This window comes from Gilliamella sp. B2887, from assembly GCF_026537015.1.
In the GTDB taxonomy this organism is placed as follows: Bacteria; Pseudomonadota; Gammaproteobacteria; order Enterobacterales; family Orbaceae; genus Gilliamella.
On record NZ_JAFNMX010000002.1, the window covers coordinates 230,686 to 288,356 of the forward strand.

Sequence of the window (57,671 nt, forward strand, 5' to 3'; positions counted from 1 at the left end):
ATATCCTCTGACTACAGTTGCTTCAGCAGACATTGCAGGCATCATTTTGAGTTTATTGAGTTCAGCCAAAGCTTTTTCTGTCGCCTCTTTTGGCATTTTAGCTTGAGTAATTTTATTTTTTAACTCTTCATATTCGTCGGTTTTATTATCAATATCACCCAATTCTTTATGAATTGCTTTTATTTGCTCATTAAGATAATATTCCTTCTGCGCTTTTTCCATCTGTTGCTTAACACGCTGACGAATATTTTTCTCAACTTGTAATAAATCTATCTCAGATTCCATCAATGAAATAAGTAACTCAAAACGCTTTTCCAAATTAGCTGTAACCAGTAATTCTTGTTTTTGTTCTACTTTCAAAAATAATGTAGCCGCAATAGAATCAGCCAATTGTGAAGGCTCTTTAATTAAACGAATTGAATCAACTACTTCTTGAGTTACCTTTTTATTCAGTTTTGCATAATCATCAAAGTTAGAAAGTACAACTCGCATTAGAGCTTCATTTAAATCATCATTCTTATTTTTTTCATGCAATGTTTCGATATTGGCAATAAAAAAGTCGTCTTCTTTTTGTTCTAAAATATCAACAATTTTAGCTCGTTCAACGCCTTCAACTAAAACTTTCACTGTTCCATCTGGAAGTTGAAGCAATTGTAAAATATTGGCAACAGTCCCAGTTTCATATAAATCTTCAATATCGGGATCATCTTGTGAAGGATTTTTTTGAGTAACAAGAAAAACTTGTTTATCCATGTCCATTGCACTCTCAAGACACCGTATTGATTTATTTCGACCAACAAAGAGAGGAATTACCATATGTGGAAACACCACAACATCACGTAATGGTAAAATAGGCATAATCATTTGTTTAGTTTGTTTTGTTTTCATTTTTTTCTCTCTAATAGTACAAACCCATTATGATGATATTGGGATTGATTTTAGATATTCAAGCCTATTCTTATGATTCAAATATATACTATTCCTTAAACATTTTGACAATATCTACATGTAATTAGACATAATATAAATAAGATCATGCTTGTTAACATATTAACGATAACAAGCATATTCATAGTTAAGCTGACAACTCAACATCTTCTCGGTAAATTAAAGCTGGGGCTTGAGATTTCTCTACTGTTTCTTGTTCAACAATAACTTTTTTAATATTTTTTATTGATGGTAAATCATACATTATATCTAATAAAATATTTTCAACAATAGAACGTAAACCACGAGCTCCGGTTTTGCGTTGCAACGCTTTTATTGCAATAGCATTTAATGCCTCTTTAGTAAACTCTAACTCAACTCCATCTAACCTAAATAACTCTTCAAACTGCTTGGTCAAAGCATTTTTAGGTTCAGTTAAAATGCTAATTAAAGCATTTTTGTCTAATTCTGATAATGTCCCGATAACTGGTAATCGGCCAATAAATTCAGGAATTAAACCAAATTTTACTAGATCTTCAGATTCAACTTGAGCTAGTAACTCAGTCTCTGTTGCCTTATTTTTACTACTTTTGACATCAGCACCAAAGCCAATGCCAGTATTAACAGACACGCGATTTCCAATGACTTTATCTAAGCCACTAAAAGCCCCACCACAGATAAAAAGAATTTTTGAGGTATCTACTTGTAAAAATTCTTGCTGAGGATGTTTACGCCCACCCTTCGGAGGCACAGAAGCAATAGTACCTTCAATAATTTTTAATAATGCTTGCTGAACTCCTTCACCTGATACATCTCTAGTGATTGAAGGATTATCCGATTTTCTTGAAATCTTATCTATTTCATCAATGTAGATTATGCCACGTTGTGCTTTTTCAATATCATAATCACAACTTTGCAATAATTTTTGGATGATATTTTCAACATCTTCACCAACATACCCAGCCTCAGTTAATGTTGTAGCATCTGCCATCGCAAAAGGAACATCCAAAAAGCGAGCTAAAGTTTCAGCTAATAATGTTTTACCACTACCAGTTGGACCAATTAATAAGATATTACTTTTACCTAATTCGACATCATTATGACTTATATAATTACGTAAACGTTTATAATGATTATAAACAGCTACAGATAATACTTTTTTTGCTTTTTCTTGACCAATAACATATTCATCAAGATGGTTTCGAATTTCATGAGGAGTTGGTAATGGTTTACTATTAAATTCTTCATGTGAGAGAAAATTTTTTGTCTCTTCTTTTAAAATATCATTGCATAACCCAATACACTCATTACAAATATAAATAGATGATGGTCCTGCAATTAGTTTGCGAACTTCATGTTCACTTTTACCACAAAAAGTACAATAGAGTAATTTTTCTGAGCTTTCATTATTCACTTTTACCACCTAGCTAATTTATTATGAACGTTTACTATATATGGCGTCCACTAAACCATATTCAACTGCTTTTTCGGCAGACATAAAGTTATCACGATCTGTATCTTTTTCAATTACACTAATATCTTGACCAGTATGCATAGACAAAATATTATTTAAACGACTTTTTACTTGTAAAATTTCTTGTGCATGTATTTGAATATCTGAAGCTTGTCCTTGAAAACCGCCTAATGGTTGGTGAATCATTACTCTAGCATTAGGTAAGCAATATCGTTTCCCTTTTGTTCCTGCAGTTAGAAGCAATGATCCCATTGAACACGCTTGTCCCAAACAAATTGTACTAACATCTGGTTTTATAAATTGCATCGTATCATAAATAGCCATTCCAGCTGTAACAACACCTCCTGGCGAATTTATATATAAATGAATATCTTTTTCAGGATTTTCCGCTTCTAAAAATAACATTTGAGCGATAATTAAGTTAGCCATATTATCTTCAACTTGTCCTGTTAAAAAGATAACTCGCTCTTTTAATAAACGTGAATATATATCGTAAGCTCTTTCTCCTCGAGAGCTTTGCTCAACAACCATTGGAATCACACCCATATATGGTTCTAAAGGCATTTTTATCTCCTATTAAACAAAATAGCCCAAACAGATAATTCTTATTTGGGCTTAAAAGTAATCTTTTTTATTGAATGAAGCAGTATATAGATATTAAGCCATTTGCTGATTCATTAATTCAGAAAATGAATAGTTTTTATCAGTTACTTTAGCACTAGCTAATAATAAATCAACTACTTGATCTTCAATTGCTACAGACCGAATGTTATCCATTGCTTTCTTATCTTTGCTGTAAAATTCGAAAACTTCTTTAGGATCCTCGTAAGCAGAGGCTATTTCATTAATTAAAGACTTAACCTTTTCATCATCTGCTTTAATCTTATTACTTTCGATGATTTCGCTAAACAATAAACCAACTGATACGCGACGTTTAGCTTCAGCTTCAAATAATTCTTTAGGAAGTTCCATTGATTGTTTCGTGTTTCCACCAAATCGAGATACTGCTTGTTGACGTAGTACATCAATTTCTCGTTCAACTAATGCGCTAGGAACATCAATTTCATTATTCTTAACTAAACCGTCAATAACTTGTGCTTTAATTTTATTACGAATTGTTGCGTTGAGTTCGCGTAACATATTTTTTTGGACTTCAGCACGTAAGCTTTCAACTGAACCATCAGCGATACCAAATCGTTTGATGACTTCTTCGGTAAGTTCTGGAAGTTCAAGTTCTTCCACTTTTTTCAATGTTGCAGAAAATACGGCAGGCTTACCTTTTAAATTTTCAGCATGATAATCTTCTGGGAATGTTACATTAATATCGAATTTGTCATTAGCTTTATGATTCAAAATTGCATCCTCAAATCCTGGAATCATTCTACCTTGACCTAATACTAATACAAAATCATCAGCTTTACCGCCTTCGAATTCCTTACCATCAACTTGACCAACAAAATCTAGAGTGACACGATTTTGTTCTTTAGCTTCCTGATCAACTTCCTTCCAAGTCCCTTGCTGTTTACGTAATGTTTCAATCATTGTTTCAACATCAGCATCAACAACCTCAGCTACTGGCTTTTCAACTTCAATCTTATCTAAATCTTTGATGTTAACTTCAGGATAAACCTCAAATTCAACTGTAAATGTGTAATCCTCTCCATCCTTATATTCATTTGGAGTATAAGTTGGGGCCCCTGCTGGATTTAATTTTTCTTGAACAATCGCTTCAATGAAATTTTTTTGCATCAAATCACTCAATGCATCTTGTAAAATGGACGCACCATAGCGTTGTTCAACAATTTTTAAGGGTACTTTTCCTTTGCGAAAACCATCAATTCGTACTTTTTTTGCAGTGTTAACCAGCTCTTTATCAATTGCTTTTTTAATATCTTCTGATTGAATTGTAATTGATAAACGTCTACCTAAACCTTTTGTTGTTTCCACCGAAACTTGCATCTGTATACCTCGAAATTATTGAATAATATTTGCCCATGATTATTTTAAATTGATAATTGAGCAAACAAATTTATAAAAATAGGCAAACATTATACCGACCGTATTCGTCTACGTCGAGACATTTAATTGTTTCTTCTCAAGCGCTTTCAGACGTTTATTCATTTCATCAATGTGTAAAACTAACGAAGCGGTTTTTCGCCATACTTTATTCTCTTGTAGTGGGATCCCTGATGAATAAACACCTGGTTCAGTGATAGGACGCATCACCATCCCCATACCAGTAACAGTAACTTGATCACAAATTTCCATATGCCCATTAATCACACTAGCTCCGCCAATTAGACAGTGACGACCAATAGTTAAGCTACCAGCCATAATAACGCCTCCCGCAACTGCGGTATGATCACCAATTATATCGTTATGAGCAATTTGGCACTGATTATCTATAATAACTCCATTACCTATAACCGTATCATCCAGCGCACCCCTATCTATTGTTGTTGATGCACCTATCTCTACATTATTGCCAATGACAACGCGCCCTAATTGAGGAATTTTAACCCATTTTCCTTTATCATTAGCATAACCAAATCCATCCGCTCCTATTACCGTGCCAGATTGAACTAAGCAATTATCTCCGATAATACAGTTATGATAAACAGTAACATTAGCCCATAATTTTGTATTTGCACCTATCTTTGTATCTTTACCAATAAAACAACCCGCACCAATAATACAATTATCATCTAATATAACACCACTTTCGATAACTGCATTGGCACCAATTGAAATATTACTACCTAACTGAGCAGATGAGTCAATTACGGCTGATACAGCAATATCTTTAGCTGGCGCAGGTGTAGTATCAAGGCATTGAGCTAATTTTGCATAAGTAAAATAAGGGTCTTTTACAATTAATGCTGAACCTTGCCAATACTTAAGACTTTCTTCAGTCATAACTACGGCAGAAGCTTTACATTCTGATAAATTATTTTGCAATTTTTTATCGGACAAAAAAGTAATTTGTCCAGATACAGCACTTTTCATGGATGCAATACCTGTGATAGTTATATCACCATCACCATGTAACTTTGCATCAAGTTGTTTAGCCAACTGTTCTAAACGGAAAGCAAACATTATTTTTTAACCTTTTCCAGTACTTTATTAGTGATATCTACCGCATCCGATGCTGATAATGTAGCTTCTGCTTTTAAAATAATATCGTATTTTTCTGTTGTAACAATATTTTTAACGGCTTCTTGGATTTTAGTTAATAATTTACCTATCTCTTCTGATTCACGTTTGCGGTAATCTGTTGTGAACGCTTTTGCTTTATTTTCAAAATCTGAAATTGTTTTATTTAATTTTGTTTTTTCAGAGGTTGATAATGTTAAACCATCTTTTTTTAAACGAGCTGCCGCTTCACTGGCTTTCTGTTCTTCTTCTCGTAATGATTTCTCTCTTGCCTCAAATTCTTTATTTAAAGCTTGTCCAACTGTTTCTCGCTGTGGCATATTTTGTAAAACAGACATTACATCAATAACACCAATTTTTACTTCTGCATTTGCCATACCAGTAAACAGTAATGCAGCACTTATACTAAGAACAGATATAATTTTTTTCACTTTCTTCACCTATGTCTATTTATTAATTTTGACATGGAGTTACCATGTCGAACCGATATTAAATTGGAATTGTTGTGCTGAATCACCATTATATTTCTTAAGAGGTTGAGCATAAGAAAAGACTAATGGACCTAATGGTGACATCCATTGAATAGCTAATCCTGCTGACATTCTTATATCAGAAGGTGAACTATAATCTGGAATATCATTGTTCTTAAAATTCCACTCAGTATCCCATACGGTACCTGCGTCAAAAAATATTGAGGTACGAATGCTATCTTTATATTTTTCTCCAGCAAATGGAGTAGGAACAATTAACTCTGTACTGGCAAATGCTAAGGCATTACCGCCAACCGCATCCTTTGATCTTTTACATTTACTTGTATTATCTAAATCACTACAACCATCTTCATTATTAAAGTAAACCGCTTTAGGGCCAACAGTATTGGCTTTAAAACCACGCAATACAGTTGAACCGCCAGCATAGAAGTTCTCATAGAAAGGCAATTCTTTACCACCAAAACCATTACCATAACCCAATCTCCCTCGAGTTAAGAAAACCCAATGATGTTCAGAATCAAATGGATAATAATAGGAAGCATCAGTAACTAGTTTATAGAATCGATTATCGAATACAGGCGCTGTTATTTTTGCATTGGCTGTCACTTTTAAACCATCAGTTGGAAAAAATCCTCGATCTAATGAATTATATGTCCAATAAGCATTTAGCAATAAATCATTAGTATCGAAAGAAATAGAACGTCTATTCTTCATATTTTTACCCATAGAGTCAAAGTAACGCCACATTCCATATTGAGCTTTCATGTCAGACAATTTATGATTGGCATATTCTGTTCCAAAGCGAACGAAATTATTTTCACTAATCGGAAATCCTAAATTTGCTGATGCCCCCCATGTTTTGCTTGAGTATTCTGACTCTTCATCATCGTCATCTGCTTTATAAGTATTATAGTAAACACTACCACCTAAGCTTACTCCATCTACAGTAAAATATGGATCAACAATTGAAATAGAGGCTGTTTTATCAGTATCAGTTGTATTAATATCAAACGATACGCTGTTACCTGTACCTAACCAGTTATCTTGAGATATACCTGCATTAAAACTAACTCCACTATCAGAACCAATACCCACACCAAATTTAATACTACCTGTATTACGCTCTGCAACTTTATAGATGATATCAACTTGATCATCTATTCCTGGTACTCGTTCAGTATTCGCTTCAACAGTATCAAAAAAACCTAATCGACTTAAGCGTTCTTTACCTAACTCAACTAACCCGTTACTTAACCATGCACCTTCCATTTGACGAAGCTCACGGCGGATAACACTTTCACTTGTTACGGTATTACCAACAATTTTAATATTACGAACATAGTAACGTTGTCCGACATCAACCATAACAATTAGCTTTACAGTATGCTTGGAATCATCCATTTCTGGCTCAATAATGACTTTAGGGTAAGCATAACCGAAATTAGCAAGTAGTCGTTTAACATTATCTTCAATATCTGTTATTTTTTTACCATTATATAAGTCGCCAACCGATACACGCTCATTAGCTATTTTGGCAATAACATCTTTATGCCCAGCAAATTTTCCTTTGAAATCAATGCCTGATAACTTGTATTGCTCGCCCTCATGGATGTTAATAGTTACGTAAATACCTTTTTTATCTGGTGTTAAACTTACTTGTGTGGAATCAATATTAAATCGAGCATAACCACGATTTAGATAGAAACTTTGTAATTCATCTAAATCACTAGCTAATTTTTGTTTTTGATATTTTCGGTCACCAAGCATGTTCCACCATGGAACTTCATCACGTAAAGAAAAACGTGAGATGAGTTCTTCTGAAGAAAATGCTTTAGCACCTACAATATTGATTTGATCAATTAGTGCTGATTTACCTTCAGCAATAACCAATTTTAAATCAGCTCGATTACGAGATAATGGGGTAACTACAGCTTTAACTTTTGCATTATATTTACCCACGCTGTAATAAAAATCTTCTAAACCTTTTTCAATAGCCGAAAGCATTGTACGATCTAATGCTTCGCCTTCCCGAATTCCAGAGCTATCTAAATTCTTTTTTAACATATCATCTTTAACTGATTTATTACCAGAAAAAGTAATACTCGCAATAATTGGACGCTCTTGAACATGAACAATCAATTTATTACCATCTCGGGAAACACTGATATTATCAAAATTACCACTAGCATAAAGGGATTTGATAATACGACCTAAGTCAGCTTCATTAACATAATCACCAACTTGAACTGGCATTTCAAGCAATGCAGCGCCTTGGGTAACTCTCTGTAACCCTTCGAATTTAATATCTTTTACTATAAAATCATCAACACAAAATGCGTTGGAACTGTATATTGCTGTACTACTGAACAGCAAAGATGCTATAAGTAATTTATTTATTTTCATTGTAAATGTTTATAACCTCATCCCATCACAATCGTAAAAAATCGTTAAATAGTGCAATTCCCATTATTACTATTAATAAAAAAAACCCTATGCGAAATAATCTTTCTTGGGTTTGATCTGATAAGGCTTTCCCTTTTATCTTTTCAAGCAATAAAAAGACAAGCTGCCCACCATCTAATATTGGTAATGGGACAAGATTGATAACTCCCAAACTTATACTAATAAATGCAAGAAAATATAAGTAAGGTGTGAAACCATAACTTGCTGTTTGCTCTGCGCTTTTTGCTATTGTTATTGGCCCTGATAAATGTTTAAGACCAATAACACCTGTCATTAATTGATAAAGTGAACCTACAGTTAGTTTTGTTGTCAATACTGTTTGTTCAAAACTTTTACCCAATCCTTCTAAAAAACCATATTGCTTAACTACTACTTCTGAGGAAGGATATAAACCCGCAATACCTTCTCCATTCTTCTGAACTTTTGGTATTAAATCAAGATAAATTTCATTATTACCCCGTTTAACCTTTAATACCATTGCATTTGCTTTTTTTATTTCAGAAGAAAAATCATTCCAATTTGTATAAAGATGATCATTATAACTGATTATTTCATCACCAACTTGTAATCCCGCTTTTTCTGCAGCAGATTTTGGTACAATTTTACTCACAATTGGATAAATTTCCAATGTTTTAGGAAGAAAACCAAATGACGTAATGGACGATTCTTTTTCAATATCGAAATTCCAATGACTAATATCAACGTTCTTTATAACTTCTATCAAATTACCATTATTATCTGTATCAATATAAGATAAAGATACACTATTTTTACCTAATACAGATATCAATGCTAAATTTACATCGTTCCAACTATTGATATTAATATTATTAATAGTTTTTAGCTCTGCTCCATAAGGAATATACAATTTAGAAGCTGGAGTATTGGCAATTGTATCTTTTACTTTTACAGGATAAACCATCACTCCGTTTAAAAAAATAACCCAATAAATTATCGCAGCTAAAACAAAATTTGCAAAAGGTCCTGCAAATATGATTGCCATTTTTTGCCATGTTTTTTTTCTATTAAAAGCAAATTTTTCATCATGAATTGAAGTGTGTTGTGCTTTTTCATTGAGCATTCTAACATAACCACCAAGTGGAATCATAGCAATTACCAATTCAGTTCCACTTGAAAATTTATATGACCACATTTTTTTTCCAAAACCAATTGAAAAGCGCTCAACATAAACCCCACATAAACGAGCAATAAAAAAATGCCCAAATTCATGTACAGTGACTAAAATACTCATAGTAATGATAAATAGCAGCAATGCCCAAAGCAAAACAAATTACCTCTCTATGATAAGTATAAAGATAGCGCTGTAAAAATTGGAACTGCGGCTGTTAAACTGTCAATTCTATCTAAAATACCGCCATGCCCAGGTATTAAATAACCACTATCTTTAATGCCTGCTTCGCGTTTAAACATACTTTCAGTTAAATCACCTAATACTGAGACTAAAATAGCAAATAAAGAACTGATAAAAAAAACATTAAATTTTATATTGAACAGATTAGAATAATAAACAATTAAACTAATTATAAGTGCGACACTAACACCACCAATAAAACCTTCTACAGTTTTACCCGGAGAAACTTTTGGTGCTAATTTTCGTTTACCAAACATTCGACCGGCAAAGTAAGCTCCAGTATCTGTTGCCCATACTAACACAAATACATATAACAGCAAGATTGCCCCTGTATAACAATTTGAATTATAATTAATCGATCTTAACTCTATCATGCTAAGAAAGAAAGGAACCAATGTAAAAAAAGCAAAGATTAATTTTACAGCAACATTTGACCAATAATGTATGGTTTTGGGATAACTTATGACTAAGTATAATGCAACTAACCACCAAATAATTGAAAGTGATAATATAATATTATACAGTCTGGATTTAATCTCAAAAGAGATTGGCATAAAATATAACAAAGCTACTATAACTACGATAAAAAAAGTAAACATTAATTTTAAATGCTTATTAGTAATATGTAAAAACTGGGACCACTCCCATGCAGCTAGACCACCAACAGCAATCATAATACAAGCGAATATCGATAGTTGTGCAAAAAAAAGCAGAAGAATTACAAGTGGAATTAGCACGATTGCAGCAAGTAATCGTTGAATTAACATGGATGCTCCTCTATAGGTATACCGCCAAAACGTCGCTCTCTGGTATTAAAGACATTAATGGCTTTGTCAAATAACGTTTGATCGAAGTCTGGCCATAAAACATCAGTAAAGTAAAGTTCAGAATAAGCGATCTGCCACAATAAAAAATTACTGATCCTATATTCTCCACCGGTACGAATAACTAAATCAACTTCAGGAAACTCATGCATACTTATTTCCGAATCCAATCGTTCCTCAGTAATATCATCTAAAGTTATTTTACCATCTAAGACTTGTTTAACCATTTTTTTAGTTGACTCTAAAATATCCCAACGACCACCATAATTAGCAGCAATATTTAAAACCAGTCCCGAATTATTTTTCGTTAATTGTTCAGCATTGATAATCTTATTTTGTAGATCATCATTAAATTGAGAAATATTACCGATAATATTTAATCGAATATTATTTTTATGTAAACTTTTCACTTCACGATTCAAAGCATAAATAAATAAAGAAACTAAAGCAGAAACTTCATTCGGTGGGCGTTTCCAATTTTCACTACTAAAAGCATACAACGTTAAAACTTTTATGCCAAGAGTTGAAGCATAGGTAACAATTTTACGTACGGCTTTCAAACCGGCTCTATGTCCAACTGCACGTAATTGTTTTCGTTGCTGTGCCCAGCGACCATTTCCATCCATAATGATCGCGATATGCTTAGGAATGTATCTTTCTTGAATCATGAAATATACCGTATAATATAAATCATTTTATCAACTTGTTATCAAGTATTTGTTTAATCACTTAGCGTGTTCCGTAAACAACAATAGTTTTACCATGAGCTGAAATTAAATGTTGATCTTCAAGCATTTTTAAAATTCGACCTACCGTCTCACGAGAACATCCAACAATCTGACCTATTTCCTGACGAGTAATTTTAATTTGCATACCATCAGGATGAGTCATGGCATCAGGCTGTTTGGCTAGATTTAATAAGGTTTGTGCAATACGACCAGCAACATCAAGGAAAGCTAAATTACTGACCTTTTCGGATGTCACTTGCAATCGACTAGCCATTTGGCTGGCAAGTTTCATTAAAATATCGGGATTGACCTGAACAAGTTGCTTAAATTTCTTGTATGAGATTTCAGCAACTTCACAACTTGTTTTGGCTTTAACCCAAGCGCTTCGCTCTGTTCCTTCTTCAAAAAGACCTAATTCACCTAAAAATTGATTTTGATTTAAATAGGATAATATCATTTCATTACCTTCATCATCTTTAATCAATACGGCAACAGATCCTTTTACAATATAATAGAGAGTTTCTGCTTTTTCACCTTGATGAATAAGGGTACTTTTAGCTGGATACTTGTGAATATGGCAATGAGATAAAAACCATTCTAATGTTGTATCCGTTTGCTGTTTACCAATCATCATTCCTTCCTCTCCATTAAATTTACAACCTACACACTATAACAAAGTTGGACAATAAATCATATACTAAGCGATAAGGATTTTAGCCATTATTTGACAAGTTTAATATCAATTGTTTGGTGTAATTCAGACCAAAAGATTGCCACTGTTCCATCAATTAATTGAGATTTTACTTGAGTAACCTTTTCTTGAAGGGATTTTTCTTGCAAACCATAATCGGTACCTTCCCGTAACACAAAGTGTTCAATTATGTTATCTAAAGTTTGTGGGTCAAGATTTTGCCAAGGAATAATCATGATAAATTAATATTATTTAGGATTACTATTATTTTAAAGCATCCATTTAAAAATAAGAAGAATCATTTCATTTTTTAATTTTATTTAACTAATAATAGTGAAAATAAATCATCTTATAAAATTATATTAATTATCTTAAAGACTAAAATAAAATTTCTATTATTCAATATAATGTTATGTGTGGTTTTATTCTATTTAAATAACTTATAAATATTTTTTAATAATAAAAAACCACTCATACGAGTGGTTTTAATAGCATTCAAAGTAATTATTATTACTTATAAAATATCAATTTATATTTATTGTTTAGTTTCAACAAATAATTTATAACCTTGAGCACCTGCTTTGTAGTTTGTGTTATATATTGAGTTATTATTTGCTGATTTACTTCCTAAGTAAATAGTATCGCCTTCAGCGGTTGTAGTGTCTGATGCTAATACTTCATCAACCGCAGCAGTTGATTGATAATCACCTATAAGTTTCCATTGATATGTATATGCTGAAGTTTTAACTAACTCACCTGAATCAATGTTATCGTTTTTATCAGCATCATTCCAGACTACAGCACCGAATTTATCGCCATATTTAGGATTAGTTGCACCAGCCTTAGCATAGTTAACTGTGGTATCTAGTTTATCAGTTGCATCATATTTAAAGATACCAACTTTAAAGGTAGAACTAACAATTGGACCTTTACCTATTGTTGGCTCACCAGGACCAACTGAAGTATCTGGTAAAGAGTCTGGCTCCTCACCACCAACTACTGGATTAGCACTTGACCAAACGTCAGATACGCTTATCCATTTATTGCTGTTAGGTAAACCAAATTCAGTACGTTCTTGCAATTTAAAACCAATTTGGTCTGCGCCAGCGAATTGATCATCAATTTCAAATATAATAGAACCTGATTGAACACCATTTACATTTGCCGCAGCTGTAAATGAAAGACCTTTAAGATCTTTAGCTGCTATTGCTTTCCAATCATTAAATGAACCATCATCTTTTTTAGCTCTTACATATACAGTAAGTGTATCTTTGATATTTCCATTATCTGCATCACCATCTTTATCCAATACATTATATGAAATCTTCAAATAGTCACCAACTTTAACGTTGTCATTGTTTCCAATACTTGTGGTACCAGCAGCATCAGTAGTGAATGTTACGGTAACAGTATGCTCTACAGTATCACCATTTATTTTAGAAAGTACTGGTGCATTACCTTGTATTACTTCGTTAGTTGTTGCATGTAATGTTGCAAATGCGCTACTTGATGCATAACCTGCTAATAATAAGCCAAATGCAATTTTTTTGATTGTTAAATTTTTCATGTTTAACTTCCTATTTTTATTTTTAAATTGAATATGTTGTATTTACATTAATACAACACTTTTGTTGGTGTTCCCAAATATAGGCTACCGAAATTATTCGTTAGCCTAAAACTTTATATTCCTGTAACTTTACACATAGATTAGTTAATTACCTGTAATTGTTACTTGCAATTTAAATCCTTGATCGCCTGCACATGCTAATGGTGAAGGTCTAACCGACGGTTCTAAATTCAAATGAGCAGGCGCTCCAGCAACAACATCAATACCTTTACCTACTGTTGCATAACTAAATGTTTTCTTACTTCTTATGGTGTAGTGAGCACCAGTTCCCATAGCAACATTAAACCATGGACCATTAGGATTATCCTTATGACTAGGTAACGCAGAAGTTGCCGCACTACCAGGGCAGGCTTGTTCATTAGAACCAACAAGCGACCAAATAACAAATGGATCCGGAAGTTCTTGACCATCAACACCATAGCCCTTCACATAATATTCGCTATCTACTTGCCATTCTTTAATACCAGTTGGATCAAACTCTAGTGAATCGCCTTTGTTTTCTGCTACTAACACACCATCAGCCCGATAAACTTTAATAGTATTAGTCTTACCGCCTATGAAATCAATCGTCGCTTTATTGAAAGAAGTACCAAATCTATCAATGGTTATTGCAAAATCAACAGCACCAGCAAGATTAGAGGCTACATCTAAAATGTAACTATCACCTATAACTTCAATATCAGCAGCCGTTGCAGCATTAGAAGATACTTTTTGACCCTTCTTAACTTTTTCAAAACTTTTTACAATTACACAAGGTTCTTGTGATGGGCAAACATCAACATTACCCGACGTTCCGTCAATTAAAGTTACTTTTTTACCATTACTTGTAGCTGACCAACCCTTTAATACTGACGCAAAATTATTAGGTATACTGTTCATTAGTTCATCATCACTAAAACCTTCAATATCGTTTTCAGAAGTAATTGCTTTAATGTCACCTTTAGGTTTAAATAATGTTGCTAAAATAGTAATTGAACTTTTACCATCTGCAGCTCTTTTAGCCATTGAAGTCTTATTACCATTTTCATCTATCACCCAGACCCCAACTTTTCGCATAATTGGATTTGGTAATACTTCAAATGAAATTGAGTTAGATGTTGCAGATTTACCTTTTTCATCAGTTACTGTTACCGCTAAAGTATATTTACCTTTAGTACTAACAGGACGACGTTGACCGGCAGAATCAACATAACTAGGTGCTACAATTTTCCAATTGTTAATATTGGCACGAGGTGTTAACCAATTTGATGAATTACATGTTCCTGTTGCAAAACAAAAGAAACCACCGCCGGCATCGATTTCCATCATATCACCAGACCATGAAACGTTACGTATACCTTTAGCATTATGAACTCCAATGCTAACGCCATAAGTCTCACCTTCTAATAACTGGAGTGATTCAAGACCCAAATCGACACTCATTTTCTTTTCTTTATATTCAAGAACTATATAATTGTTACGATCAACAAGATCATAACGACTACCTTTAACTGAACGAGCGACTTGAACCATATCAGGATCCATTTGATCTTTGAGAGGTACTCCAATACGGTAATTCATAGTCAATTCAGCTTTAGTTGCTTTATTACTATCTTGACCACGTTTATGTTCGGCTTTAACCGTAAATAGTGGAACAGGAGTATAATCAACACTCGCAGTTACTGCTCTAGGATCCTTCTGTAAATTATCTTTACCAAATAATGCTACTTTATCACCATAGTATTGTTCATACATCAACGAACCACCTAAGTGTGGATATTGTGGTAAGTATCCTTGAAAACGAATATCAAAGCCTCTTGCTGCACGTTCTAAATAATCATCGAAATCTTTAGAATCTTTCCAATCAGATAATGGATGATAGTAGTTAACGGCAAACTTCATATAGTCAGTCCAAGCTTCAGCACCAATCCCTAAACGATTATGTGAACGTTGAAAATCGTGGTCTAAAAATACGTTGTATCCTAATAACCATGTTTTATCAGCTACATCCCAGCGTTGTCCAATACCGAAGTTACCGATACGCCGATTATGCTCATATTCTTGAAATGATAATTGAGTAAAGATCAAAAAATCTTCGGTGTCATACCATGGACTAAACAATTTGGCATTGATATTGTTAAATGATCCCGTATCACTTACATCAAACTGTAATTGAGCAGTACCAAATTGTCCCAAAAAATTTTGTGCGGCACCTTTTAGTGGATCAATAACTTGGTTTCTTACACCATTACGTACATAATTTTCGGCATAATCTTTTGCTTTATTTTTTACATGACCAGATATGCCGCCATTTTCAGAAGAAGTGATTTGTTTCCAATCTTGAGTAGCTAAAGTCTGTAAGGTTGACGCAACTTGACTTGCTAAAGCATCTTTATCAGCTTTAGTGTCATAATTATCATCTGAACCTAATTTAGGTAAATTAGCATATTTATCTTGATTTTCAGAATCCGATTTTTTCATTGCTGGCAATATCGGAGAATTCTCAGGGAGTACTAAACGCTCTCCAACTTCTACCAAATCTTTTTTGTCATAACGTCCAGCATTTATTTCTCTTAATTCTGAAATAGAGACACCGCTTAAAAGTGCAATTTGATATAGGCTACGTTGTTGGTTATTCACCATCTCACGAACCTTTGTACCATTTTTTAACTCGATCACTTTATTACTATCGACTGCTGTTACTGTTTTAGAAACAGTATTATCGACTGCCCAACTCGTTTGACAGCCCAAAGCCATAATAACTAGTGTAGAGATAACTTTTAAATTAAGATTATTTCTCATCTTAATTATTCCTTATATTTCACCGACACATTGCTACACAGTAACAAGTTCTTTTTTTTATTTGTAAATAAAGCCCATTTACCATTAAATTTTAATAACAATTTATTCTGATAAAAAGATGCTTTAAATTTGTTTTCTTTCTATATTTATTATGTAAGGATTTTAAAATTTTTTTTAAAACCTTTATACGAGGTGAATGATATTACAAAATTGTCATTAATCAAAATAAATTTACATTTTTTTTGACTATTTTTTGTAAATAAAAATAACTTCTTTATTTTTCATAATGTTAAGTAAAATAAAGATTATATAATTTTATTAAACTAAGTGTTCAATTTAATAAACATTGTAATAATTAATATTAAATGACTTTTTTGTTATGATTAAGAGTGTTTAACAAATTGATTAGATAAGAAAGACAGATAAATTATCCAGTAATGTATCTGTCTTTTAACTTTTTAGATGATTTTTTATTGTTCTTCATTATAAATTTCTAGATTTTCCGATTCTTTGGATGATGTTGACTTTATCTTATTATTTCTATTTATTTTTAATGAAGACAAATAGGTATCATCAATGCCGTCAGTAATGTATTTTCCATTAAAAACAGAGCACTCCAAATGTTTTATACTTGGATTTAGAATTTTAATTGAATCAATTAAATCAGAAAGATTTTGAAAAATAAGTTTGTCAGCACCTATATCTTTAGCTATTTCATCAACCGTTCGATTATAAGCAATTAGTTCGCTTGCAACAGGCATATCAATACCGTAAACATTAGGATACCTTATTTCTGGTGCGGCAGAAGCCAAATAAATTTTTTTTGCGCCACATAAGCGAACCATTTCAAGAATCTTTTCCGATGTAGTACCTCGTACAATTGAATCATCAACTAAAAGAACATTTTTTCCCTCAAATTCAATACGATTTGCATTGAGTTTTCTTCTTACGGAGAGTTTACGCGCAGCTTGTCCTGGCATAATAAATGTTCGTCCAACATAACGATTTTTAACAAATCCTTGTCGATAAGGTTTATTTAATATTCTTGCAATTTCAAGCGCTGCATCACACGAAGTTTCTGGAATCGGTATAACAACATCAATATCAACATCCTTCCATTCTTTTGCTATTTTTTTCCCTAGTTTTTGCCCCATTAAAATGCGAGATTGATAAACAGATACTCCATTCATCAATGAATCCGGTCTTGCAAAATAAACATATTCAAAAATACATGGATAATATTGTGGGTTATCTGAACATTGCTGTGAATAAAATTGCCCATCTTGAGTGATATAAATCGCTTCGCCAGGTTTAACATCACGCATAAATTCAAAATCAAGGATATCTAATGCCACGCTTTCTGAAGCAACCATATATTCAATTTTTTGATTTTCTAGAATTCTCCTACCGATTACTAGCGGACGGATTCCATAAGGATCACGAAAAGCCACTAAACCATGTCCAATAATCATTGCTACACAAGCATAAGCACCTTTAATAATCTTATGTACATTATGAATTGCGGTAAAAATATTTTCTGCGCTAAGTGGGTAAGTTGGAAATTTATCTAGTTCGCTAGCAAAAATGTTAAGTAAAACTTCTGAATCAGAATTAGTATTGATATGACGCCTAGCTAATTCAAAAACTTGATTACGCAGTTTATCGGTATTAGTTAAATTACCATTATGAGCAAGAGCGATACCATAAGGTGAATTGACGTAAAACGGTTGTGCTTCCGATGGACTAAAGCTTCCGGCTGTAGGATAACGGATATGACCAATTCCTAAATTACCTTGTAAACGCTGCATATGATGTTCTTGGAATACATCTTTAACTAAACCATTAGCTTTACGCATACGAAAGCGATTTTGATCATCGATTGTAACAATACCTGCAGCGTCTTGTCCCCGATGTTGCAAAACAGTCAATGCATCATAAATTGATTGGTTGACCGTACTATTCCCTACAATACCTACAACACCACACATATAATGACTACCTCAAGCTTACTGAACTAAAAAGGAAGATGAATTTTGGATATAATCAAAAAACCAACGAATAATAATATGAAAATGAGGAATAAGCTGTGACTCTATCCAATAAGATGATTTTGACAATGGTGTAAAGGTATCAACAAAAAAGAGTAATGCTGCAACAACTAAAATACCTCGTAATATTCCAAAGCAAATACCTAAAACTCGGTCAGTGCCTGATAAACCTGTTTTTTGAACTAATTGACCAATAACATAAGAGACGACAGAGCATACCAATAATGTTGCAAGAAAAAGGATAGTAATTGCTACTGCGATACGAACAATATCGTTATCGAAATAGGTCAAGTATTGAGTTATATATGTATAAAAATGACCTGCAATAAAAAAAGCTAATATCCAACTAACAAGAGATAAAGCCTCCCGAATAAAACCTCGAACGATACTCACTAAAGCTGAAAAAGCAATAATACCTATAATTGTAATATCTACCCAATTCATCATAATAATCCACTATTTTATGTTATGAAAATATTTTTATTACTGCTAATCGTTGTGAATAAATAATACTATATTTAAATTTATTAAATTATAAATTAATTTTAACTTTGTTATAAAAAATCTTTCTTAATTAGATACTATAATACCTTTCAATTTTGTCAAATTATCTAAATTAGTAATAATTTGTTCTGCTTGTTCTTTTTTTGCATACGGACCAACCTGTAATTTAATCAATTGATTCTGATCAGGATTTTTAGGTATCACCTTCACGTTATAATTATTTAATCTCAATAATGCAACGAGTTCTTCAATTTTTTGTTTATTTTTTAGCGCGGTGAGTTGAATCATAAATGATTTGGGTTCCTGTTCTGAAACTTTGGAGTCCGACTCATCATCATTTTCGGAAATATCATGTAATGTTAATGGGTTTGAATTTTGATCTACACCTGAAATATACGAAGTATTAGGCATATTACTGATATTGATATTATCAAACTCATCACTTGATTCATTAGATGAATTTATGAATTGATTTTGTTGATTCACTATTTCTGGTTGTAAAATTGGGGTAGCTAAAGTTCGTTGATTCGATTTATCTGTTAATATCCATGGGGCTATTACAGCTAAAATTAATAATAATGTTGCAAAACCAACAAGTTGATTCCTTATTCTACTTTGATTACTGCTACAATTTTTTTGATTTTTCATCATGATCAATTATACTTAATCCGCTAATTCAGCTAAAACATTAGATACAGTATGAAACGAACCACATACTACTATGATATCATCTTTTCTAGCCTCTTGTAGAGCCATTTGATAAGCATCAAAAACGTTATCAAATGTTGACACATTAAGCTTATTATCCTCTATTAAATATTGTTTTAATACTTCACTTCGACATCCGCGCTCGCCATAAAGTGAAGCACAATACCAAACATCTCCTTTCAATGTTGACAATGTACTTTTAATGTCTTTATCTTTAAGCATAGCAATAACAAATCTAACTTTTCCTAAATGTTTTTTTTCTGAATGTAATAATGCTAATTGTTTTGTTAGATAGTCAGCTGCATGGGGATTATGAGCGACATCAATTATGACAAGTGGTTCTGTATTTATTATCTGAAATCGTCCAACAAGATTCGAATTCAATAAACCTTCCCTTATCTGTCTTTCCTCAATTTGTATTGATGAATAACTTAAAGCTGCAATTGCTGTTGCAGCGTTAGCTAAAGGGACGTTAGGAATTGGCAAAGATTGATATTGATGTCGACTAGAATAAAAATCCCATTTATCTTTATTCTTTTGCTCATAAGACCAATCATAATTAATATAGTGAATAGGACAATTGACTGACTTAGCTGTATCTAAAATTGAGATAGGAATATCGGGTTCCCCCACTATTGCAATACTTTTAGACTTAAAGATACCAGCCTTCTCTCGACCTATACTTTCACGTGTGCTGCCTAAATAATCAACATGATCAATGCCTATTGTTGTCACAATTGCAACATCAGCATCGACAATATTAGTTGCATCAAGCCTGCCACCTAAACCAACTTCTAAAATAACCACATCTAATTTAGCTTGTTTGAATTGATACAGAGCAGCAAGAGTAGCATATTCAAAATAGGTAAGTGAGATTTCACCACGCGCATTTTCAATGTGTGTAAATGCATCTATAGTTTGTTGCTCTGTTGATTCTTGATTATCAATTCGCACTCGTTCTGTATAACGTAATAAATGAGGAGAGCTATAAACACCTACATGCAAATTGGCTGCAAGTAGCATCATTTCAAGCGTTTTACAAGTTGTTCCTTTACCATTAGTACCAGCGACCGTAAATATATATGGTGCTGGTTTCAATAAATTAAGACGCTGTGCAACTGTTTTGACACGCTTCAAACCAAGTTCGATCGTCGAAGGATGGAGTTGTTCTAGATAACAAAGCCATGCTGATAGATCAGACTGGGCATTAGGTTTTTCAACTTGCATGACTAGTTAAATTGCTTCATTATTAGTGACATCATAAAAAGGAGCTGGAAGTTTCATTAATTTTGCAATTAAACCAGCAATTTTTGGTCGCATATCTTTGCGATGAATAATCATATCAAGGGCGCCTTTCTCTAACAGAAACTCACTACGTTGAAATCCTTCAGGTAAGGTTTCACGAACTGTTTGTTGAATAACGCGAGGACCAGCAAAACCTATTAATGCTTTTGGTTCAGCGATATTAATATCACCAAGCATAGCTAAACTTGCCGATACACCACCCATTGTAGGGTCAGTCATAACTGAAATATAAGGCAAACCTTCATCTTGCATTTTAGCCAAAATAGCACTCGTTTTTGCCATTTGCATCAATGAGTAGAGAGCTTCTTGCATTCGAGCGCCACCACTAGTTGAAAAACAAATTAATGGACACTTATCGGCAATAGCTTGCTCAGCAGCACGTGTGAATAATGCACCAACAACTGAAGACATTGAGCCTCCGATAAATGCAAATTCAAAACAAGCGACAACAACCGGAATACCCAACAGTGTCCCTTTCATAACCACCATAGCTTCTTTTTCACGGGTTTCTTTTTGAGCAGCGGTTAACCTATCCTTATATTTTTTAGTATCTTTAAATTTCAAGATATCTTTTGGTGCAAGTTCTGCACCGATCTCAACATCCGAACCCTCATCTAAAAATCGGTATAATCTTACCCTTGCCGCAATATGCATGTGGTGATCACATTTTGGACAAACTTCCAAATTACGATCCAGTTCAGCTTGATAAATGACTTGCTCACAATTACTGCATTTAGTCCAAACACCACCAGGAATGTTCGCCTTTTTATGATCTGACGATATATTATTTTTACTTAGAATTTTCTCAATCCAGCTCATTATTATTCTCTCAATAGATACTCTTTAGAAATATTAGGCTATTGTATAATATTTTGTAATAATTCTTAATAGTTGTTTTAATTTTTCTCTTTTTTGTAAAAATCTTTGAGGAAATGCATACGTTTGAGTATAAGATTAGTTACAAATTTCTACAATAATGAAAAATGCCGATAAACAATTCATAAAAAAGCGATTAATTATTAAATTTTCCAACAAAATTTGATGGTGTTTAAAAATATAATTAATATGATCTTAAAAAATTATTAGTATATAATTAGCTGAAGTTTATTTTTCAATTTTTTAAAATCAAGGGGTTTTAGATGGACAAGGAAAAAACAAGTGCACCATCATTTCAAGATGTATTAGAATACATTCGCCTATCACGTCGTTTAAATAAATTAAAACGTGAAATTTCAGATAATGAGAAAAAAATTCGCGATAACCAAAAACGTGTACTCTTACTTGAAAATCTAAGTGAATATATTAAACCAAATATGTCGTATGAAGAACTTCAAGCGATTATTGCGAATATGAAAAGCGATTATGATGATCGAGTTGATGATTATATTATTAAAAATGCTGAAATTTCTAAAGAACGTCGCGATATCAGTAAAAAAATGCGCACTTATCGTTCAAATTAAGGTTTGAATATATAACTCCCATAATTTGATCCATGGGAGTTATGTTTTATCAGTGAAATTATCCGCCGGCTAATTTCACTTTGAAGCCTTTATCTTCTAGCAATGACTTTAACAGATCTCGTTTGTCGCCCTGAATCTCAATTGTTCTATCTTTAACAGAACCGCCACATCCACAACGTTTTTTTAGTTCTCCAGCTAATTTAAACAATTGAACATTATCTAAATCAAAACCAGAAAGAACACACACACCCTTTCCTTTACGACCCGATGTTTGGCGCTGAATACGTATGATACCATCACCTTTAGGATGAGATGATTTTTGTTCAATTGGTTTAATTCGCCCTTGATCGGTCGAATAAACAAGAGGGTTAACAGACATAATTTAATTAACTCTTACTTAAATCAAGGGTAGATAAAATAGCTTGTAATGTTTTAGCGGGATCTTCTGCTTTAGTAATTGGTCTGCCAATGACTAAATAATCGGAACCAGCCGCTTGAGCGCGTTGTGGTGTCATGATTCGACGCTGATCATCAGGACCTGAGCCTATAGGACGAATACCTGGTGTGACCAATTTAAAATCACTACCAAGTCTAGTTCTAAAGCTTTGTACTTCTTTCGCTGAGCAAACAACACCATCAAGTCCACAATTTTTAGCCAGCATCGCTAATTTGGTCGCTTGTTCTAAAGGTGAAACATTAATACCAATATCTTTAAGATCTGCTGCTTCCATACTTGTTAATACTGTTACAGCGATTAAAAGTGGTGCATCTTTACCATAAGGATAGAGAACATCTTTTGCCGCCTCCATCATACGAGCACCGCCGCTAGCATGAACATTAGTCATCCAAACACCTAAATCAGCCGCCGCTGATACTGCCTTAGCCACGGTATTTGGAATATCATGAAATTTAAGATCTAAAAATATTTCGAAGCCTTTATTCATAACCTGTTTTATGAATTCAGGACCAGCATGAGTAAATAATTCCTTACCAATTTTTAAACGACAATCTTTCGGCTCAACCCGATCAATAAAATTCCAAGCTGACTTAACATCAGAAAAATCAATAGCAACAATAATTGGTGATGACATAACTCATTTATCCCTTTTTTATCTTAAATTTAATCTATCTCTTTTGTACAAATTCATTTAAATCATTATAAAAAATTCGCGCACTTTCTTTATAACCTTTCAAAGTTTGATGAACTAAATCTGGGCGAGCTAAACCTCGTTTACGCCATTCTTTAATAACAAATTTGCCTCCCATAGCTTTTTGCCAATCCCAAAATAAGGTTTTTTCAGTTTTAGCTACTTGCTTTTGAATATTCATTATTGCCGAAAATGATTTAGGTATATCTTTTTGATTAACCATTGTATCAGGTGGTGTCATTATTAAAATAGCGGCATTGGGTAATGATTTACGAATGAGCCGTATATTATTAATTAAATTTTTTCGGTATGCGTTAAGATCTAAGGTTTCATCAAAACTCTCATTGGTTCCATACTCAAGTATAATTAAATCACTTTTTGATAAAGAAAGTTCTTTAAACCAACTTGGACTCCATTTTTGCCAAATAGCCTGCCTTGCCCCATTTGTGGCAATTGCTGAGACAATAACACCGGGTTGCTGATAACGAGTTAACCAAATACCTCCAAGTTCAACAGTACTTTGTCCAGTTATTTTTATTGGCATTTTAGCAACAACAGATACACTTTGCCAAATATTGGCTTTAGGTGCATAATCAAATTTAATTCTATTATTGTTAATATCATAAAGCCTAAATAAATTAGACGTATTTTTTAGAGGTTTAAAAATTAACTGAACTCGCCAATCTGTATTATAATCTGTTTTAGGTAAAATCTGTAATACCGCATAATTTTGGTTAGGTTTTGCGATAAATCCCCCCATAGGAAAATCTCTATTGCTCAAAGTTCTACTACTTAAAACATCCCAGTTTTTACTTTTCCAAGTCACAGCTGCATGGCTTTGACCTTTTACCGCAATTGGTGTTATCCACCCGATACCAGCATTACCATATTTCTCCTGCATCAATGACCTAAATTCGCCAGTAAAAAAATCAGCAGCGGTATGAGAATCACCAAATTGAGTTATATTAACAACATTATTAACTCTTTTATTGGTCATCAATGATTTCAATCGAGTAGCAAATTGTTTAGCATTTGGGTCTCCGAAATCAATGACTCCAGCGTCCGTAGTTGCTTTACTTTCAGCCACACCATATCCAAACGAAAAAGACATAAAAATAACAGTCAGAAAAGACTTTAAAAACCTATTCACTATGGATATCCTCTAATTTTTTGAAAATTATTTTTTCCATAATGGCCTTTGCCAGAATTTTTTGACCTGAAGGTGTAAAGTGTACACCATCATCAACCCTTACTTTGATTTTCTCTTTATTCGTTTCAATAAAACTATTAAATTTTTCGTATGAACAACCGAGTAATTCATTGGTTGTTAGAAAATGTTGTTGAGTTTTTTTAAGCTCTGACTGATATAATTTATTAAGATAAACCATACCATCATTTAGTTTTTGCTTACGCATACAAGGAGGTGCAAGCCAAAGGACTTGTACACGATGTTTTTGTACATGATCTAAAATACTGACAATACGTAAACGGTACTGTTTTTCCCATAGTTTAGACTTAAATCTTGCATTTGTTGCATAGCCTTTGACAGGAAAATCCCACGGATCATTAGCACCTAAAAAAACGACAAGTAATTTAATTGAAGGATCTTCAGATAATTTATCATCAATCGCTTTTGGCCAATCGAAAGCTTTAGGATAACTAAGTCCAGTGCTGCGTTTGCTTAAATCAATACTTTCAATTTTATATTGTTTGAATAACATTTTTTTAACATAGGGTGCAACACCTTGCATTAAAGAATCACCAGCAAAAAAAACTTTATCATTTTGAGTCAATACAATTGGTGTTGGCTGATCAACTAATGATACATCCTCAAACAAAACCTTTGGTATGTCATTTTGAGCTATCGGCGCAACTTGTGTTTGAATTGTTGTAACCTCTGTAGATGGTTGTTGAACTTTCTCATTAACATTATCTACAACATTGCTAATTGTTTCTTGTTTATTTTCTAACTTACTGTCTGGCTCGATAATTTCTAATTTAGGTAATTCATCTCCTATTGATTGTTCCTCCATAAATAATTTTAGAATATCTTCTTTTGTTTCAAGTTTATTTTCTTTTGATTCTGATAGAGTTTCTTCAATAGTCTCTACCGACTTAGTAGATTCATCAGATTCATCAGATTGATCAGAAATCATTTTTTTAGAAGAGACTAAGTCATCTTGAGATGTGGTAATTTCTTTAGCTGTTTCTTTTTCGAACTCTTCAGAGGAGGTATCTTGAGTAAGCGTATTGGAATCCAATAGGTGTGAATGATAAGTTTGTTGCCAATAAATTAGTATTGATTTGTAATAAATTGACATCAATACAAGCGCTGTCAAAAGTAGAATCAAACAAATATACCGAGCGGATAAATTACTTCTAACAATTTCGGAAATAACATTATTTTTGACAAATTTTCTTGAACGCTTGAAAACGCCTTTATTCAATGCATTAGGGCATTGCCATTTCAGATTTAAATAGATTTTTTTCTTATTTTTCGAAAACGATTTTTTATAGTCCATAATAAGTTATCATCATAATCAAAAGTTAGCATAGATAAAGTTTGGCACACCTGAAGGTGCAATATATATAGTCAACCACAATACTGATATAAAAATGATAGGTAAATAATGTTGATTTATTTTACTTATCAGTAAAGTAAACCAATCTGGAATATTTTTTAAAATCGGATAAATAAAAAATACTACACAGATATTTAAAAAAATTACCGTATATTTTGGTTCAATTAAAAAGTTGTGTGTTAATGCAGTTAAATAATCCAATGCATCAGGTAAGCTTTCACAATTAAAAAATAACCAGGCAAAACACACGTAATGCCAAGTTAGAAACCTGGCTAATGTAGGTGAGCGCTCAGTTATCCAGCCACGGCCAAAATAACGATCACAAATATTAAGCACCATGATACCAACTCCGTGACATGCTCCCCAAATAATAAAATTAATTCCAGCCCCATGCCATAAACCCGATAACAACATAGCTAACATCACGTTAACTTGTGTACGAATAAATCCTTTGCGATTGCCGCCAAGAGGAATGTAAATATAATCACGAATCCAATGCGATAAACTAATATGCCAGCGACTCCAAAATTCCCGTAAATTACAGGCTAAATAAGGAAAGTTAAAATTATTTGGTAAACGGAAACCTAATAAAAAAGCCATACCGGTAACTAAATCAGTATAGCCTGAAAAATTTAAATAAATTTGAATTGCATAACCATAAAGCCCAACTAACAAATCAATAACACTAAATTCTAAAGGATTTGCAAAAATTGGTGTAACCCAGTTTTCACTTATAATTCCACCCAAACAATAAACCTTAATTACAGATAAAATAATTAAAGTAAATGCTCTAAAAGGATGTAAAATCTTGCGAGGATGGCGAGTGGTTATTTGAGGTAGAAAGTCTTTAGCACGATTAACTGGACCAGCAATTACACTCGGAAAAAAAGATAAAAAAAGTGCAAAATCCCAAAATTTGGCTACAGGTAATTCACTTTTTTTTACTGAAACGATATAGCTAACTGAATGAAGAGTATAAAATGAAATGCCAATAGGAATAAGTACTGTTACAACCGGTAGCGCTATTGGTAAATGAAAGAAATTAAATAAAGCCTGCAATTCGTACCGGAAGAAGTCAAAATATTTAAACAGCGACAAATTCGCTATTGATAGGCATAATGCCCATATTAACCACCTATTGTCATTTTGATCTGATGCAGCAATCCTAATTGAGAAAAAATAAATTACACAGGTATAAATAAAAAGAATGAGTGCAAACTGCAAGCTAAAACTCGCCACAATAAGATAGCTTGAGACTAAAAGTAATTTATTTTGTAATCTAGGAAAAAAACGATACCGCCAATATAATGCAAAAAAAACGATAAAGATTAATCCAAATTCAATAGATAAATAACTCACTGCATTCCTTTTTATAAAACATATATCGAACCTGAAAAGTTCTTTCAAAAATATATTAACGTCTTAATCACTAATCATCTCAGACTGAGCTAACATATTATAAATAATTAACTCTTTATTCAGGCCTGTTACAGACAATAATAAACGTCTAGCCTGCAACCATAATTCATAGAGTGCAGAAATTTTTTCATTACTTTTAGTTGCTAATAATCTTACTAATGGCACCTGATCACGATTAACAATAAAACGACCAGCTTTTTGTTTCGCTTTTAATGCATCGCTTAATAAAGCGCAAAACCAAATGATACATTCGATAAATTCTTCATTATCGAATGTTTTTGCCAGTTGCCAATAATCATTATGGGATACAACGCGTAATAAATGGTCACAAAATGCTTTTCTTTGCTGCCACTTTTCTGGTTTTAATAAAGCAAGTGCTGCTAGTGGCGCATTTTCGCTCAATAACAGTGCAGAGGCAAGCTCATTATTGCTACTTTGCTGACTATGTTTCTTTTTTAACCATTCAATGGATTGTTCCAATTTAGGAACGGATAAAAAATAAGAAAAACAACGACTATGAATTGTTGGTAATAGATGGCTATTATGCTCATCACTTAAAATAAAATAGGTATTTTCTGATGGCTCTTCTAATGTTTTGAGTAATGCATTAGCTGCGGCTTCCGTCATTAAAGCTGCATGCTTAATCCAAATGACTTTATTGCCGCCTTGTTGTGATTTTTCGTACACTTTAGTAGTAATATTTCGTATTTGATCAATACCAATAGATTGCTTACCTTGTTCATGAGTTATGATGTAAAAATCTGGATGATGATGAGACATAAACAACTTACAACTATGACAATTTAAACAGGGTTCTAAATTCTGTGCAGACAAACACAATAAACGATTGGCCACCATCATAATGAAGTCATCTTCACCACTTCCTTGCACATAGTTAATCAATAACGCATGATGAGTTCTTTTATGTATAATTCCTTCAGCAAATTGTTGATAAGGAGATATAAGCCAAGGATAATCATTTAAAATCATACATTAGCAACCTGTTTTGTTAACCATTTTGTTAAGATAAGTTCAATTTGCCTTGTTACTTGATCGATTGATTTAGATGCATCAACGATAAAAATGGTTTCATCTTGATTTGCCAGTTCTAAATAACGTTGACGGATTCGCTCAAAAAAGGGGAGGGATTGCTGTTCAATACGATCAAGTTCTCCTCTTGCCCTAGCTCGCATTAAGCCAATTTGTGGTTCAATATCTAAATATAAAGTTAGATCAGGTTTAAAGTTACCTAAAACTTGCTCTTTCAATGTGGTAATAAAAATTTTATCTAACTGACGACCACCACCTTGATAAGCTTGAGTTGATAAATCATGCCTATCACCAATAACCCATTTCCCCGCATTCAGTGACGGCTTGATTACATTATCAATCAATTGAATACGAGCAGCATATAACATTAGCAATTCCGCTTTATCGGTCAAAGGTTCATCATCTAAACCATTTTTAATAAGCTTGCGTAATGCTTCAGCAATTGGTGTACCACCAGGCTCACGAGTAAATTGTAAATCGCAAATATGATATTGAGTTAAAATACGAGCAACGGTATTGATTGCAGTCGTTTTACCCGCACCTTCAAGACCTTCAATGACAATAAATTTGCCTGTCATACTAAATTCCTAAACTATTTATGATGATCATATGTTTAATATCGAGCTATTGTACGCTATTTTTGATTATTATTTTAGTTTAGTTTAGCCACTAACTATTCCCTTCAATTTTCATGTTTTGAAATAAATTTTGTAACTATTTCGGCTTTTTGATAAATATAATTCGCTTATTGATATTCATTAAAAGATAAATACAAATAAGGATCTATATTAGTCAGGAGATAAAGTTGAACTTTATTAAGACTTTCAAAGTGTATACTGTTATCACCTGAAACCGACAACGGGGACTCTCTTGATTTCAATTTCGAAGGTTATCCCTGTGTTTACAGGGAACACAGAATACTTTAAAAAAACAAATAACTGCAAACGGTTTATCCCTGTTTATACAGGGAACAGGCTAAATAGATAATTCTTTGGTTTGGTTTTAGTTTATTAGCAAACCAAAATTCTACAAATTTCTTTAAATGACATGAACATATTGATTTTAAATAAGTAAAAAAGAGACTAAATTTAGTCCAACTAAATCAATCTGAATTATTCTAATAACACCATCAGTTTGGAGGTCGAATCCTTATTCAGGATGCGTTATTCCTGTAGGAACAACTTTATCTCATTGTATAAAAACAGTGATTTGTTACCAACAACAGTAATCTAATAGATCTTGATAGATCGCCAAAGTAAACATCAGTTCTAATTTTAAATAACCTAAATGGCTGAACAGCCCTAATCTAGATAATATATATTCTGAAATAACGACAGACATACTCATTACTAGTGACACTAAATCCAATATAGACGAGAAATTAAGGTTATACAATCTCAAAAGGTAAAATGTCATTAGAGCGTGAAGGAGCTCAATACTACCATAGCGAAATTCACACTAATTTTTACAATTTTTGAATATAAATCATAATGAAATTCTAATTTAACTCTATAAAACAAATTGTTCAATCCTTCGGCTCAAGTTATTTTAGAAAGCACATCCAAACGGTGATTTCACCGCCCAAAACAAATAAAAAATCAGAGATTAAAATTCATTTTACACCCATGTGTGTTATTTTTGTGTATAGCTTTAACATAGTACAAACAATCAAATCACAGAAAAAGATCCTAACTTGATTTATATTGATACATACAACCCCATTAAATATCAATCTATTCATATTAAAGAATATCATTAATGGTTTTTTAAAGAAATTAAATTTAATGGAATCTATTTCATATAATAATAACTATTGATAACGTTTAATTAAAAATAATCCACAACCAAACCCTTTACTTTTACCAATACCTTGATAAAGAGTTTCTAAAAAAAGTTGAGGATCGGTAACCGTTAAAATTCCCTCAAAATCAACACTAGTAAAAGTGATTGGGTTCATACCTGTTCGTTTATGGAGTTGATGTTGTTTTGTTCCGATAACATCGCAGCGAACCTGTTTTTCATTATTTTGAAATAGAGAAAATCCTCGATTTTCACTCTGTTTAATCAACCAATTTAAAGCAGCTTCATTTTGGCGATTTTTTAGATCTAATTCAGATAAATCTTGTTTTTTTGCGAGATATTTTACGTTCATCATTACATCAGATCGTTTGCCTTTTTTAAAAACAACTGGATTGACGCGCAATGAAAAGGCTAACTTCATCCCTAGACTTAATTGTGGGAAATAACGTTTGGTTTCAACAAAGAATAATTCATGATCTGTTATAGGAGCAACTTCTGATAATATATAATACTGGCTAACCTTATTAGTTTGCTCCTCACGAAATAAAAATGTGCGTTTATCTTGATTGGGAAAAAGCTGCCATAACCATTGATGAATTGCATATAAACCAGCATATTGTATTTTCTTTTGCATGACATAAGGAAGCCGATTTAATTTTAAGGTAATTCGAGAAAAATACATCTATTTGCTCCTTTTTAAAAATCCCGAATATTGCAGTCGTGGCTTAAACTGCCAACGAGTACGGTTAATCGGTTGATCTTGACGAAGCTGAATTTTAGTTACTTCCAAATTGTCATAAACCTCCGCATGCTCCCAATAATATTCATCAGCATTACTTTTTAATATATTGCTAATAGCAGAATCAGATTGATGATATTGCTGATAATATCTATCTGCAAAAATAAAGGCATCACTTAACGTTCCTTCAAAAATAGTAGGTGCCAATGGTAACGCCAGTGGTGAGTTTTTTCTTCCTATATATAATGGAAAAACAGGCTGTAATAACGCTTGTTTGATTTGCTCAAGAGTATAAGGTGCTTCTTGGGTTTGAGTTATAATAATTTGATAATAAATATCATTATAATATTCTCGTTGTGAAAGTAAGGTTTCAAGTTCACGTGGATTTCGACGAATCTCATCAAATCGAGTATAAAACGTTTCTTTTTTATTTACTCTTGGCGCTTGTACTGTCTGAAAATCACTAAACCAACTGCTCTTAGCTTTAAATGGACGGATAGCAAAATGGTAATGCTGATTAAACGTATTAAGTTGCTCATCTGTGCGCCGAATGCCTAATGCTGCAGCAATCAACCCCAATAAAGCTGAACGTGAAGGAATCTCATTACTATGGCGAACTTCACCTACAGCAGGTTGCCCCCATGATGTTAATGGTGCATAAATCTGAAAAATAAGATGTTTTATCATATCTATTATCCCTTATTTTTGCATAACAAAATCTAAAGCAGCCGTTAAATTTCCTTCACCTGTTTCACTATTAAGCTTATAACGACTATCAGCGCAAGAACCATAAACTTGATCAAATTTATTGAGTTGTAACTCTAAGCGTGTAATAGCATCGTTTACCATATCCTCGCTACGTATTGGATTAAAATAAGCTACTGCTAAAGAGCGGGGTTGCTGCTTACCTTTTTCTATCAATAAATAGGAAGTATATGCTCGCGATGCAAAACTATTTTGCATACCGGTTGGAGCAACTTTAGCAGCACATTCAATTAATGCTTTTAATGTAGTATCAACTAATGTTTCATCGCCATTTAAGTTTTCCAGCAATAAGTCTCGGCTGATACACACATAAATATAAAATAATGCAGAAGCAAAGCCCCGCTCACCCAAATGTGCAGAACCTGCATCTTGCTCTTTATTATTTAAATCATCAACGGCAGTAAAAAAATCGTCCTCAATAATAACACTGCTAACACCTAAGGCATGAGATACCTGACAAGCAGCTTCAACGTTATATGCAGGACTATCAGCTAACATTCGACCAAATAGTGCAATATCAATACTACTATTTTCTTTACGTAATAATTTTACTTCTGCATCTGTTGGCTCGCGTCGTTCAGTAATGAGTAATTCCACTAATCGTTTAATAGCTTGTTGTTCATTACAACTAATATGCACTAACTGTTCAATTTCAAAATTTGTCAATGGATCTTTTGGTGACTTTTCGTTTTTAAGTTTACCAAATTGCCCAGCAATTTTAATGGCACTATTTTTAGCAATTATATCGTCAACACCTTTATTTTTCATTACTTCGTAAACCCAATCTCTTGCAAACCGACGAGATCGAATACCCATATTGTTACTTAATGATTGATTGAAACAATCCGAGGTACGCCATGCTCTTTTTAAACTTTGCGAAGAAATACGTAAACGATCACTATTACCCATTTTGGCAGTTTTAGGGCGGCCTAAATCATCACGATTTAAATTAGAAGGCGCATAAGCAGTTAATAGATGTAATTGAATAAATGTTGTCATAATCGTTATTCCTTAGATGATTTTTTAGTCGAATAGTACTCCATTGCCCAACGAACAGATAGGCGTCGAAAAGGATTAATATCAGGTGACAAATTCTGCAAACGATCATGCCACTCTTGTACCCATAAAAAGATACCATCAGCAAGTGAAAAAAGATTGATACCATTATCTCCACGAGATTTGACGGCACGAATTAATCGTCGGCAAAATTCTTCAGGTGTGCTACTGGCTTGCAATTGTTCAAAACGTAGAGGAGATAAAGTATTATGTTGCCCTCCCCTTGTTTTTTCACCTAATTGTTCAGCAAATGATTTTTTGTCATTACTTTCACTTACAAAAGCAGCAACAGCAACAAATATTGCTAGTGCTTCTTGATGGATAGATGTTGATCTTAATCCCTGCTCCTCACTAAATAACGCATCAGCTAAAATAAAATAACCGGTTTGTAATATTACCCCATAAGGTAATGATGTACGCCGGAGTTCAGCTTTTAACTGACGCCCATTATAAGAAGCTCCATTAAAACGACTTGATCTTTGTTGTAACACTGAAAACCATTCATCAATGCATCTTTTATGGCTTTCATTTAATATGATTGTCCTTTTAATTAAATTGTTTGACATACTTTTTTTCATCCCTTACATATAATTATAATTAGTATTTTATATTTTTTTAAAACGCTTAAGTTTATTGAAATCTGTCAATAATTTCTCCCTTGCTGTTATTTTTTGGGATAAAACTGATTGTTCATCTGAATAAGCAAATGCAGTTTTATCATAGGTTTGTGTAATATAATTTAATAAAGTATTAGCCCAATCAGCTAACAAATCTAATCGCCCGTTTGGATTATTTTTTTGAACGATAAGTTGATTAACTAATTGATAGAAATACGGTTCAGTATCTTTCCAGAAAGCATGATTAACAACATTGGATTGTTTATTAATAGTTTCCATAGCCTTACGTAGAATTAGTAAAGTTTCTTTACTCAATTCTAATGCTAATGAAATAAGATTTTCTAAATCATTATCCGGCTCATTTAACGCAGGGATAACAGGGAATGTGTGTTCATACCAACAACGCGCTTTCATGTTGTCAAAATCATATCCAAAGCACCACAATCTGCATTTATCCTTACCTTTTAATCTTCGTTCATCGTTGACAAAGATAATTTTAGCAGCTACAACGTTTTCGTAATTGGTTACCATACCTAACCAATCACGGTAAATTAATCCACCCGGTTGACCTTTAATCGCTAAAAGCGCTCCTGTTTTAATATCAACTCGATATGGTGTTAAAGGATGACGCCAGTTTTGATATTGAATTCCGTAATTCTTAGTTTGATAATGAGTTATTAATTGTGTCGACGTTTCGCCGCACAAATCACATTCACCTTGTTTAACATGATTAAAATCAAGTTCAATTCGGCGTGGCATTCCCCAAAAGGCTTGACAATAGTTTGCTTGCTCAGGAAATACACTTAAATTTTTTGGCGGTTCACTAGTTATTGTTTTGTTTAACCACGGAAAGACAGTTTCATCATAATGTGTAGGTTTTTCGTCATCACTGAGTGGCATCACATTTAACCACAACTTTTTCCATAATGGTGCCGCTTGATTCAATTCTGGCATTAACAAAGTTGTTATTGGTCCTCCACCTCGTAAACTGACTCGATGTCCTTGACCTCCTGATGGAGCATTAGTCTGTAAGGTAAATAACGCTATTGCAGCACAGTGTGGGCATATCGCTTTGACGAAATCACGCTTAATAAAGTGATCAGTATTCTTTTTTAATGCATTTTCACCAGGACCTTCTACTAATAAACCTGATATAGGCAAATAGTTAGTATTTAATTTATTAAAATCTTGCATAAAAGCTGGCTTAGTTGCACCAAATTGCATTGCTGTTTGAACTTGCGAAAAAGCTTTATTAAGTTCTGATTGCAAAATACCATTATCCCAATATTCAAACCACTCTTCATGATCATATGGCGAGAAAGTCGTTTGCAATAAACCAATAAGAAATTGATAACCAGCACCTTGAAAATCAGGTCGAAAATAGGCGAGATCGAAAATTGTTTCATCAGAAATTTGGCAAGGATTAATTTTACTAATATGACCATCGAAATGAATAACTGGAATCCATTTTTCGTCTAATAAAGATAAAGAAGACAAATTATACTCCTTAATTTCATCTATAATCAGCATGTTAACCTTATTCCGATTATCGGCTTTGAATTAAACTATATAATCATTTTTGAACTTATTTTCTAACCTAAAATTAAAAAGATAAGACTGAAATTCTTTTTTGTCAATTGTTTGCTTTATTTAATAGTGCCAAACTTTAATACGGAAAGAGTTTATTAGCTATTTATGTAATTCATTATCATGTTGCACAATGATTTGATCTCGATAACAAAATAAAGAGAAAAAATAAACTCTATAATTGGTTTTACTCCACTATCGTGGATTTTTTAATCAAAGACGATTCATCTAAACAGAATTTTATAATTTTTTCCATTAAATAATTGATAGAATGCGATCTCTATTTAATTTTTTTATAAACTATAGAGTAACCGTTTTTTACATTATTGACTACATATCATTGATGATGCTCATAATACTAGGGATAGGTTAAGGTTAAGCTAAAGCTTATATTATTACAGCCAAAAATTAGCGACATAAATCAGGTTTGCCTTTATAATTGGGAAGTTAAAGTTAACCATGATAAGTATTCTTCATTAAATGAGTTTAAAGGTGATATTGAGAGATTTATGAATCCAAAACAACACAATAGCTATCCCAGCAACGATAAACAAGAAAACGTTAATCATATTGATGTAGTTCAATTTAAGATAAAGCACCCTTTAATAATTGCTATTATGCATAAATTAATTCCCTTTGCGATGCTTTGGGGCAGTTTAGTATTAATGTATGGCGTAATTTGCATGTATACCAATAGTATGGGACAAGATGAGTTTTATCGTTTTATCTTTTTTTTACGTAGCCCTTTTGTAGTTGTACTAAATTGCATTGTATTATTGATTGCTATTTTTCATTCAATCAGTTGGTTTAATTTAATACCTAAAGTTATTTTTTCAACAAGATCGAATAAAACAGCACAGGATTATTTATTCACTGCCGGCTTATGGTTGGTTACAATCGCTATTTCAATTTACTTAGTGTTATTTGTTTCAAAATAAACGGTATTTATACAATGAAAAATCAAGAAATTCAAACTACACACAAAAAAGGAAAACTTGAGAAAGGATTATTTATTTTAGGCGGTACATGGACTGCTGTCTTTTTACCCGTCATCATAATAATAATTGCGTTCATTATTCCTTTTAGCGATGCAACAACTCGTTCTTACATACTTAAAGTAACAAATACCGAAACGGGTAAATTATTTTTATTTTTCATGATTTCATTGCCAATTTGGTGCGCATTACACAAGATTATTGTGATTTTACACCATCATAAAATCTACCCAAAACGGGAAAAGATACTTACCGTTGCTCTAGCTCTTGCCTGGACTATCCATGCCATTTATATTTTGTTTGTTCGAATGTAAATAATAAGATATTTAGATATGATTCATAGCCAAAAAGCGTTATCCGGTTGGATAACGCTGATTAATGTTAAAAATTAGTAATACGTCATTTCTCTAACAATATTCGTTTGTTTATTTTTTTGATCTTCTCTTATTTTTGTTGCAGTAAGCCAATTATTTTTGTCATTAAAGGTTAAAAATTGAGTAGTGGAGTTCACTGAATTTTTACTTGCCGATAAATAAGTTGATTGTATTGCTGTTAAGCGATGATTATTATCGTATTGATATAAAAAGTTACTTTCATTTTGGGTATTGTTACTAAACTGATATGACACATTAGCTAATTGCTGTTTTTGATAATTAAATGTATAAGATGATGCACCATTTTGATCAACACCGGTAAATTTACCTTGTTCATCCACTCCTTTAAGCTTCCACTGCACCTGTTTGCTGATCAGACAATTATTAATATCATATTCATAACTATCCGTTTCAATGAAGATAAAGTCTAAAGCCTCTTTCGCTTGTTGCGACTCAACTATTTTACCTTGACTGTCGGTTTTAAATTGAATGATACTGCTTGTTTTATCGTCCAAATCTTCAATAAAATTTTCCCAACCAACGGTTGTTTTTTGCAAATATTCTGAATAAACACGTTTATTCTCATCCGTGAATAAAACATATTGGCTTTGAGTAATTAATCCATTTTGATCATAATTGAGTGTATGCTTAGCCGTTAACTCATTATGATTATTCATTCTTGTTGTTGATGTTCTAACTTCTTGTTTAATACCATGGGCTGGTAAATCAATAAAATCCAAAATTTGAAAAATATAATTATTGGCTTGAACCCTATTTTGAGTGGAATCATCACCACAACTTAAAGCCATTACAGTTGGTGAAAGTAACAACAGACAGAGTGTTATTGAACACGGTAATATTTGTTTTTGCATGACTAACCTATTAAAAAGTGATAAATATTTATCCATTGGTAATAGTAACCTAACTTCAACTATTACTTTATATACAGCTATTTTTTGCGCATTAATAAAGCATTTTCCCAATCGACTTTTTTTTCTTGTTTTTGATTACGTGAACGATCATTTTTTGGATCACTCTTATCTACTTTTTCAGCTTTATCGGCATGAATTAAGGTTTTACTTCCTCTACGAGGGGGTTTATCTAAAAATGACAGTAATGCTTTGGTATATTCATGTTCGCAAGAATAAAAAATCTTATCTCGTGAACCTTGCTCGACAATTTGAGCATCCTTCATAACAATTACTTGATGACATATTGAATAAATTAACGCTAAATCATGACTAATAAAGAGATAACTGAGCTGATGCTTTTTTTGTAAATATTTCAGTAAATCAATAATTTGCTTTTGAGTGGTGTGATCTAAAGATGAAGTTGGTTCATCTAATATCAATAATTCTGGTTGTAAAATTAGTACTCGAGCGATAGCAATACGTTGACGTTGCCCTCCAGACAATTCGGTTGGATAACGAAAACGTAAATCAGGATCGAGACCGACCTCTTGCATAATACCAATTACCGCTTTTTTACGTTCACCTTGACTCAGTTTTTTATGAGTAATTAAACCCTCGATAATAATTTGCTCAACGTTAAAACGAGGATTGAGTGACGAAAACGGATCTTGAAAAACGACTTGAATTCGACTTCTAAATGGTAATAGCTTTCTGCCTGTTAAATTTTGTATGGGGTAGCTATCAAATAAGATTTCACCTTGAGATTTAATCAATCTTAAAATAGCCAATGCTGTAGTGCTTTTTCCTGAGCCCGATTCCCCGACAAGACCAACAGTTTCACCTTGATGTACTGTCAAACCAACATTATCAACAATTCTTTTTTGTTCATGACTAAAAAGCCTTTTTTTAGTTATTACATCCACATTAAGATGGTTAACGCTAAGCAATATTCCTGGAGTTTGAGGTAAAAGAACTGGATCACCACTTGGTTCTGAATTTAGTAATGTTTGAGTATATTCGTGTTCAGAACATAAAAAAATACGTTGCTTACTGTTATATTCTACAATTCTACCTTTTTGCATAACGGCCACTTTATCAGCTAACTTTTTGACCATACCAAGATTATGCGAGATAAATAACATACTCATATTCAATTCATTTTTAAGCTCTTTAAGCAATTGAATAATCTGTGCTTGTACGGATACATCTAAAGCGGTAGTTGGTTCATCAGCAATCAATAATTTAGGATGGGTTAGAATTGCCATGGCAATCATAACCCGCTGTCGTTCTCCACCAGATAGCTGATGGGGAAAAGCAGATAATTTACTTTTTGGTTCTTTAATTCCAACACGATCAAGATATTGCAAAATTTCGCTACGAGCAGCATTAAGACGCATACCGCGATGCAATGATAGTACTTCATAAAGTTGTCTTTCAACTGTATGTAATGGATTAAGCGACACCATAGGCTCTTGAAAAATCATACTAATTTGATTGCCGCGAATTTTACGAAGCTCTTTATCGGGTGCATGAAGCAAAGATTGCCCCTCAAACAAAATATCACCCGTTGGATAACTTACCTGCTCTTTACGTAATAAACGTAAAATAGATAATGCAGTCACACTTTTACCTGAACCTGATTCACCAACCAATGCAAGTGTTTCTTGTTCATTAATATTAAAACTCACATTGCTTACAACACGCAATTGTGATTGTGTATCACGTTTGAAAGCAATACTTAGATCCTCAACAGATAATAAAGTAGTACTCATTGATACACTCCCTTGTTTGGATCAAAAGCATCTCTGATTGCTTCACCAATAAAAATTAGCAAAGATAGCAAAGTTGCAATAATTAAAAAAGAGCTAATACCAAGCCAAGGCGCTTGCAAATTATTTTTACCTTGTAGCAACAAACGACCAAGAGAAGGTGAATCAATCGGTAAACCAAAACCTAAAAAATCTAAAGAAGTTAATGTAGTAATTGAACCACATAAAATAAAAGGTAAAAAAGTTAATGTTGCAACCAATGCATTAGGTAAAATATGACGAAACATAATTTTGCTGTCAGCAACCCCCATTGCTTTGGCTGCGCGGATATAATCAAAATTACGAGTACGCAAAAATTCAGTACGCACAATACCTGATAAAGCCATCCAACCAAATAACACTGTTATCCCTAGTAACCACCAAAAATCAAGAGGTAAAATACTCGCCAATAAAATAATCACAAAAAGCTCTGGTAATCCACACCAAATTTCGATAAAACGTTGCCCAATCAAATCGACTTTACCACCGTAATAACCTTGAATCGCGCCGATGATAACGGAAATAATTGTGGTAAATAGTGTTAATAAAATGGCAAAAAACATCGAAATACGAAAACCATATAATATATTTGCCAACACATCAAACCCAGCATCAGTGGTACCTAACCAATGTGTGTTAGAGGGTGATGTAGGAAAGGTACTTGGTGTATCATAAATTAACGTATTATAACTATACCGAAATGGTGGCCAAACCATCCAACCATCAGCTTCTATTTTATGCTGCACAACCGGATCTAAAAAGTTAGTTTGCGTATCAAATTGTCCACCGAATTTACTTTCAGGATAGAAATGAAAAATAGGATAATAAAAACTATCCTGATATTTAATAACAATCGGCTTATCGTTTGCAATAAAATCAGCAAAGAGGCTAATCACAAAAAAGATCAAAAACAACCAAAGTGAAAAATATCCACGCCGATTATGTTTAAACCGTTGCCAACGTTGCTGATTAATAGAGTAATTGCAGGTCATTAATTGCGTGCCTCAAAGTCAATGCGTGGATCGATCACCATATAGGACAAATCAGATAATAACTTAGTAATCAGTCCAACTAATGTAAAAATATACAGCGAACCAAAAATAACAGGGTAATCTCGTTGAATAATCGCTTCATAACCCAATAGACCAAGACCATTGAGTGAAAATATTATTTCAATAAGTAACGAGCCGGTAAATAAGATGCCAACAAAAGCAGCCGGAAAGCCCGATACAATTAGTAAAGTCGCATTACGAAACACATGATTATAAAGGATCTGCTTTTCAGTTAAACCTTTGGCTCTCGCAGTAATTACATATTGTTTACGGATTTCATCTAAAAAAGAATTTTTGGTTAGCATAGTGAGAGAAGCAAATCCACTGATCACCATAGCAATAGTCGGTAAACAAATATGCCATGCGTAATCTTTTACCTTACCCCAAAAATCAAGCTGTTCAAAATGATTGGAAATTAATCCACGCAATGGGAAAATATCCCAATAACTGCCACCTGCAAACAGCACAATGAGTAATACCGCCAATAAAAAAGCGGGTATTGCATAACCAATAGTGATTAACGTACTTGACCAGAAATCAAACATTGATCCATCTTTAACCGCCTTACGGATCCCTAAAGGAATTGAAATAAGATAAATAATTAGGGTACTCCAGAGCCCTAATGAAATCGAAACAGGCAAACTTTTAGTAATTAAACCAATTACCGATTCACTTTTAAAAAAGCTATCACCAAAATCAAACATGACATATTTTTTTAATGTTTCAAAATAACGTTCCACTATTGGTTTATCAAAACCGTACTGTTTTTCGATCATAACAACAATTTGTGGATCAAGACCACGCGATCCTCGATAATTTGACTCATTTTTATATTGTTGCAATTTTACTGCATTATTATCGATTCCCGGCAAAATTGCTTGTACTGCCTCCGGACCATTTTCAATCATGGCTAATGCTTGATCAACCGGACCACCTGGTGCGACTTGGACGATAAAAAAGTTAATCGTTAAAATTACAAACAGCGTGGGAATAATGAGTAATAATCGTCGAGCAAGATAATTAAGCATATTAATGTTTCCGATTTTTAGTCAAGCTATTTGCTTTATCTGCATCATACCACCAACTATCGATACCAATAGCGTAAGCGGGATGAACAGCTGGCTGTCCAAATTTGTTCCAATATGCATAATAAGTATTGCTGTTATACCACATTGGAATCATGGGATATTCATGAGTTAAGATGCGATCAAGTGCGCGCCCAAGAGGAATCAGTTCTGATTCATTCTCTAAGTTTCGAGTAATTTCAGCGATAATTCCGTCAATTGCTTGGTTATGTAATCCTGAAGCATTCCATGATGAATTAAGATATTCACTTCCCCAAAGGATCATTAAGTCTGATGAGGGATAATTTTTAGCGCCATAATTACGTGGCATCATATCATAATCACGCTCACGCAAACGACGTGTAAACTGAGCATAATCAAGTGACACTATTTTCATGGTGATACCTAAACGAGCTAAGTTTTTCTGAAAAGGTGTCGCATATTTAACATCATCTCCGAGATATGTAACTAGTTCAAATTCAAAAGGTTGATTGGTTTTGGCATTAACTAATTTACCTCCTTTAATTATCCATCCTGCTTGTTTAAGTAGATCTGTCGCTTTTAATAAATTATCACGATTAAATCCAAAACCATCACTTTTAGAGATATAAAAAGCATTATCGAACGACTGTTCAGGGATAATATCTTTATACTGATTAAGCCATTTTAATTCTTGATCACTTGGAGTACCTATCGCAGCATAAATAGTATTTTCAAAAAAACTGTAAGGTCTTTTGTAGCTATCGTAATAAAAAGCATGATTTAACCATTGAAAATCAAATGCTAAAGTGATCGCTTCACGAACTTTGACATCATTAAACAAATCTTTTTTCAGATTAAAAGCTAACCACTTGGTATCTACAGCAGTTTGAATTGGTTTTTCTTGTTTGATAATATCATTTGAATCAAAATATTGGCCTTGATATTGAGTAAACCAATTTTTGGGCTGCCCCTCACCACGGAGATCATATTCACCTGCTTTAAATGCTTCTAACGAAATACTACTATCCATATAGTATTCAATGCGTTTTTCATCAAAATTATTCATCCCTTTATTAATAGGTAAATTGCTTGCCCAATAGTTAGGATTGCGTTGATAAACCACATAATGTCCCATTTTATAATCGCTGATAAAATAAGGACCACTACCAACTGGTGGGGTAGTAATTGGCTCAGAAAAATTGTGATTTTGCCAAAAATGTTGTGGTATAACAGGCATATTGCCAACAAAGGATAATAATTTTTCCCTATTTGATTCAGGTAAATCGATACGCACATGGTAGTCATCGAGTGCTTTAACAGTAATATTTTGATTATATAAACGATATTGTGGAACGCCTTCTGTCATAAATTTATGAAAAGTAAATTCAACATCATGTGCAGTGATCGGTTTTCCATCTTGAAAACGGGCATTAGGATTAATGGTAACTTCAGCCCAACGATAATTATCAGAATAAGTAACGGATGTCGCAATTAGCGGATAAAAACTTGTAATATCATCCGCTAAATTCGTAAAAAGGGTATCATATAATGATCCAGAATTTTTTTCGGGTGCGCCTCGACTAGCATAACGATTGAAATTATCAAAAGTACCTAATTCGGCGAGTTTAATCGTTCCGCCTTTGGGTGCTTTTGGATTTGCATAATCAAGATGATCAAATTCATCAGGATATTTAGGCTTACCTAACAAAGAAAAAATAGTTTTATGATAGATTTTTTCAGTAATTTGAACAGGTCCTACGAGAGTAGCCTCATCATTTATTATTGTTTGGCTTGGCAAAACAGTATCAGCTTTCACCTCTATTGAAGTTGGCGATTGTGCTGGCGGATTTTCTTGAGCATTAACCGTCATAGAACAAATAGTTAACCCACTTATACAGCTTGTGATAAGTAGTGTATTCATTTTTTGTTTGAATTGGTTAATCATCCTAATGTCATTCCTGTTTAATCACTGGTATAAATATTGGTGAGTACCATTGAAATTATTGTCATCATGATTCAAAACATTTTCCCACCTATAATAGTTCATCTATTTTGCCAAACTTCAACTAAATGAGCAAAACCTAATTAATAAACTCAAAAATAAATACTAGAGTTAACATTAAAACAGATATTACATTTATTAATACTGTCTTTATGAGTCGATAAATATAGGATTTAATTAACTTACTCTTTTATAAAACTAACCTTTATGTAAATAAATTTCAGGTAAATATAACGTTTGAGTTCACATTTAAAATTATTCTCTGTATTTTTACATTCAACCGATTATAGTATTAATAGAGTAAATTATAAGCTTTGTAAGCTTTAGAAGAGAAAGCGTTTAGTAAATAACTTAACAAAACAAATAACGACGAAAATCGATTTACTTGCATAATACCTATTTAATGTAACAATAGAGTATATAATAAAATTAATTATATAAAATTATTGGTTTTTTATTTATGTCTTATAGCTCAGGTATCCAATAAAGAAGGATAAATTAATCTATCGACAATTAAAAAAGGACAATGATTATGATGGCAGAATCTTTTTATCAATATTGGGGAAAATGTCGACAAAATAACGATAATCATACCTATCATTTGCTTGTGTATCATAATTTGGATGTAGCGGCATGCGGTTATCATATCGTCAAACATAATTATTTAAATTCTTTTGAATTATTTGAACAAATAGGTTTTTCCTCAAAAGATAAAGAACAAGCTGCCCTTTGGTTTGCTTATTTTTTAGCTTGGCATGATATTGGTAAATTTGCTAATGGATTTCAAAAACTATTTAAGCACAATAACCCACAACTGGTTTCTGCTGATCCCTCAAAAAGGTATTTTTCTAAACATGACTCGCTTGGTTATTGGTTATGGCGAGAATCCTTATTATTTAATCCAGAAATACAATTGGAGAAATATAATCGAAAAATTGAGAACTTATATGATATTTGGTTGTTAATTATGACTGGGCACCATGGGAAGCCACCTGAACTAAATATTAAAGGTAATTTATCATTTAATCAGAAAGATAAAAAAAGCGCATCCGATTATATTCAAACAATTAACCAACTTTTTACTCAAGATAACAAATTACAACCTTATCCAAAATTTTTTTTCAATAAAGCTCATCAAGAAAAACTGAAACAAATAAGTTGGTTGATTGCTGCTTTAGCCGTTATCAGCGATTGTTTAGGATCAAATGAACAATTATTTTCATTCATTTGGCAAGTGATGCCATTAACTGAATATTGGCAAAATCATGCAATCATTCAAGCTGAAAAGGCCATAACAACTTTACCCAAATCATCTCCTGTTGCTCCTTTTAAAAATGTGAAAAGTTTATTTCCTTTTATTGAAAAACCAACGCCATTGCAAGCGCATGCATTAACCTGTCAATTATCTAAAAAAGGCCCTGAATTATTTATTATGGAAGATGTTACTGGATCGGGAAAAACCGAAGCATCAATGATATTAGCAAGTAGATTAATGTCAGATCAAAAGGCAAAAGGAATATATATCGGTCTACCAACTATGGCAACAGCTAATGCTATTTATCAACGCACAGCAAATGTCTACGAGCAATTATACCAAGTAGGCAGTCACCCATCATTAGTGTTAGCACATGGTGCTAGCTATATGAATCCAAATTTTACGCAATCAATTTTAACGAAAGATGGCATCATTCAACAAAAATATCCTAAAGAAGAACAATTTATCAGCGCTGAATGTAAAGAATGGTTTGTCGATACACGCAAAAAAGCCTTATTGGCAGAAGTTGGCGTAGGTACATTAGATCAGGCTTTAATGGCTATTATGCCATTTAAACATCAGTCATTACGTTTATTAGGTTTGCGGCATAAATTACTTATATTAGACGAGGTTCATGCTTATGACAGCTATATGGTAAAACTATTAGAGGCATTACTTCATTATCACGCTTTACAAGGTGGTTGCGCCATTATTTTAACTGCCACATTACCGGACTTTTTACGTGAAAAGTTACTCAATGCATTTTATAAAGGATTAACTAATAGCCAACAAGACTTATCTTTAAAACAGCCATTACCGTTTCCACTTATAACTCAACTTAATTATCATGGCTTAACTGTACAACCAATAGATACCAGAGAAGACGTGAAACGTGAAGTTAAAATAGACTGGATTACCGATGTTCAAGCAGGGATAAATCAAATTCAACAAGCAATAGAAAAAGGTAAGATTATTTGTTGGATAAAAAATAGTGTAGCAGATGCAATTGACTTATATCAACAATTACAACTCACCTTGAATATAGACACCGATCATATTTTACTTTTTCATAGTCGGTTTGCTTTTTGTGATCGATTGGAAATTGAAGAAAAAGCCTTAACATGGGCAGGAAAAATCTCAAATAATGAAATTCGCCAAGCAAAAGTGATCATTGCAACCCAAGTAATAGAACAATCTTTAGATCTTGATTTTGACGAAATGATCAGTGACATCGCGCCTATTGATCTCTTAATACAACGTGCAGGACGTTTACAACGGCATGTGCGAGATAAACATGGTAATATCAAACCTTATAATAAGCATGCGCAAGCCGAGGATGAACGCGATCCTCCAGTGCTTACGGTGTTTGCACCACCTTGGCAAGATGATCCCAAAGGAAATTGGCTCACCAATCCTGCCTTTCACAATACCAGTTATGTATACCCTAATCATGCTTATTTATGGTTAACTCAAAAAATCCTTATTCAGCAAAAGTCTATTAAAATGCCACAAGATGCACGTTTATTGATTGATTCTGTTTATGCTGAAGATATCGTGCTTCCTTCAGGGTTATTAGAAGCTTACTATAAAGAAAAAGGAAATTCGCTGAGTCAATCCGCTATAGCCAAGCAAAGCCTATTAAATTTCAACAATGGTTATAAACGAGATATTAATAGCTATTGGGATAATAGCATCGAATTATCAACCCGATTATCTAAAGATAATATCGATCTATATTTAGCTTATAATGAAGAGGAAAAAATAATTCCTTATAGTATTAATCGTGAATATGCATGGGAACAAAGCCGTGTGACCATCAGCCTATCAAAATGGCAAAGAATAAAAAATAGCATACCACAGCTTGATCCAGTAAAGTTAGAAAAGATTAGAAAAAAATTGCATAGACCACAAGCAATCATCGTTCTACTCGAAAAAGAGAAAGATTCACTATTTTACTCAAAATTATTAGGTTTTTATGCCAACTAATTGTAACAATAAATTGTAAACCATTAAGAAAATAAACTGATTTAAATCATAGATGAAATATTTTAAAACAGAATTAATTAAAAGAAAGGTGAAGAAAGAAAACAGTATAGATGCAGTGGTGACCAATATAAAATATCCTTAAAAAAGGAGCTATCGCTCCTTTTATTTCCAACTTACAATACGTATTGGATTGCCATTTATATCAACAATCGCTGTGACAACATTTTTAGTAATCTTACCGCTATCACCCTTTTTACCGTTAAATGTGGTGATAATTGTGAAAGTATCATCGTTATTTTCGATGTATTTCGTTTCAAGATGTTTATAAGTGCTAACATCTTTCATTTTAAATTTTATGAATTTTTCAAGTTTACGATGAGCACCATTCTCACCAGTAAATTGAGAACGAATTAGATGCTGTCTTTCTAATATGGTTTGTAACTCAGCTTGTTGAGTTTTATATTCCAAATTATCAGGAACAAGTTCTAATAATTTACTATATAAATCAAATTTCTTCTGTATTTCAGATTCAGGAGTAGCATTAAGCTCATTCGACAAATCTGCAATTTGTTTTTGAGTATTGACTTTTGTTAACTCAGTTTGAGCTTGATCTTTCAATTTCAATAATGCTTCGTCTTCTGTAACCTGATATTTACTCGCTAAAGAAATCGCTTCATCATATTTTTCTTCAGTGATTAACTGATTAATTTGTAAAAGAATATTATCTTTATTTGCATTAAACTCAGAAATGAGTATTTGTTTTTCTTTTTCCATCTGATTGTCGCTGCCAATTAATGAAGATTGAGTAAAAAACCAAAACGCACCAACAATCAAGCAACCACCCAAAAACCAAGCTAAAACACGCTGCCATGTTTTCATAAAAATCCTTAATCCTTTGACTACTAAAAGATTGCCTACTTTACAACAATTTAATTATTTAACAAATACTCTTTTTATAAAAATTTTATCATAACTTTATATAAAAATAACATTTATAGTTGACTGAAACCAAATAGAACCAAACTTTAAAATAGTAATCCGTTAATAATAACTTTTTGTATAAAATTAATATTTTATCTTTTATCCATATTTAGTTTATCAAAATATGAAGATTATATCTAAATTAGATACGTTGGCAAATGAAATGCATAAGTAAACCAATTATAAATAAAATAGCAACTAATACATAGAGTTAACAATAAAGTTCGTGTTTACTAACTCGAAGTTTAGTGATTGTAGGATAATAAATTAAAACGCATGCGATTCAAATAAGTAAGTTGACCTAACCTGCTGTTTTATTGCCTGTTTGGCTAATTGAGCTTGATGTTGAGTTCCAGAATATTGCTATGAGTATAAAGGCATTGTTTTGTTAAAATCATCTCCTGCTTCTTTATCATCGGGTTGGTAAACAATATTAGATGAGGATTGACTTGTTTCAGTTTGTTTAAATGTTTTAATGATGACAACTATTTAAAATGCTTTAGTTATTGATATTAATAACTGTTTTACCTAAGTTCAATAAAATGTTAAAAACGATCATTTCTGATAATGTCAGTAAATTTACTCAATATGACTCTTTAATTAAATAATTTGAATACTACTGCTGTGGATTAGAAATAATGGTTTAAACCAATCAATAATTTTTTACTTAAACGTATAGTTAACCTCAAACTTTTTTACATTCCACTATTAATTACTTAATAAAATCAGGGGTAATTATTTATTACTGATGACCAAAATGACTATAAATTAAAATTTAAAAAAACAATGATCTATTATGCGCAACTGTCATTATTTAACTAAATCCAAAATATTATTGATGGCTGTTTTGGCTTGATGGCTATTTTTCCAACAAGTTGAGCCTGTTAATAATGCGCCTTTGCTTAGTATTTCATCTAAAGTGGCATGACGTAATTTATCAAAAGAATCAAGTTCCATTTGTTCGAGTCTGTCAATAATTTTGCTACCCACAAATTTTAGTTGTAACAATTGTTGGCGCTCTTTTTCTGAAAAAGCCATATCATTCCTATTTGATTACATTGATATTGATATTAAGTTACATTTAAACTAGTTCGCTTAACTTTTTCCACTTTCTGATTTTGGTTCGAAACGATTTAAACGGTGCCACAGAATTGATATGAAGAAAGCGCGCTACGGTCCAAGATTCAGGGAAAGGTTTAGTCCAATTACGTTTGTCTTTAATAAATAATGTATCATCGTCCAAAGATTCAATCCAATTATTCCAGATAACAAGTTTCTCGTTAAATAATGTAATTAGTTCTTGTAATGAATAATCCTGATAAATCTTATAAAAGTGTTGATATAATGTGCCTAACTGATTCCATTTGTAGCCTTCTGCTGGTAATGTTGGGGTTTGTCCAGCAAGTTCATCATCATCCCAAGACTTAACAAGATCCAACCATCCTAACTGATAAGCAATCATTTGCACAGGAGTACGATCGACACCATGAATTAACTGATCTTTTAGAGATTCTGTTAACGTATCAAATTCTTCAATAAACAATTTAGCGGTTTTGTTTATTTCATTCAATAACTGTTGTTTACTGGTATAAGCCATAGACAGACTATCCTTATTTTGCTTTATTTTTATATTGATTTAATTCTTCATTAATAAAATAACGAATCAAATTAGCATATAACTCTTTAATAATATCGCCATTTAGTCCTAACTCATTGGCCCAAAGTTTTCGTTGCTCAAGCATAGTGTCAAAACGGGATTTGGCTTGCACGTCACTGGCACTTTTTTTAAATTTACTAGCAGCTTTTACATATTCAAAGCGAGCTGCAAATAGTTTAATAACAGTGTGATCAATCTGATCTATCTCTGAACGAATCTCGTCCATATTAGTACATTGTTTGGCGGTTAACTTAGGATTATATTGCATAATATTTAGCCTGTTAAAAATCAATCAATGACTATCCTAGCATTATGTTGTTTTATATAAAACTATTAATCATAATTTTTAATTTTGAATTATATTCAACTAAAAACAGTCAGAAATTGTTCGATTTTATCTATTTTTATTTCGTTAGGGGAGATTTTAATTATACCTTCACAGCGTTTATGAATTCGTTTGTTTAATTCTTGCTATAAAACGCCCACAATATTTGGGAAATCAGATTAGACGAAAATAATACTCTAATATACAGTTAGATACATTACAGTATAGTAATTTAATGTAAGAACTATTTTTAGATCGTATTAATTCATTAGAAGTTTTTTTCGCGCTGGCAGTAATGAAAGCTCAGGATAACTACTGAAGCTAATTAATGCCTTCTCTTTTTTGCTCTACAAACATGTAAATATAACACGTTGAATTTATTATAATTATTCGATTAAACTAAGAGATACATGCCGTCACTGCCAAATAAAAAACAGTCTCTATCTCTTGATTTGGATTTTTTATTTGTGTACCAGTTAAAAGTAGAATTTTCCATACCATAATAATTATAGATATATTGTTTAGGTACATTATGTACCATACACCTCATAATATGCCTAATCATTTGATTATAAATGTTTATTACCTATCTTTAATAATAAGATTACTCTTCAATAAATGGTTCGTACTTAAATTCAATATTAATTTTTGAACTTTCAAGATCAACAGTAACAATACAACCAGCCCATATAGGTTTTCCGTTGGTTAAATTGTTTTCTAACATATATTTTTTTAGTTCTAGTATTGCATCAAAAAGATCATCTCTAGCTCGCGATACTGGTCTATAGTTTTTTATATTACCTAACGAATTTATATAATTAAAAGTATAAGTACCAACGTCGTTTGTTCCAGTTATCTCTATTCTTGCAATTATTTTTTTACTATCGTCTGGCGCACTAGTAATCAAAATTCCACCAATTTTATTATAAATATCATTATTCATTAATTTCCTCCGTGTGGACGATTATAAAAATCTTTATATATGGTGTCTTTTCCATCAATATAATAAGACACTTCAAATTTATATGGTCTTATACCACTACTATTATAAATAGGCTCAATTTTAACTTTAACCGTTTTTCCTTCTTCTAAGGCTTTTACCCATTTATTTTCCATTTGTTTCCATACACCACGATTAAGGTTGGCATTCATTGGTAGCAGGTTAATCTTTTCGCCAGCTCCATTTAGTAGGGTAGCAATTAAATGACCGCCTTCGTCACCTTCAATGCCTTGTTTACCTGCTTTCAATTGTTGATAAGTATTTCTGTCTAATGCATCAAGCTTAAGAGTCGCTTCACCTTTTTGATTCTACCTAAGTGATCAGTATGATATGTTTTATTACCATCTACAATATATATTGTATTAGACTGAGGATTATTAAGATCTTTATTCCAATTACCTTTACTGCCTGATTCGGTTTCAAGAGTTACAATTTCAAGCTTATAGTGAGCTTTCGTTTTAACGTCTGACACCAGCCATTTGATTCTTGCGTATTTTAATGCTCGTAATGAATGGGCAAAGGGTTCAGCAAGCGCACCTATCAATAATCCTTCTAAAGCATTTTTAAAACGTCCTTCAGCAACGCTATCATCGGGATCAGCTTGTAAATACTCAGTAACAGGATTTTGTAGTTCTTTAAATGATTGAACGAGATTGGATAGCCGTTCTTCGTGAGGAGCAAAAACCTTAAAATCCGTGACACCGCCCGCTATTGTGCTTTGACCTAGCTTACCCATTTTCGATATAGGTTTGATAAACTTGATTGCTTTAGATGCAGGGATAAAACCGATAAGAAATTGGCTTACACCATGGGCAAGTGCGCCAGATGTGGTTTCGGTCTCAGGAACATTGGTCAATTGAATCGGTTTTTTTATTTCGTCGTCAACACCATATTCCATAGCTTGTTTAATTAGGGATGAATCCATGCTAAATCCGCCACAGATTGCGCCGCATCACGAATCCCGCCTAATAATTGTAATGGTACATCGTAATACCATGGACGAGCTTTTTGCTGCTTATCAAAGACGATATCCACATATTTGGCGTTTACCGGCAAGCTAACATAGGCGTAACCACTGCTGTCTAAAGTCCCTTGCTTAAGCATCTTCTGGCTGGCATTATCAAATATCGTAAATGGGTGATTCGCTAAATGATCAACCGTCAATTCAATATAATTATCTTGATTATTATATTTTGTCTTCAGCTCGTACATTTTTACTTCATCAGGGGTTAATTTACGAGGTGTTCGGTTACGATTTGATGTGTTATGTTCGGGTTGTAACATACCTGAATGATGTTCAATAGGCATTTCAAATAAAATAGCGCGTTGTGATTCTATTGCTTCTTTTAGTGCTGCAGAGAGTCTTTTATCGTCTTTATTACAGGTATTAGTCCCATAATATAAACCCAGCTCTTCAAGGGGTGGGTATAAGTTCTTACACTCGTCTTGATGTTTAACGCAATAATGGATAATTTCATCCATTTTACTACTATAATCATAGCGAACAGGTTTTAGCTTACTATATTGTATAAGACTGTTAGTGATTAAAGGATTAGGGCGAAAACTTGAATACTCTTCTTTTTGGTTTTGTAATTCTTGCCACTGCCTTGTAATCATTAATAAATAATATTTCATGATATCTATGATTATTATATGCTGTAACGATAATTTAATTTACTTTATATAATATCGGTTATTAATTATTTTTTTAAATAGCAGATGTGTAACTATATATTTATCGTCTATTACCGTTAATGGCTTCCATTTTTTTGTGGAAGCGAACAATCGTCATTAATTTTGCACAATCTTTTATTCGTTACCGTTCGTTAGATATTTCAGGAGCGTGCTAAGCGGTTAGCTGCCTTTTATGATATTAAATAGGTATCCATTTACTTGCTTAAACGCCTACTTTTATGATGAATAATTGTTTAAAAACCATGTAATCACAATAATTATATAGCCTTTAGTGTGTCCAAAAACTCATAAAGATAAAAATAATTTATTGAACTATTTACATTAAAATTTTGAGATTATGAGAGAGTTCAGCATAAAGTTTGTGTAAGATGGTTTTATACTTGGAAATATATACTTGCATGTCCACTTGTTAAAAGACTCTTACAAAATAGTGAATTGGTGGAGCCAAGGGGGATCGAACCCCTGACCTCAACGCTGCCAGCGTTGCGCTCTCCCAGCTGAGCTATGGCCCCCAATAGAAAGGGATAAACTGGGGCTAATGATATGCAACTAGAGATTAAGTGTCAATCTATTTGATTTTATTTGTCTGATAATTAATCAAGTGATTTCTGCCACAATCAATGTGGCAGAATATTAGTTTATGGTAATATTGAAGGTTGATCAGCGCCTTCTGCTTCTATTTTTGGAGGCATAAAGTGCTCACGCTTAACGCCTAGTTTAAGGGACATATATGCAGCCACATAAATCGATGAAATTGTACCAAGTACAATACCAACGCCTAATGTTTCTGAGAAACCTTTCAACATAGAACCTCCAAAAATATATAGGATAACAACCACGGCAAGCGTTGTTCCTGATGTCATTAAGGTTCGATGTAGTGTTTGCGTTAACGAGATGTTGATAACATCATAAGGAGATGCCCGGCGTATTTTTCTGAAGTTTTCACGAATTCTATCAAATACCACAATAGTATCATTAAGTGAGTAACCAATAATTGACAACATTGCAGCAATAATAGTTAGATCTAATTCACGTTCAAACAGTGATAGATACCCAGCGGTAATAACTACATCATGCGCTAATGCAACTACCGCTCCAGTACCAAATCGCCATTCGAAACGAAATGCAATATAAATTAGTATACAAACTAATGCTGCACAAATTGCCAATATACCATCTTGGGCCAGTTCTGCACCAACCGTTGGTCCGACAAATTCAATTCGTTTAATTTGTGCATCTGCATCAATTTCTTTATGAACTAAATTAGAAATTTTTGCACCTAATGCATTATCAATTACTGATGATGCACTGCCATCTTCTTGCTTAGCTGAAGGTAATCGAATGATAATATCTTTACTACTACCATAGTATTGAACAACCGGTTCGTGATAACCAGCATGACGTAAACTATTACGTAGATCATCAAGATTAACGTCTTTGTTCACAGTTATTTCAACAGTAGTACCACCTGTAAAATCTTGCCCAAGGTTAAAACCTTTTACAAAAATAATAACAAATGATGCTACCACCAATAACATTGAGATAACAAAAGCTACAAAGCCAAATTTTAAAAAGTCGAGCACTCTGCGGCCATGATTCAATTCTCTTACATCATGATTTTCATTTTTATTAACAATCACAATAAACCTCTAAATTGATAACTTAGTAACACGGCGACCACCATAAATAAGATTGGCTAATGCACGAGTACCTACAATCGATGTAAACATTGATGTTATGATACCTATACCTAATGTTATAGCAAAACCTTTGATTGATCCTGTACCAACAGCATAAAGGATAACCGCAGTAATTAATGTAGTTATGTTAGCATCAAATATACTGCTCCAGGCTCCTGCATATCCTTCATTAATTGCATGTTGTACGCCACGACCATTGCTGAGTTCTTCTTTTATTCGCTCATTAATTAGAACATTTGCATCAACCGCCATACCGACTGTTAATACTATTCCAGCAATACCTGGCATACTTAATGTGGCTCCAGGTAATAAGGACATTATTCCAACAATTAGAATGAGATTAGCAACTAGTGCAAGGCTTGCAAATACACCAAACAAACGATACATGACCAACATAAAGATTACAGAAACTAATAATCCCCATACGCAAGATTCTAAACCTTGTGTAATGTTCTCTTGTCCCATTGATGGTCCAACTGTACGTTCTTCAATTATCTGAATTGGTGCAATCAATGCCCCTGCTCTTAAGAGTAGTGATAAGTTTTTAGCTTGATCAATGCTGCTTATACCCGTTACTTGGAATCGTTCACTAAAAATACCCTGAATTGTTGCAACATTAATAACACGTTCTTGTTTTTCAAGAATCGGTTTATCATTTTCATCACGTTTGCCTGTATCTTTATATTCAACAAATAACGTAGCCATTGCTTTATGAATATTTTTTTGAGTGAAGTTTAACATTGCTTTACCGCCTGAATTATCAAGCGTAATGGAAACCTCTGGTTGACCATATTCATTAACTCTAAACGTAGAATCAGTAATATGATCTCCTGTTAAAACGATGCGTTTATAGAGTAAAACAGGGCGTCCATTTTCCATATATTTGATTTCAGAACCGTAAGGTACACGTATTTCACCTGCCAACATAGCGGGTAAATTAGCGGTGTTATCTTCATTTACTTGTCTAAATTCAAGTGTAGCAGTGGCGCCTAAAATTCGTTTAGCTAAGGCTGTATCTTGAATACCTGGTAATTCAACGACAATTCGATCTGAACCTTGGCGTTGAACAATTGGTTCAGCTACACCTAATTGATTTACACGATTACGTAAAATAGTCGTATTTTGTTGTACAGCATCATTTTTAGCTTGTTGTAATCGTTGCTCACTAATGCTTAAGGTAATAGTGTTTTCATTTTGAGAGATAAGTTTAAAATCTGGGATAGCATTGATTTTAGTAATGGCTTTATTACGATCTTCGGTACTATCAAATTGTATAACAATTTGTTGGTTACCATCTTTATTAATTGATTTATATTTTAATTTGCTACTATTAAACTCAAATTTTAAATTTTCAATAGATTGTTCAATGAGTTTACTTAATGCAGTGGTCATATCAACTTCCATTAAAAAATGAACACCACCTCGCAAGTCTAAACCAAGCTTCATCGGCTCTGCGCCTAATACAGTAAGCCATTTTGGTGTTGCTGGAGCCAAATTTAAAGCAACAATATAAGCGTCACCTAACTCTTTAGAAATCAGTTCTTTAGCTTTTAGCTGAGAATCATTATCACCAACACGGATTAAGACGGATTTATTTTCAAAAATAAATGACTTGGTTTCAATGTGGTTATCTGCCAAAATTTTTCTGATTTTATCTTGTGTGGTAATATCAATTTCAGAAGTATTTGAACCAGAAATCTGTATAGCAGGATCTTCACCATAAATATTTGGAAGCGCATAGAGAAGGCCGACGCAAATCACGACGACCAACATAATGTACTTCCACAAAGGATAGCGATTTAACACGACGTATTCTCTTGTGGGATTAGGTAATTAACACAATGAACTATAATAGGAAATACACTATTATAGTGATTTCATTGTCCCTTTTGGTAAAACAGATGTGATGAAGTCACGTTTGATCACAACTTGAGTTGAATCATTTAATTCTAACGCAATATAACCATTTTCGTTAACTTTTGCTACTCGACCAATAAGCCCACCATTGGTTAATACTTCATCACCTTTAGAAATCGCAGACATTAAGTCACGATGAGCTTTAGCGCGTTTTTGTTGTGGGCGCATAATCATAAAATAGAAAAACAAACCAAATACAACTAACATAATAGGTAAGAAATAAGGATTATTTTCAACTGCAGCACCATCAGCAGCATAAGCATTAGAGATTAAAAAGTCCATACAGGTCCTCTTGATTCAAATAAAATATTAAAGGTCAGAATTATAACACAAGAAACAATTCTGTTATTAACTATTTCTTGTTAAGAAGTTTCAGGTTAACTATACGTTTGAGTATAAAAAATAACGATCTATATTAGATAAGCTACAATTATTCCGCCAACAAAATAATGAAAGCGGAAGCGTTTTTATTAGGTTGTTAAGTATTGCGCCATGCTTACCAAGTTAAATAACCATTTTGGATAAATGCCGCAAATCAAAATTAATAGTGCAGATAATGCTATGATAAGCTCACTTATTTTTATATCCTGCCATTTTAATTTAATTACTGGATTGTTTATTAATTGATCATCACGATAAGTTGGTCTGATATAAAGATTAATTATTAAACGCGCATAAAAATAAAGTCCCAACGCACTACCTATTACTACAGCGGCTATTAACCACCACAATTCCGCAGTAACACCTAATAATACCAGTAAAAAACGACCTACAAAACCGGCTGTAAGCGGTACGCCCGCTAATGATAATAATCCTATTCCCATAGTTAAGGCTAAAATTGGTCTACGCCAAAATAATCCTGAAAGATCGACTTCATTTTCATGATCTTGCAGTTCATTTGAATGAGATTCCAGACTAATCACACCTAAAATGCAAATGTTTGCTAAAATATAACCGATTAGATAGACGCCGATGGTTTCTAAAGCAAGCACTTGATATTGCACGGAAATTAAAGCAATTAATAAATACCCGAAATGTGCAATGGAGGAGTATGCAAGCAACCGTTTTAAACTACTTTGCATTAATGCGATTAAATTACCCCATAAAATAGACAAAAAGGCCATGATCACCAAAATCATACGGATGGTTTCATTATTAACAATCGGTGCCAATAAAAACAACCTTGCAATAGCACAGAATAGTGCAACTTTACCAACTGTTGATAAAAGCAAAGCCACAACTGTTGGTGCGCCTTGATAAACATCAGGTAACCAAAGTTGAAATGGAACCAATGATAGTTTAAAGCCTACACCAACGAGTATTAAGCAAACCCCCATGAGTAATAAATTACTTGGATAAGACATCGTTGATAGTTGATAACTCAACCCACTGAAAGTCAGCTCGCCTGTTGTAGCATAATAAAAAGCAATTCCCATTAATAAAAACGCACTCGCCACAGCTGATAAAATCATATATTTAACCGCGGCTTCTAAGGAGTGGGTTTGGATATATTGATAGCCTATTAATCCGACAAAAGGTATTGAAAGCAATTCGATACCAATAAAGAACGAAATTAAATGACTAGCATACACAAGTGTTATACCGCCTAAAGTCATAAATAATAAAATGACGTAAAAAAGACCATGAG

Annotated in this window: 51 protein-coding genes, 1 tRNA gene and 1 pseudogene (2 of these 53 only partly in view); 4 read left to right on the forward strand and 49 right to left on the reverse strand. The window is 32.9% G+C overall.

The window, feature by feature from the left end:
• From lon to accD, 19 genes are all read right to left on the reverse strand, one after another.
• Nucleotides 1–888 carry the 5' portion of an endopeptidase La gene (lon, locus tag J3U13_RS02850; RefSeq protein ID WP_267340000.1) on the reverse strand. 1,548 nt of this gene lie to the left of the window's left edge, so the window shows 888 of its 2,436 coding nt (coding positions 1–888); its start codon is at nucleotides 886–888; the stop codon falls past the left edge of the window.
• A 187-nt stretch (nucleotides 889–1,075) separates the two neighbouring features.
• Nucleotides 1,076–2,350 carry an ATP-dependent protease ATP-binding subunit ClpX gene (clpX, locus tag J3U13_RS02855; RefSeq protein ID WP_267340001.1) on the reverse strand — a complete coding sequence of 425 codons (1,275 nt, stop codon included), beginning with the start codon at nucleotides 2,348–2,350 and terminating at the stop codon, nucleotides 1,076–1,078.
• A 12-nt stretch (nucleotides 2,351–2,362) separates the two neighbouring features.
• Complete coding sequence (gene clpP, locus J3U13_RS02860) at nucleotides 2,363–2,965, reverse strand: ATP-dependent Clp endopeptidase proteolytic subunit ClpP (RefSeq protein WP_324123777.1); 603 nt, start codon at nucleotides 2,963–2,965, stop codon at nucleotides 2,363–2,365.
• 93 nt (nucleotides 2,966–3,058) lie between these two features.
• On the reverse strand, nucleotides 3,059–4,360 hold the full coding sequence (tig, locus tag J3U13_RS02865) for a trigger factor (protein WP_267340002.1): 1,302 nt from the start codon (nucleotides 4,358–4,360) through the stop codon (nucleotides 3,059–3,061).
• A gap of 108 nt (nucleotides 4,361–4,468) precedes the next feature.
• The gene (lpxD, locus tag J3U13_RS02870) at nucleotides 4,469–5,497 is read right to left on the reverse strand and encodes a UDP-3-O-(3-hydroxymyristoyl)glucosamine N-acyltransferase (protein ID WP_267340003.1); all 1,029 of its coding nucleotides are present in this window, start codon (nucleotides 5,495–5,497) and stop codon (nucleotides 4,469–4,471) included.
• Nucleotides 5,497–5,985, reverse strand: coding sequence for an OmpH family outer membrane protein (locus J3U13_RS02875; RefSeq protein WP_267340005.1), 489 nt, complete (start codon nucleotides 5,983–5,985; stop codon nucleotides 5,497–5,499). Before J3U13_RS02875 ends, lpxD begins: the two co-directional genes overlap by 1 nt.
• A gap of 39 nt (nucleotides 5,986–6,024) precedes the next feature.
• On the reverse strand, nucleotides 6,025–8,448 hold the full coding sequence (gene bamA / locus J3U13_RS02880) for an outer membrane protein assembly factor BamA (protein ID WP_267340006.1): 2,424 nt from the start codon (nucleotides 8,446–8,448) through the stop codon (nucleotides 6,025–6,027).
• A 25-nt stretch (nucleotides 8,449–8,473) separates the two neighbouring features.
• Nucleotides 8,474–9,793 carry an RIP metalloprotease RseP gene (rseP, locus tag J3U13_RS02885; RefSeq protein WP_267340007.1) on the reverse strand — a complete coding sequence of 440 codons (1,320 nt, stop codon included), beginning with the start codon at nucleotides 9,791–9,793 and terminating at the stop codon, nucleotides 8,474–8,476.
• Between the two features lie 14 nt (nucleotides 9,794–9,807).
• On the reverse strand, nucleotides 9,808–10,647 hold the full coding sequence (locus J3U13_RS02890; RefSeq protein WP_267340008.1) for a phosphatidate cytidylyltransferase: 840 nt from the start codon (nucleotides 10,645–10,647) through the stop codon (nucleotides 9,808–9,810).
• Nucleotides 10,641–11,372: an isoprenyl transferase gene (locus J3U13_RS02895; RefSeq protein ID WP_267340009.1), complete on the reverse strand. Its 732-nt coding sequence runs from the start codon at nucleotides 11,370–11,372 to the stop codon at nucleotides 10,641–10,643. The genes J3U13_RS02890 and J3U13_RS02895 overlap by 7 nt, the downstream gene beginning before the upstream one ends.
• A gap of 61 nt (nucleotides 11,373–11,433) precedes the next feature.
• Complete coding sequence (gene crp / locus J3U13_RS02900) at nucleotides 11,434–12,066, reverse strand: cAMP-activated global transcriptional regulator CRP (RefSeq protein ID WP_025316411.1); 633 nt, start codon at nucleotides 12,064–12,066, stop codon at nucleotides 11,434–11,436.
• 86 nt (nucleotides 12,067–12,152) lie between these two features.
• Nucleotides 12,153–12,359, reverse strand: a complete 207-nt coding sequence (locus tag J3U13_RS02905; RefSeq protein WP_267340011.1) for a YheU family protein — start codon at nucleotides 12,357–12,359, stop codon at nucleotides 12,153–12,155.
• A 299-nt stretch (nucleotides 12,360–12,658) separates the two neighbouring features.
• Nucleotides 12,659–13,690, reverse strand: coding sequence for a hypothetical protein (locus J3U13_RS02910; protein ID WP_267340012.1), 1,032 nt, complete (start codon nucleotides 13,688–13,690; stop codon nucleotides 12,659–12,661).
• 144 nt (nucleotides 13,691–13,834) lie between these two features.
• A complete protein-coding gene (locus tag J3U13_RS02915; RefSeq protein ID WP_267340013.1) occupies nucleotides 13,835–16,531 on the reverse strand; it encodes an inverse autotransporter beta domain-containing protein in 2,697 nt (898 codons plus the stop codon).
• 470 nt (nucleotides 16,532–17,001) lie between these two features.
• The gene (gene purF, locus J3U13_RS02920; protein WP_267340014.1) at nucleotides 17,002–18,519 is read right to left on the reverse strand and encodes an amidophosphoribosyltransferase; all 1,518 of its coding nucleotides are present in this window, start codon (nucleotides 18,517–18,519) and stop codon (nucleotides 17,002–17,004) included.
• 18 nt (nucleotides 18,520–18,537) lie between these two features.
• A complete protein-coding gene (locus J3U13_RS02925; RefSeq protein ID WP_267354561.1) occupies nucleotides 18,538–19,023 on the reverse strand; it encodes a CvpA family protein in 486 nt (161 codons plus the stop codon).
• A 126-nt stretch (nucleotides 19,024–19,149) separates the two neighbouring features.
• Nucleotides 19,150–19,734, reverse strand: coding sequence for an SPOR domain-containing protein (locus tag J3U13_RS02930; RefSeq protein WP_267340016.1), 585 nt, complete (start codon nucleotides 19,732–19,734; stop codon nucleotides 19,150–19,152).
• 12 nt (nucleotides 19,735–19,746) lie between these two features.
• Nucleotides 19,747–21,018, reverse strand: a complete 1,272-nt coding sequence (folC, locus tag J3U13_RS02935) for a bifunctional tetrahydrofolate synthase/dihydrofolate synthase (RefSeq protein WP_267340017.1) — start codon at nucleotides 21,016–21,018, stop codon at nucleotides 19,747–19,749.
• Nucleotides 21,019–21,024: 6 nt separating this feature from the next.
• Entirely contained in the window at nucleotides 21,025–21,915 is an 891-nt protein-coding gene (gene accD / locus J3U13_RS02940) for an acetyl-CoA carboxylase, carboxyltransferase subunit beta (protein WP_267340018.1), read from the reverse strand.
• Nucleotides 21,916–22,235: 320 nt separating this feature from the next.
• On the opposite strand from accD, the gene tmaR reads away from it, so the two are divergent.
• Nucleotides 22,236–22,556 (forward strand): PTS system regulator TmaR, encoded by a 321-nt coding sequence (tmaR, locus tag J3U13_RS02945; RefSeq protein ID WP_267340019.1) that lies wholly within the window; start codon nucleotides 22,236–22,238, stop codon nucleotides 22,554–22,556.
• A gap of 58 nt (nucleotides 22,557–22,614) precedes the next feature.
• Here tmaR and yciH read toward each other — a convergent pair whose 3' ends face one another.
• The 12 genes from yciH to casA all read right to left on the reverse strand — a co-directional run bounded on the left by yciH (nucleotide 22,615) and on the right by casA (nucleotide 35,229).
• The gene (gene yciH / locus J3U13_RS02950) at nucleotides 22,615–22,935 is read right to left on the reverse strand and encodes a stress response translation initiation inhibitor YciH (RefSeq protein WP_267340020.1); all 321 of its coding nucleotides are present in this window, start codon (nucleotides 22,933–22,935) and stop codon (nucleotides 22,615–22,617) included.
• A 7-nt stretch (nucleotides 22,936–22,942) separates the two neighbouring features.
• Nucleotides 22,943–23,647, reverse strand: coding sequence for an orotidine-5'-phosphate decarboxylase (gene pyrF, locus J3U13_RS02955; RefSeq protein WP_267340022.1), 705 nt, complete (start codon nucleotides 23,645–23,647; stop codon nucleotides 22,943–22,945).
• Between the two features lie 34 nt (nucleotides 23,648–23,681).
• Nucleotides 23,682–24,854: a GDSL-type esterase/lipase family protein gene (locus tag J3U13_RS02960; RefSeq protein WP_267340023.1), complete on the reverse strand. Its 1,173-nt coding sequence runs from the start codon at nucleotides 24,852–24,854 to the stop codon at nucleotides 23,682–23,684.
• Entirely contained in the window at nucleotides 24,847–26,226 is a 1,380-nt protein-coding gene (locus J3U13_RS02965; RefSeq protein WP_267340024.1) for a DUF459 domain-containing protein, read from the reverse strand. The genes J3U13_RS02960 and J3U13_RS02965 overlap by 8 nt, the downstream gene beginning before the upstream one ends.
• An 18-nt stretch (nucleotides 26,227–26,244) precedes the next feature.
• Complete coding sequence (locus J3U13_RS02970) at nucleotides 26,245–27,645, reverse strand: MBOAT family O-acyltransferase (protein ID WP_267340025.1); 1,401 nt, start codon at nucleotides 27,643–27,645, stop codon at nucleotides 26,245–26,247.
• Between the two features lie 63 nt (nucleotides 27,646–27,708).
• Nucleotides 27,709–28,695 carry a DNA polymerase III subunit delta' gene (gene holB / locus J3U13_RS02975; RefSeq protein WP_267340027.1) on the reverse strand — a complete coding sequence of 329 codons (987 nt, stop codon included), beginning with the start codon at nucleotides 28,693–28,695 and terminating at the stop codon, nucleotides 27,709–27,711.
• Entirely contained in the window at nucleotides 28,692–29,333 is a 642-nt protein-coding gene (gene tmk / locus J3U13_RS02980; RefSeq protein WP_267340028.1) for a dTMP kinase, read from the reverse strand. The genes holB and tmk overlap by 4 nt, the downstream gene beginning before the upstream one ends.
• A gap of 1,232 nt (nucleotides 29,334–30,565) precedes the next feature.
• Complete coding sequence (gene cas6e, locus J3U13_RS02985; protein ID WP_267340029.1) at nucleotides 30,566–31,237, reverse strand: type I-E CRISPR-associated protein Cas6/Cse3/CasE; 672 nt, start codon at nucleotides 31,235–31,237, stop codon at nucleotides 30,566–30,568.
• On the reverse strand, nucleotides 31,238–31,981 hold the full coding sequence (gene cas5e, locus J3U13_RS02990) for a type I-E CRISPR-associated protein Cas5/CasD (protein ID WP_267340030.1): 744 nt from the start codon (nucleotides 31,979–31,981) through the stop codon (nucleotides 31,238–31,240).
• 12 nt (nucleotides 31,982–31,993) lie between these two features.
• Nucleotides 31,994–33,058 (reverse strand): type I-E CRISPR-associated protein Cas7/Cse4/CasC, encoded by a 1,065-nt coding sequence (gene cas7e / locus J3U13_RS02995; RefSeq protein WP_267340031.1) that lies wholly within the window; start codon nucleotides 33,056–33,058, stop codon nucleotides 31,994–31,996.
• Nucleotides 33,059–33,063: 5 nt separating this feature from the next.
• Nucleotides 33,064–33,681, reverse strand: coding sequence for a type I-E CRISPR-associated protein Cse2/CasB (gene casB / locus J3U13_RS03000; protein ID WP_267340032.1), 618 nt, complete (start codon nucleotides 33,679–33,681; stop codon nucleotides 33,064–33,066).
• Nucleotides 33,682–33,720: 39 nt separating this feature from the next.
• Nucleotides 33,721–35,229: a type I-E CRISPR-associated protein Cse1/CasA gene (gene casA / locus J3U13_RS03005; protein ID WP_267340034.1), complete on the reverse strand. Its 1,509-nt coding sequence runs from the start codon at nucleotides 35,227–35,229 to the stop codon at nucleotides 33,721–33,723.
• Between the two features lie 599 nt (nucleotides 35,230–35,828).
• On the opposite strand from casA, the gene J3U13_RS03010 reads away from it, so the two are divergent.
• Together J3U13_RS03010 and frdD are read left to right on the forward strand one after the other, a co-directional pair.
• Nucleotides 35,829–36,257, forward strand: a complete 429-nt coding sequence (locus J3U13_RS03010; protein WP_267340035.1) for a hypothetical protein — start codon at nucleotides 35,829–35,831, stop codon at nucleotides 36,255–36,257.
• 14 nt (nucleotides 36,258–36,271) lie between these two features.
• Nucleotides 36,272–36,628, forward strand: a complete 357-nt coding sequence (gene frdD / locus J3U13_RS03015; RefSeq protein WP_267340037.1) for a fumarate reductase subunit FrdD — start codon at nucleotides 36,272–36,274, stop codon at nucleotides 36,626–36,628.
• A 74-nt stretch (nucleotides 36,629–36,702) separates the two neighbouring features.
• Here frdD and J3U13_RS03020 read toward each other — a convergent pair whose 3' ends face one another.
• From J3U13_RS03020 to J3U13_RS03040, 5 genes and pseudogenes are all read right to left on the reverse strand, one after another.
• A complete protein-coding gene (locus tag J3U13_RS03020) occupies nucleotides 36,703–37,560 on the reverse strand; it encodes a hypothetical protein (RefSeq protein ID WP_267340039.1) in 858 nt (285 codons plus the stop codon).
• Nucleotides 37,561–37,796: 236 nt separating this feature from the next.
• Nucleotides 37,797–39,371: pseudogene (yejF, locus tag J3U13_RS03025) on the reverse strand (microcin C ABC transporter ATP-binding protein YejF); the annotation flags it as partial.
• A complete protein-coding gene (locus J3U13_RS03030; protein ID WP_267340043.1) occupies nucleotides 39,368–40,399 on the reverse strand; it encodes an ABC transporter permease in 1,032 nt (343 codons plus the stop codon). The pseudogene yejF and the gene J3U13_RS03030, both read right to left, overlap by 4 nt.
• A complete protein-coding gene (locus J3U13_RS03035) occupies nucleotides 40,399–41,487 on the reverse strand; it encodes a microcin C ABC transporter permease YejB (RefSeq protein ID WP_267340044.1) in 1,089 nt (362 codons plus the stop codon). The genes J3U13_RS03030 and J3U13_RS03035 overlap by 1 nt, the downstream gene beginning before the upstream one ends.
• A gap of 1 nt (nucleotide 41,488) precedes the next feature.
• A complete protein-coding gene (locus J3U13_RS03040; protein WP_267340045.1) occupies nucleotides 41,489–43,450 on the reverse strand; it encodes an extracellular solute-binding protein in 1,962 nt (653 codons plus the stop codon).
• Nucleotides 43,451–44,039: 589 nt separating this feature from the next.
• Here J3U13_RS03040 and cas3 point away from each other — a divergent pair.
• Nucleotides 44,040–46,748 (forward strand): CRISPR-associated helicase Cas3', encoded by a 2,709-nt coding sequence (cas3, locus tag J3U13_RS03045; RefSeq protein WP_267340046.1) that lies wholly within the window; start codon nucleotides 44,040–44,042, stop codon nucleotides 46,746–46,748.
• A gap of 162 nt (nucleotides 46,749–46,910) precedes the next feature.
• On the opposite strand, the gene J3U13_RS03050 is transcribed toward cas3, so the two are convergent.
• From J3U13_RS03050 to nuoN, 13 genes are all read right to left on the reverse strand, one after another.
• On the reverse strand, nucleotides 46,911–47,627 hold the full coding sequence (locus J3U13_RS03050) for a hypothetical protein (RefSeq protein ID WP_267340048.1): 717 nt from the start codon (nucleotides 47,625–47,627) through the stop codon (nucleotides 46,911–46,913).
• Between the two features lie 912 nt (nucleotides 47,628–48,539).
• The gene (locus J3U13_RS03055; protein ID WP_267340050.1) at nucleotides 48,540–48,767 is read right to left on the reverse strand and encodes a hypothetical protein; all 228 of its coding nucleotides are present in this window, start codon (nucleotides 48,765–48,767) and stop codon (nucleotides 48,540–48,542) included.
• Nucleotides 48,768–48,810: 43 nt separating this feature from the next.
• Nucleotides 48,811–49,326, reverse strand: a complete 516-nt coding sequence (locus tag J3U13_RS03060) for a ClbS/DfsB family four-helix bundle protein (RefSeq protein ID WP_267340052.1) — start codon at nucleotides 49,324–49,326, stop codon at nucleotides 48,811–48,813.
• Between the two features lie 13 nt (nucleotides 49,327–49,339).
• The gene (locus tag J3U13_RS03065) at nucleotides 49,340–49,654 is read right to left on the reverse strand and encodes a chorismate mutase (protein WP_267340054.1); all 315 of its coding nucleotides are present in this window, start codon (nucleotides 49,652–49,654) and stop codon (nucleotides 49,340–49,342) included.
• Nucleotides 49,655–50,315: 661 nt separating this feature from the next.
• Nucleotides 50,316–50,654, reverse strand: coding sequence for a hypothetical protein (locus tag J3U13_RS03070; protein WP_267340056.1), 339 nt, complete (start codon nucleotides 50,652–50,654; stop codon nucleotides 50,316–50,318).
• Complete coding sequence (locus J3U13_RS03075) at nucleotides 50,654–50,959, reverse strand: DNA/RNA non-specific endonuclease (protein WP_267340057.1); 306 nt, start codon at nucleotides 50,957–50,959, stop codon at nucleotides 50,654–50,656. The genes J3U13_RS03070 and J3U13_RS03075 overlap by 1 nt, the downstream gene beginning before the upstream one ends.
• Nucleotides 50,960–50,979: 20 nt before the next feature.
• Nucleotides 50,980–51,636 (reverse strand): hypothetical protein, encoded by a 657-nt coding sequence (locus J3U13_RS03080; RefSeq protein ID WP_267340059.1) that lies wholly within the window; start codon nucleotides 51,634–51,636, stop codon nucleotides 50,980–50,982.
• Nucleotides 51,621–52,328, reverse strand: coding sequence for a hypothetical protein (locus J3U13_RS03085; RefSeq protein ID WP_267340060.1), 708 nt, complete (start codon nucleotides 52,326–52,328; stop codon nucleotides 51,621–51,623). The genes J3U13_RS03080 and J3U13_RS03085 overlap by 16 nt, the downstream gene beginning before the upstream one ends.
• A gap of 514 nt (nucleotides 52,329–52,842) precedes the next feature.
• Nucleotides 52,843–52,918: transfer RNA gene (locus J3U13_RS03090), tRNA-Ala, on the reverse strand.
• A gap of 126 nt (nucleotides 52,919–53,044) precedes the next feature.
• Nucleotides 53,045–54,043: a protein translocase subunit SecF gene (secF, locus tag J3U13_RS03095; protein WP_416380342.1), complete on the reverse strand. Its 999-nt coding sequence runs from the start codon at nucleotides 54,041–54,043 to the stop codon at nucleotides 53,045–53,047.
• 12 nt (nucleotides 54,044–54,055) lie between these two features.
• A complete protein-coding gene (gene secD / locus J3U13_RS03100; RefSeq protein WP_267340064.1) occupies nucleotides 54,056–55,912 on the reverse strand; it encodes a protein translocase subunit SecD in 1,857 nt (618 codons plus the stop codon).
• A gap of 60 nt (nucleotides 55,913–55,972) precedes the next feature.
• Nucleotides 55,973–56,305 (reverse strand): preprotein translocase subunit YajC, encoded by a 333-nt coding sequence (gene yajC / locus J3U13_RS03105; RefSeq protein ID WP_267340065.1) that lies wholly within the window; start codon nucleotides 56,303–56,305, stop codon nucleotides 55,973–55,975.
• Nucleotides 56,306–56,493: 188 nt separating this feature from the next.
• A protein-coding gene (nuoN, locus tag J3U13_RS03110; protein WP_267340066.1) for an NADH-quinone oxidoreductase subunit N crosses the window boundary here: on the reverse strand, nucleotides 56,494–57,671 show its 3' portion. Its footprint extends 688 nt past the window's final position; only the last 1,178 of its 1,866 coding nucleotides appear in the window; the start codon falls outside the window, past its right edge; it ends in the stop codon at nucleotides 56,494–56,496.

Bases quoted from the DNA above. Each gene is read 5' to 3' on its own strand.
- yajC (WP_267340065.1), bottom strand. From the start codon at position 56,305: ATGGACTTTTTAATCTCTAATGCTTATGCTGCTGATGGTGCTGCAGTT.
- casB (WP_267340032.1), bottom strand. From the start codon at position 33,681: ATGTCAAACAATTTAATTAAAAGGACAATCATATTAAATGAAAGCCAT.
- tmk (WP_267340028.1), bottom strand. From the start codon at position 29,333: ATGACAGGCAAATTTATTGTCATTGAAGGTCTTGAAGGTGCGGGTAAA.
- J3U13_RS03030 (WP_267340043.1), bottom strand. From the start codon at position 40,399: ATGACCTGCAATTACTCTATTAATCAGCAACGTTGGCAACGGTTTAAA.
- J3U13_RS03085 (WP_267340060.1), bottom strand. From the start codon at position 52,328: ATGATTACAAGGCAGTGGCAAGAATTACAAAACCAAAAAGAAGAGTAT.
- tig (WP_267340002.1), bottom strand. From the start codon at position 4,360: ATGCAAGTTTCGGTGGAAACAACAAAAGGTTTAGGTAGACGTTTATCA.
- holB (WP_267340027.1), bottom strand. From the start codon at position 28,695: ATGATTTTAAATGATTATCCTTGGCTTATATCTCCTTATCAACAATTT.
- J3U13_RS02910 (WP_267340012.1), bottom strand. From the start codon at position 13,690: ATGAAAAATTTAACAATCAAAAAAATTGCATTTGGCTTATTATTAGCA.
- J3U13_RS02930 (WP_267340016.1), bottom strand. From the start codon at position 19,734: ATGATGAAAAATCAAAAAAATTGTAGCAGTAATCAAAGTAGAATAAGG.
- J3U13_RS03035 (WP_267340044.1), bottom strand. From the start codon at position 41,487: ATGCTTAATTATCTTGCTCGACGATTATTACTCATTATTCCCACGCTG.
- J3U13_RS03020 (WP_267340039.1), bottom strand. From the start codon at position 37,560: ATGCAAAAACAAATATTACCGTGTTCAATAACACTCTGTCTGTTGTTA.
- J3U13_RS03065 (WP_267340054.1), bottom strand. From the start codon at position 49,654: ATGCAATATAATCCTAAGTTAACCGCCAAACAATGTACTAATATGGAC.
- J3U13_RS03040 (WP_267340045.1), bottom strand. From the start codon at position 43,450: ATGATTAACCAATTCAAACAAAAAATGAATACACTACTTATCACAAGC.
- J3U13_RS02890 (WP_267340008.1), bottom strand. From the start codon at position 10,647: ATGTTAATTCAACGATTACTTGCTGCAATCGTGCTAATTCCACTTGTA.
- cas5e (WP_267340030.1), bottom strand. From the start codon at position 31,981: ATGATAAAACATCTTATTTTTCAGATTTATGCACCATTAACATCATGG.
- J3U13_RS03060 (WP_267340052.1), bottom strand. From the start codon at position 49,326: ATGGCTTATACCAGTAAACAACAGTTATTGAATGAAATAAACAAAACC.
- J3U13_RS03080 (WP_267340059.1), bottom strand. From the start codon at position 51,636: ATGGATTCATCCCTAATTAAACAAGCTATGGAATATGGTGTTGACGAC.
- J3U13_RS02925 (WP_267354561.1), bottom strand. From the start codon at position 19,023: ATGAATTGGGTAGATATTACAATTATAGGTATTATTGCTTTTTCAGCT.
- J3U13_RS03010 (WP_267340035.1), top strand. From the start codon at position 35,829: ATGAATCCAAAACAACACAATAGCTATCCCAGCAACGATAAACAAGAA.
- J3U13_RS02915 (WP_267340013.1), bottom strand. From the start codon at position 16,531: ATGAGAAATAATCTTAATTTAAAAGTTATCTCTACACTAGTTATTATG.
- J3U13_RS03055 (WP_267340050.1), bottom strand. From the start codon at position 48,767: ATGGCTTTTTCAGAAAAAGAGCGCCAACAATTGTTACAACTAAAATTT.
- lpxD (WP_267340003.1), bottom strand. From the start codon at position 5,497: ATGTTTGCTTTCCGTTTAGAACAGTTGGCTAAACAACTTGATGCAAAG.
- J3U13_RS03050 (WP_267340048.1), bottom strand. From the start codon at position 47,627: ATGAAAACATGGCAGCGTGTTTTAGCTTGGTTTTTGGGTGGTTGCTTG.
- frdD (WP_267340037.1), top strand. From the start codon at position 36,272: ATGAAAAATCAAGAAATTCAAACTACACACAAAAAAGGAAAACTTGAG.
- tmaR (WP_267340019.1), top strand. From the start codon at position 22,236: ATGGACAAGGAAAAAACAAGTGCACCATCATTTCAAGATGTATTAGAA.
- yciH (WP_267340020.1), bottom strand. From the start codon at position 22,935: ATGTCTGTTAACCCTCTTGTTTATTCGACCGATCAAGGGCGAATTAAA.
- accD (WP_267340018.1), bottom strand. From the start codon at position 21,915: ATGAGCTGGATTGAGAAAATTCTAAGTAAAAATAATATATCGTCAGAT.
- crp (WP_025316411.1), bottom strand. From the start codon at position 12,066: ATGATGATTGGTAAACAGCAAACGGATACAACATTAGAATGGTTTTTA.
- J3U13_RS02895 (WP_267340009.1), bottom strand. From the start codon at position 11,372: ATGATTCAAGAAAGATACATTCCTAAGCATATCGCGATCATTATGGAT.
- cas7e (WP_267340031.1), bottom strand. From the start codon at position 33,058: ATGACAACATTTATTCAATTACATCTATTAACTGCTTATGCGCCTTCT.
- J3U13_RS03070 (WP_267340056.1), bottom strand. From the start codon at position 50,654: ATGAATAATGATATTTATAATAAAATTGGTGGAATTTTGATTACTAGT.
- J3U13_RS02905 (WP_267340011.1), bottom strand. From the start codon at position 12,359: ATGATTATTCCTTGGCAAAATCTTGACCCACAAACTTTAGATAACATA.
- pyrF (WP_267340022.1), bottom strand. From the start codon at position 23,647: ATGTCATCACCAATTATTGTTGCTATTGATTTTTCTGATGTTAAGTCA.
- purF (WP_267340014.1), bottom strand. From the start codon at position 18,519: ATGTGTGGTGTTGTAGGTATTGTAGGGAATAGTACGGTCAACCAATCA.
- cas6e (WP_267340029.1), bottom strand. From the start codon at position 31,237: ATGTATTTTTCTCGAATTACCTTAAAATTAAATCGGCTTCCTTATGTC.
- cas3 (WP_267340046.1), top strand. From the start codon at position 44,040: ATGATGGCAGAATCTTTTTATCAATATTGGGGAAAATGTCGACAAAAT.
- bamA (WP_267340006.1), bottom strand. From the start codon at position 8,448: ATGAAAATAAATAAATTACTTATAGCATCTTTGCTGTTCAGTAGTACA.
- clpP (WP_324123777.1), bottom strand. From the start codon at position 2,965: ATGCCTTTAGAACCATATATGGGTGTGATTCCAATGGTTGTTGAGCAA.
- folC (WP_267340017.1), bottom strand. From the start codon at position 21,018: ATGCAAGTTGAAAAACCTAATGCCCAGTCTGATCTATCAGCATGGCTT.
- J3U13_RS02965 (WP_267340024.1), bottom strand. From the start codon at position 26,226: ATGGACTATAAAAAATCGTTTTCGAAAAATAAGAAAAAAATCTATTTA.